51 protein-coding genes and 2 pseudogenes (1 of these 53 only partly in view) are annotated in these 56,625 nt (G+C 70.2%); 26 read left to right on the top strand and 27 right to left on the bottom strand.

Going from position 1 to position 56,625, the window contains the following annotated elements; all coding sequences use genetic code 11:
- Positions 1-499: the 3' portion of a glycosyl hydrolase gene (locus MBA17_RS31950; protein WP_238500466.1), read on the top strand. The gene continues 1,232 nt to the left of window position 1, outside the view; 499 of the gene's 1,731 nt are visible here — the last part of the coding sequence; the start codon falls outside the window, past its left edge; the stop codon is at positions 497-499.
- 186 nt (positions 500-685) lie between these two features.
- On the opposite strand, the gene MBA17_RS31945 is transcribed toward MBA17_RS31950, so the two are convergent.
- On the bottom strand, positions 686-1,297 hold the full coding sequence (locus tag MBA17_RS31945; RefSeq protein WP_238500465.1) for an SGNH/GDSL hydrolase family protein: 612 nt from the start codon (positions 1,295-1,297) through the stop codon (positions 686-688).
- Between the two features lie 269 nt (positions 1,298-1,566).
- On the opposite strand from MBA17_RS31945, the gene MBA17_RS31940 reads away from it, so the two are divergent.
- On the top strand, positions 1,567-2,430 hold the full coding sequence (locus MBA17_RS31940) for an SMP-30/gluconolactonase/LRE family protein (protein WP_238500464.1): 864 nt from the start codon (positions 1,567-1,569) through the stop codon (positions 2,428-2,430).
- 217 nt (positions 2,431-2,647) lie between these two features.
- Here MBA17_RS31940 and MBA17_RS31935 read toward each other — a convergent pair.
- The 15 genes and pseudogenes from MBA17_RS31935 to MBA17_RS31860 all read right to left on the bottom strand — a co-directional run.
- Positions 2,648-3,850, bottom strand: a pseudogene (locus tag MBA17_RS31935) (NAD(P)/FAD-dependent oxidoreductase); the annotation flags it as partial.
- A 10-nt stretch (positions 3,851-3,860) separates the two neighbouring features.
- Complete coding sequence (locus MBA17_RS31925; protein WP_238500463.1) at positions 3,861-4,661, bottom strand: ABC transporter permease; 801 nt, start codon at positions 4,659-4,661, stop codon at positions 3,861-3,863.
- 5 nt (positions 4,662-4,666) lie between these two features.
- Entirely contained in the window at positions 4,667-5,539 is an 873-nt protein-coding gene (locus MBA17_RS31920) for an ABC transporter permease (RefSeq protein ID WP_238500462.1), read from the bottom strand.
- A complete protein-coding gene (locus MBA17_RS31915) occupies positions 5,503-6,609 on the bottom strand; it encodes an ABC transporter ATP-binding protein (RefSeq protein ID WP_238500461.1) in 1,107 nt (368 codons plus the stop codon). Before MBA17_RS31915 ends, MBA17_RS31920 begins: the two co-directional genes overlap by 37 nt.
- A gap of 144 nt (positions 6,610-6,753) precedes the next feature.
- On the bottom strand, positions 6,754-7,818 hold the full coding sequence (locus tag MBA17_RS31910; RefSeq protein ID WP_238500460.1) for an ABC transporter substrate-binding protein: 1,065 nt from the start codon (positions 7,816-7,818) through the stop codon (positions 6,754-6,756).
- A 24-nt stretch (positions 7,819-7,842) separates the two neighbouring features.
- The gene (gene solA, locus MBA17_RS31905; RefSeq protein ID WP_238500459.1) at positions 7,843-8,964 is read right to left on the bottom strand and encodes an N-methyl-L-tryptophan oxidase; all 1,122 of its coding nucleotides are present in this window, start codon (positions 8,962-8,964) and stop codon (positions 7,843-7,845) included.
- Positions 8,965-9,015: 51 nt separating this feature from the next.
- On the bottom strand, positions 9,016-9,750 hold the full coding sequence (locus MBA17_RS31900) for a GntR family transcriptional regulator (protein ID WP_238500458.1): 735 nt from the start codon (positions 9,748-9,750) through the stop codon (positions 9,016-9,018).
- A gap of 301 nt (positions 9,751-10,051) precedes the next feature.
- Positions 10,052-10,414, bottom strand: coding sequence for a fluoride efflux transporter CrcB (crcB, locus tag MBA17_RS31895; protein ID WP_238500457.1), 363 nt, complete (start codon positions 10,412-10,414; stop codon positions 10,052-10,054).
- Between the two features lie 106 nt (positions 10,415-10,520).
- Positions 10,521-10,982 carry a fluoride efflux transporter FluC gene (locus tag MBA17_RS31890; RefSeq protein WP_238500456.1) on the bottom strand — a complete coding sequence of 154 codons (462 nt, stop codon included), beginning with the start codon at positions 10,980-10,982 and terminating at the stop codon, positions 10,521-10,523.
- A gap of 261 nt (positions 10,983-11,243) precedes the next feature.
- Positions 11,244-13,703: a glycoside hydrolase family 2 protein gene (locus MBA17_RS31885; RefSeq protein ID WP_238500455.1), complete on the bottom strand. Its 2,460-nt coding sequence runs from the start codon at positions 13,701-13,703 to the stop codon at positions 11,244-11,246.
- A gap of 35 nt (positions 13,704-13,738) precedes the next feature.
- Positions 13,739-15,085, bottom strand: coding sequence for a glycoside hydrolase family 28 protein (locus tag MBA17_RS31880; RefSeq protein ID WP_238500454.1), 1,347 nt, complete (start codon positions 15,083-15,085; stop codon positions 13,739-13,741).
- 20 nt (positions 15,086-15,105) lie between these two features.
- Positions 15,106-15,996 (bottom strand): carbohydrate ABC transporter permease, encoded by an 891-nt coding sequence (locus MBA17_RS31875; protein ID WP_238500453.1) that lies wholly within the window; start codon positions 15,994-15,996, stop codon positions 15,106-15,108.
- An 8-nt stretch (positions 15,997-16,004) separates the two neighbouring features.
- Positions 16,005-16,910: a carbohydrate ABC transporter permease gene (locus tag MBA17_RS31870; protein WP_238500452.1), complete on the bottom strand. Its 906-nt coding sequence runs from the start codon at positions 16,908-16,910 to the stop codon at positions 16,005-16,007.
- A 29-nt stretch (positions 16,911-16,939) separates the two neighbouring features.
- Complete coding sequence (locus MBA17_RS31865) at positions 16,940-18,208, bottom strand: ABC transporter substrate-binding protein (RefSeq protein WP_238500451.1); 1,269 nt, start codon at positions 18,206-18,208, stop codon at positions 16,940-16,942.
- Positions 18,209-18,278: 70 nt separating this feature from the next.
- Complete coding sequence (locus MBA17_RS31860; protein ID WP_238500450.1) at positions 18,279-20,225, bottom strand: glycoside hydrolase 5 family protein; 1,947 nt, start codon at positions 20,223-20,225, stop codon at positions 18,279-18,281.
- Between the two features lie 121 nt (positions 20,226-20,346).
- Between MBA17_RS31860 and MBA17_RS31855 the strand changes: the two genes are divergently transcribed.
- Positions 20,347-21,387, top strand: coding sequence for a LacI family DNA-binding transcriptional regulator (locus MBA17_RS31855; protein WP_238500449.1), 1,041 nt, complete (start codon positions 20,347-20,349; stop codon positions 21,385-21,387).
- Positions 21,388-21,559: 172 nt separating this feature from the next.
- On the opposite strand, the gene MBA17_RS31850 is transcribed toward MBA17_RS31855, so the two are convergent.
- Together MBA17_RS31850 and MBA17_RS31845 are read right to left on the bottom strand one after the other, a co-directional pair.
- Positions 21,560-23,443 (bottom strand): ricin-type beta-trefoil lectin domain protein, encoded by a 1,884-nt coding sequence (locus MBA17_RS31850; protein WP_238500448.1) that lies wholly within the window; start codon positions 23,441-23,443, stop codon positions 21,560-21,562.
- Positions 23,444-23,706: 263 nt separating this feature from the next.
- The gene (locus MBA17_RS31845; RefSeq protein WP_238500447.1) at positions 23,707-24,696 is read right to left on the bottom strand and encodes a LacI family DNA-binding transcriptional regulator; all 990 of its coding nucleotides are present in this window, start codon (positions 24,694-24,696) and stop codon (positions 23,707-23,709) included.
- Between the two features lie 295 nt (positions 24,697-24,991).
- Here MBA17_RS31845 and MBA17_RS31840 point away from each other — a divergent pair, with 295 nt between their 5' ends.
- The 7 genes from MBA17_RS31840 (at position 24,992) to MBA17_RS31810 (ending at position 31,826) form a co-directional block, all read left to right on the top strand.
- Positions 24,992-26,041, top strand: coding sequence for a sugar ABC transporter substrate-binding protein (locus MBA17_RS31840; RefSeq protein ID WP_238500446.1), 1,050 nt, complete (start codon positions 24,992-24,994; stop codon positions 26,039-26,041).
- Between the two features lie 51 nt (positions 26,042-26,092).
- On the top strand, positions 26,093-27,067 hold the full coding sequence (locus MBA17_RS31835; protein ID WP_238500445.1) for an ABC transporter permease: 975 nt from the start codon (positions 26,093-26,095) through the stop codon (positions 27,065-27,067).
- The gene (locus tag MBA17_RS31830) at positions 27,064-27,840 is read left to right on the top strand and encodes an ATP-binding cassette domain-containing protein (protein ID WP_238500444.1); all 777 of its coding nucleotides are present in this window, start codon (positions 27,064-27,066) and stop codon (positions 27,838-27,840) included. Before MBA17_RS31835 ends, MBA17_RS31830 begins: the two co-directional genes overlap by 4 nt.
- 67 nt (positions 27,841-27,907) lie before the next feature.
- On the top strand, positions 27,908-28,789 hold the full coding sequence (locus MBA17_RS31825) for a sugar phosphate isomerase/epimerase family protein (protein WP_238500443.1): 882 nt from the start codon (positions 27,908-27,910) through the stop codon (positions 28,787-28,789).
- On the top strand, positions 28,786-29,448 hold the full coding sequence (locus MBA17_RS31820; RefSeq protein WP_238500442.1) for a nucleoside/nucleotide kinase family protein: 663 nt from the start codon (positions 28,786-28,788) through the stop codon (positions 29,446-29,448). Before MBA17_RS31825 ends, MBA17_RS31820 begins: the two co-directional genes overlap by 4 nt.
- A 260-nt stretch (positions 29,449-29,708) precedes the next feature.
- The gene (locus tag MBA17_RS31815; RefSeq protein WP_238500441.1) at positions 29,709-30,629 is read left to right on the top strand and encodes a hypothetical protein; all 921 of its coding nucleotides are present in this window, start codon (positions 29,709-29,711) and stop codon (positions 30,627-30,629) included.
- Positions 30,630-30,893: 264 nt separating this feature from the next.
- Positions 30,894-31,826, top strand: a complete 933-nt coding sequence (locus MBA17_RS31810) for a MerR family transcriptional regulator (RefSeq protein WP_238500440.1) — start codon at positions 30,894-30,896, stop codon at positions 31,824-31,826.
- A 128-nt stretch (positions 31,827-31,954) separates the two neighbouring features.
- Here MBA17_RS31810 and MBA17_RS31805 read toward each other — a convergent pair whose 3' ends face one another.
- Complete coding sequence (locus MBA17_RS31805) at positions 31,955-32,515, bottom strand: hypothetical protein (RefSeq protein WP_238500439.1); 561 nt, start codon at positions 32,513-32,515, stop codon at positions 31,955-31,957.
- Between the two features lie 281 nt (positions 32,516-32,796).
- Here MBA17_RS31805 and MBA17_RS31800 point away from each other — a divergent pair, with 281 nt between their 5' ends.
- Positions 32,797-34,032 carry a peptidase C39 family protein gene (locus MBA17_RS31800; protein ID WP_238500840.1) on the top strand — a complete coding sequence of 412 codons (1,236 nt, stop codon included), beginning with the start codon at positions 32,797-32,799 and terminating at the stop codon, positions 34,030-34,032.
- 100 nt (positions 34,033-34,132) lie between these two features.
- Here the strand turns inward: MBA17_RS31800 and MBA17_RS31795 are convergent, their stop codons facing one another.
- Together MBA17_RS31795 and MBA17_RS31790 are read right to left on the bottom strand one after the other, a co-directional pair.
- Entirely contained in the window at positions 34,133-34,960 is an 828-nt protein-coding gene (locus MBA17_RS31795) for an ACT domain-containing protein (protein ID WP_238500438.1), read from the bottom strand.
- A gap of 250 nt (positions 34,961-35,210) precedes the next feature.
- The gene (locus MBA17_RS31790) at positions 35,211-36,095 is read right to left on the bottom strand and encodes an RNA polymerase sigma-70 factor (protein WP_238500437.1); all 885 of its coding nucleotides are present in this window, start codon (positions 36,093-36,095) and stop codon (positions 35,211-35,213) included.
- Positions 36,096-36,383: 288 nt separating this feature from the next.
- Between MBA17_RS31790 and MBA17_RS31785 the strand changes: the two genes are divergently transcribed.
- Positions 36,384-36,857, top strand: coding sequence for a carboxymuconolactone decarboxylase family protein (locus tag MBA17_RS31785; protein ID WP_238500436.1), 474 nt, complete (start codon positions 36,384-36,386; stop codon positions 36,855-36,857).
- Between the two features lie 155 nt (positions 36,858-37,012).
- Here MBA17_RS31785 and MBA17_RS31780 read toward each other — a convergent pair whose 3' ends face one another.
- Both MBA17_RS31780 and MBA17_RS31775 read right to left on the bottom strand, forming a co-directional pair.
- The gene (locus MBA17_RS31780) at positions 37,013-37,648 is read right to left on the bottom strand and encodes a VOC family protein (protein WP_238500435.1); all 636 of its coding nucleotides are present in this window, start codon (positions 37,646-37,648) and stop codon (positions 37,013-37,015) included.
- A 263-nt stretch (positions 37,649-37,911) separates the two neighbouring features.
- Entirely contained in the window at positions 37,912-38,826 is a 915-nt protein-coding gene (locus MBA17_RS31775; protein WP_238500434.1) for a WD40 repeat domain-containing protein, read from the bottom strand.
- Between the two features lie 66 nt (positions 38,827-38,892).
- Here MBA17_RS31775 and MBA17_RS31770 point away from each other — a divergent pair, with 66 nt between their 5' ends.
- The 9 genes from MBA17_RS31770 to MBA17_RS31730 all read left to right on the top strand — a co-directional run bounded on the left by MBA17_RS31770 (position 38,893) and on the right by MBA17_RS31730 (position 49,297).
- Positions 38,893-39,066: a hypothetical protein gene (locus MBA17_RS31770; protein WP_238500433.1), complete on the top strand. Its 174-nt coding sequence runs from the start codon at positions 38,893-38,895 to the stop codon at positions 39,064-39,066.
- A gap of 637 nt (positions 39,067-39,703) precedes the next feature.
- A complete protein-coding gene (locus tag MBA17_RS31765) occupies positions 39,704-40,696 on the top strand; it encodes an ABC transporter substrate-binding protein (protein WP_238500432.1) in 993 nt (330 codons plus the stop codon).
- A 70-nt stretch (positions 40,697-40,766) separates the two neighbouring features.
- Positions 40,767-42,284: a sugar ABC transporter ATP-binding protein gene (locus MBA17_RS31760; protein ID WP_238500431.1), complete on the top strand. Its 1,518-nt coding sequence runs from the start codon at positions 40,767-40,769 to the stop codon at positions 42,282-42,284.
- Positions 42,281-43,327, top strand: a complete 1,047-nt coding sequence (locus MBA17_RS31755) for an ABC transporter permease (protein WP_238500430.1) — start codon at positions 42,281-42,283, stop codon at positions 43,325-43,327. The genes MBA17_RS31760 and MBA17_RS31755 overlap by 4 nt, the downstream gene beginning before the upstream one ends.
- Positions 43,324-44,316 (top strand): galactofuranose ABC transporter, permease protein YjfF, encoded by a 993-nt coding sequence (gene yjfF / locus MBA17_RS31750; protein WP_238500429.1) that lies wholly within the window; start codon positions 43,324-43,326, stop codon positions 44,314-44,316. Before MBA17_RS31755 ends, yjfF begins: the two co-directional genes overlap by 4 nt.
- Positions 44,317-44,343: 27 nt before the next feature.
- Positions 44,344-45,993, top strand: coding sequence for a ribulokinase (gene araB, locus MBA17_RS31745; RefSeq protein ID WP_238500428.1), 1,650 nt, complete (start codon positions 44,344-44,346; stop codon positions 45,991-45,993).
- Complete coding sequence (locus MBA17_RS31740; RefSeq protein ID WP_238500427.1) at positions 45,990-46,649, top strand: L-ribulose-5-phosphate 4-epimerase; 660 nt, start codon at positions 45,990-45,992, stop codon at positions 46,647-46,649. Before araB ends, MBA17_RS31740 begins: the two co-directional genes overlap by 4 nt.
- Positions 46,646-48,127: an L-arabinose isomerase gene (araA, locus tag MBA17_RS31735; RefSeq protein WP_238500426.1), complete on the top strand. Its 1,482-nt coding sequence runs from the start codon at positions 46,646-46,648 to the stop codon at positions 48,125-48,127. Before MBA17_RS31740 ends, araA begins: the two co-directional genes overlap by 4 nt.
- 183 nt (positions 48,128-48,310) lie before the next feature.
- A complete protein-coding gene (locus MBA17_RS31730; protein WP_238500837.1) occupies positions 48,311-49,297 on the top strand; it encodes a LacI family DNA-binding transcriptional regulator in 987 nt (328 codons plus the stop codon).
- Positions 49,298-49,326: 29 nt separating this feature from the next.
- On the opposite strand, the gene MBA17_RS31725 is transcribed toward MBA17_RS31730, so the two are convergent.
- Together MBA17_RS31725 and MBA17_RS31720 are read right to left on the bottom strand one after the other, a co-directional pair.
- Positions 49,327-49,479 (bottom strand): hypothetical protein, encoded by a 153-nt coding sequence (locus MBA17_RS31725; protein ID WP_238500425.1) that lies wholly within the window; start codon positions 49,477-49,479, stop codon positions 49,327-49,329.
- Positions 49,480-49,761: 282 nt separating this feature from the next.
- Complete coding sequence (locus MBA17_RS31720; protein WP_238500424.1) at positions 49,762-50,049, bottom strand: hypothetical protein; 288 nt, start codon at positions 50,047-50,049, stop codon at positions 49,762-49,764.
- 171 nt (positions 50,050-50,220) lie between these two features.
- On the opposite strand from MBA17_RS31720, the gene MBA17_RS31715 reads away from it, so the two are divergent.
- Together MBA17_RS31715 and MBA17_RS31710 are read left to right on the top strand one after the other, a co-directional pair.
- Positions 50,221-51,702 carry a DNA-3-methyladenine glycosylase 2 gene (locus tag MBA17_RS31715; protein ID WP_238500423.1) on the top strand — a complete coding sequence of 494 codons (1,482 nt, stop codon included), beginning with the start codon at positions 50,221-50,223 and terminating at the stop codon, positions 51,700-51,702.
- Between the two features lie 301 nt (positions 51,703-52,003).
- Positions 52,004-53,218, top strand: coding sequence for an MFS transporter (locus MBA17_RS31710; RefSeq protein ID WP_238500422.1), 1,215 nt, complete (start codon positions 52,004-52,006; stop codon positions 53,216-53,218).
- Between the two features lie 318 nt (positions 53,219-53,536).
- On the opposite strand, the gene MBA17_RS31705 is transcribed toward MBA17_RS31710, so the two are convergent.
- Positions 53,537-53,968, bottom strand: a complete 432-nt coding sequence (locus MBA17_RS31705) for a cupin domain-containing protein (RefSeq protein ID WP_238500421.1) — start codon at positions 53,966-53,968, stop codon at positions 53,537-53,539.
- A 496-nt stretch (positions 53,969-54,464) separates the two neighbouring features.
- Between MBA17_RS31705 and MBA17_RS31700 the strand changes: the two genes are divergently transcribed.
- Positions 54,465-54,905: a hypothetical protein gene (locus MBA17_RS31700; RefSeq protein ID WP_238500420.1), complete on the top strand. Its 441-nt coding sequence runs from the start codon at positions 54,465-54,467 to the stop codon at positions 54,903-54,905.
- Between the two features lie 53 nt (positions 54,906-54,958).
- Here the strand turns inward: MBA17_RS31700 and MBA17_RS31695 are convergent, their stop codons facing one another.
- The gene (locus tag MBA17_RS31695; protein ID WP_238500858.1) at positions 54,959-55,150 is read right to left on the bottom strand and encodes a hypothetical protein; all 192 of its coding nucleotides are present in this window, start codon (positions 55,148-55,150) and stop codon (positions 54,959-54,961) included.
- On the opposite strand from MBA17_RS31695, the pseudogene MBA17_RS31690 reads away from it, so the two are divergent.
- Both MBA17_RS31690 and MBA17_RS31685 read left to right on the top strand, forming a co-directional pair.
- Positions 55,097-55,372: pseudogene (locus MBA17_RS31690) on the top strand (IS5/IS1182 family transposase); the annotation flags it as partial. The gene MBA17_RS31695 and the pseudogene MBA17_RS31690 sit on opposite strands and share 54 nt — an antisense overlap.
- A 265-nt stretch (positions 55,373-55,637) precedes the next feature.
- On the top strand, positions 55,638-56,549 hold the full coding sequence (locus MBA17_RS31685) for an alginate lyase family protein (RefSeq protein ID WP_238500419.1): 912 nt from the start codon (positions 55,638-55,640) through the stop codon (positions 56,547-56,549).
- Positions 56,550-56,625: the final 76 nt, after the last annotated feature.

The raw sequence follows: 56,625 nt of genomic DNA, 5'->3' as shown, positions 1-56,625 counted from the left end.
GGTCGCGCTGGGGGAGGTGGGCTCGATTCCCGACCCCGAGCTGACGCGGGCCTACCACGCCGACTGGAGCTTCTTCGTGACCTGGTCGGGCGGGTTCATCAGCGACGGCGTCAGCAACTCGCTGCCGTTCCTGAAGAAGGTCTACACCGACCCGCACGTGATCACGCTTGACGAACTGGGCGACTTCAAGGGGTACGGCTCCGGCTGCGTCGCGACCTTCCGCGCGACCACCACCTGGGGGCAGGGCTTCCTCGGCGAGGTCACCGTGAAGAACACCGATGCGGACGCGTCGACCGAATGGACCGTCGGGTGGACGTTGCCGGACGGCCAGTCCGTCGTCAGCCACTGGAACGCCGACCTCTCCGTCGCCGACGGCCGGGTGACCGCGGCGAACGCCGCCTGGAACGGCTCGCTCAGGGCCGGCGCCTCGACCACCTTCGGCTTCCTCGGGCGCGGCGCCGCGACCCCGCCCACCCGACTGACCTGCACAGCCGACTGAGTTGCACAGCCGACTGAGTTGCACAGCCGACTGAGTTGCACAGCCGACTGAGTTGCACAGCCGACTGACCTGCCCAACCCGGCTTACCTGCCCACCCGGCTGACCAACACGATCGGCTGACCAGCTGGTGGCCGGTGCGGCCCCGCCGCGGATCACTCGCGCGGCGGGGTCAAGACCGCCCGTCGGTCAGCTGAGCCTCTCTTGTACGGCGAGCCACTCCGACGCGACCAACGCGTTGCCCGCCGCGGTCGTGTGGATGCCGTCCGTGGTCCAGGTGGCCGCGCCCGATCGCGCGGCGGCGTCGCTCATCGCCTGGTCGAGGCCCACCAGAGCGGCGTCGAACTCCTTCGCCAATGCCCGGATGACCTCGATCTTCGGGTCCAGGTCCTCCCGCCAGGACGCGAGCACGCCGCCCATCGGCAGCAGGTACGGCTCGGCGAGGATCAGTCGGGCCCCGGTGCCGGCGCGTGCCCGGTCCAGGATCTCGCGTAGGTCGGCCGTGAATCGCCCCACGGTGACCGGGTCGTCGCTGTCATAGCGCCGCCAGGTGTCGTTGATCCCGATCTGCACGGTGAGCACGTCCGGCGCGAGGTCCAGGCAGTCGCGGTGCCACCGCTCCGCCAGGTCTCTCACGCGGTCGCCTCCGATGCCGCGATTGATCACCTTGACGGGCCCGTCGTTTTGCAGCGCGTGCGCGACCAGGCGTACCCAGCCGTTTCCGAGGTCGTCCGGGCGGGTGCGGTCGCGACCGCATGCGGTGAGGCTGTCGCCGATGAACAGCATGGTCGTTTCGCTCATGATCGCACCAGTATGGTGGCCGCCGAGAAGCCCTTCGACCGCGACGGGGACCATTCCGCTGAAGATGACGGGCGGCTCATGCCGTACTTGCCGCCGAGTGGTACCCGCGCCTGGCCCAGGAGTGCGGCCCGGCCGGCGGACGGCGTCGCCGTGCGGCCACCCGCGTTCCCCGTCGTCGGAGAGCGGGACGAGGGCACCCACCCGGCCGCCGAGCGATATTCGGCAATCATGAACAATGTATGGATTATCCCCCTGCCCAGGAGATTCGTATGACCATCGCCGTGTACCCCGTGACCGACCCTGTCGCAGAGCACGCCGAGGGGCCCGTGTGGTCCAGCCGCTGGGGCGGGCTCCGCTGGGTCGACATGCTGGCCGGCGACCTGCTGGCGCTCGACGCCGACGGGACGGTTCGCCGCCGGCACGTCGGGGCCGTCGCGGCCGTCACCCGCCCGCGCGTCAACGGCGGGTTCCTGGTCGCCGCCGAGCGCGAGATCCTGCTGGCCGACTCCGACGAACTGGACGCGCCGCTGCGCTCGCTGGGCGAGGCGTGGACCGATCCGTCGATCCGGATGAACGAGGGCGGCTGCGACCCCGCCGGCCGCTTCTACATCGGGACCATGGGCTACGACGCGGGCGCCGGCCGCGGCTCGCTCTACCGTGTCGAACCCGGTGGCGAGCTGCGCGAGGTGCTGCCCGAGGTCACGGTCTCCAACGGGTTCGACTTCAGTCCCGACGGCGGGCTCGCCTACTACGCGGACACCGCCACCGGCCGGGTCGACGTCTTCGACCACGACAGCGAGGGACGGCTGACCGGGCGCCGGCCGTTCGCGGTCGTGGATCCGGAGCGGGGCGCGCCCGACGGGCTGACGGTCGACGCCGAGGGCGGCGTGTGGGTGGCGCTGTGGGAAGGCTCCGCGGTGCACCGCTACACCCCGGACGGCCGGCTCGACGCGGTGGTCCCGCTGCCGGTGCGCAAGGTCACCGCCGTCGCCTTCGGCGGTGCGGGGCTCGACCGGTTGTACATCACGACGTCGGCCCTCGGCACCGACCGGGCCGAGCAGCCGGACGCGGGCGCCGTCTTCGCGGCGGACCCGGGAGTGACCGGCCGCCCGGTCCAGCCGAGTACCCTCTGAGGCCGCGCGACACACCGAGGGCGACCATGCCGTTCACATTTCCACCGCGCCGGATGTGACGCCGCGGTAGAACCAGCGCTGAGCCAGAAAGAACACAGAAGATCGCCGACGGCGGCGGTTCGAGGGCCACCGCCGTCCATGCTCGGAGCCACCGCTCAACGTCGGCGCGCGGCGCGTCTCGCCGCTCAACGTCGGCGCGGACGGCGCGCGGCGCGTCTCACTGCTGGCCCGGACGGCGGGCCGGGGTGGGGGCGGGGCCGGCCGTGCCGTCGGCGAACCGGCCGGGCCGGAAGGTGCTGAGGAGCGGCGACTTCTCGCCGTACACCTCCCTCGCCACCTCCTCCATCAGCAGCGGAGCCAGCGTGACGCCGCTGTGGGTGGCCACCACGTAGACCCGTGACCCGGGATCCGCGAAGCCGGCCACCGTGAGCCCGTCGCCGGGCATCGCGCGCTGGCCCACGACGGCGCGCTCGACCGCCGCGCCCTCGGTGGCGCGCAGCACGCCGGGCAGCCGGCCCATGATCTGACCGAGGATCCCGGCCGGCACGTCGGCCGCGGGGTCGGCGTGGTCGTCGAGGTCGAGCGACTGCAGCAGCACCCGCCCGCCGCCGTCCGGGCGCAGGTTGAGCCCGGCGGTGGTGAGCACCCGGGACAGCCGGGCGGGCAACGGCGTGGTGGTGACCAGGAACCCGTTGGTGACCTTGCCGGAGACCGCCGGGTCCAGCATCGGGACGTCCAGCCCGGCCATCGCCGCGACCCCCTGGGTCCAGCGTCCCGCGCAGGTGACGACCACGTCACCGGTGAACTCGCGCCCGTCGGCCAGGGTCACGGTCGCGCCCGACGCCGTGGCGTCGACGGCGGTCACCTCGGCGCCGCACTCGACCGTGGCGCCGCGGTCCCGCGCCTCGCCGAGCAGCCGCCCGAGCAGCCGGTGCGCCTGCACGTAGGCCTCGCCGGGGAAGAACACGTACTCCGTGCCGGTGGGCGGCGGCACCAGATCGGGCTCCAGGGCCATCGCCCGCCGGGCGGTCACCCGCTCCACGGCGTACCCCATGCCGATCAGCCGCCCCACCCGAGCCTCCAGCTGCTCCTTGTGCTCGTCGCTCACCGCGTACTCAAGGTTGCCGGTGGGGAAGAACCAGTCGCCGGGCAACTGGTGGTGTGCCCACACGGCGGCCTGGTTCAGGTCGAAGTACGCCTGGGGGGTCTTGTTGTTGGCGTTGATCCACGCGACCGACGTGGACGTCGTGCCGGCCCCTGGCGTACGCGCCTCCAAGACCGTGACCTGCGCGCCGCGCCGGGTGAGTCCGGCCGCGACCGCGGATCCGACCACCCCCGCACCGATGACGACGACTCGCACAACTGACTCCTTTCGCTCCGCTCGCGCGGCTGTGGATGAGGACGGCGACCGGCCCGCGTGCGCGGCGCCGTCAGCGGTTCTGCTCGGTGTCGGCGCCGAACAGCTTGGCCACGCCGACGAAACGTTCGATCACGACGACCGCGACCGCGGCGAACAGCACCATCAGGGTTCCGATGGCGGTGACCGTGGGGTCGTAGTCGTACTGCATGTAGTTGAAGATCCGGACGGGCAGCGTCTGCAGGTCGGTGGTGACCACGAACAGCGCCACGGTGAGGTCGTCGAAGGACGTGATGAAGGCGAAGAAGGCGCCACCGATCAGCGGCCCCCGTACGGCGGGCAGCGTCACGTGCCAGAACACCAGGAAGGGCGCGGCGCCGAGCCCGGCGGCGGCCTTCTCGGCCGAGCGGTCCAGGCCCGCGAGCCCGGCGAGCACCAGCCGCACGGTGTACGGGACCGTGAGCACGAGGTGGGCGAGCAGCAGCGTGAACGGGCTTGAGGCCAGCCCCATCTGCGCGAACCACTGCAGCAGCCCGATGCCGAGGACGATCGTGGGCACCGCGAACGCGCTGGCCAGCACCCCTTCCAGGGCGGCCCGGCCGGGGAACCGGTACCGGTGGATGGCCAGCCCGCAGGCCAGCCCCACCACCGCGGACACCGCCGCCGCGGCCAGCGCCACACCGACGCTCAGCACGAACGAGGACAGGAACTCCTCCTTGCGGAACACCTCCGCGTACCAGCGCAGCGTGAACCCCTGCGGCGGGAACGTCACGTACCGGGTGGTGGTGAGCGAGGAGGCCACGGTGACCAGCACCGGCGCGATCAGGAACAGCCCGACGAGGCACGCGAACCCGGTGCCGAGCAGACGGATCATCCGTGTCACTGGAACACCACATCCCCGTTGTTCCTGCGCAGCAGCCGCGCGTAGCCGAGCAGCAGCCCGGTCGTCACGACCACCAGGATGAACCCGATCGCCGCCGCGTACGGCCAGTCGAGCGTGGTCGTGGCCTGGGTGTAGACGAAGTACGGCATCAGCTTCACCTTCGGGCCGCCGAGGATCGCCGGGGTGACGAAGCTGGACGCGGTGAGGCTGAACACGATCATGGCTCCGGCCAGCATGCCGGGCGCGGAGAGGGGAAGCGTGATCCGCCAGAAGCAGGTCCAGCCGGGCGCGCCCAGCCCTCTCGCGGCCGGCACCAGGGTCGGGTCGATCCGGTCCAGGCTGCCCATCAGCGGCAGCACCATGTAGGCCAGCATCACGTGGATCATGCCGATGAGCACGGCGGTGTCGTTGTAGAGCAGTTGCGGCGGCGTGATGCCGACCCACTTCAGCACGGCGGCCACCGGCCCGTTGGGACCGAGCACCACCAGCCAGCCGTACGCGCGGATGACCATGCTGATCAGCAGCGGCGACAGCAGCAGCAGCGCGAGCCAGTTGCGCACCCGCGGCGAGCGTCCCCGCATGTAGAGCGCGAACGGGTAGCCGACGAGCAGGCAGCCGATGGTCGTCATCGCGGCGACCTTCAGCGTGTTCCACAGGACGCCCCGGTAGAAGGGGTCGCCGAGGAAACGCTCGTAGTTGCTCAGCGTGAACGCCCCGGTCTGCGTCCTGAAGCTGTTGGCGACCAGTGTGAACAGCGGCGCGGCGAACAGCAGGCCGAAGATGACGACGGCCGGCAGTGCGAGCAGCAGTCCGGTGCGCCAGCGGGGACGGCTCAGCGTGCCGTCAGAGACGCGTCCGATGGCCGCCATTCGCAGGTCACCTCCTCGCCCACAGCGGGCACGTCCGCGTCGAACGGCAGCGCCGCGGTCACGTCGCCCGCCGGGGTGGCGACCACGCACCGGATCCGGGAGCCCAGGAACCGGGTCTCCCGGACCGTTCCCACCAGGCCGGACGTGCGGTCCGTGCGGATCCTGACGACCTCGGGCCGTACGTAGACGCGCACCTCGGTGCCCTCGGCCGGGGCCTCGCCCGCCGGGGTGGCGGCGACGGTCGCGTCCGCCACCCGGCAGGCATACCCATCGCGGGTGAACCCCGCGGCCGTGCCGTCGAGCGCGTTGACCTCGCCGATGAACTGGGCCACGAAGTCGGTGCCCGGCCGCAGGTAGATCTCGCGTGGCCGGTCGAGCTGGTGGATGACGCCGTCGGCCATGACCGCGATCCGGTCGGAGACGGCCAGCGCCTCCTCCTGGTCGTGGGTGACCAGGATGGTGGTGGTGCCGATACGGCGTTGCAGCGCGCCGACCTCCTCGCGCAACCGCACGCGGAGCTGGGCGTCCAGGTTGGAGAAGGGCTCGTCGAGCAGCAGCAGGTCGGGCTGGATCACCAGCGCCCTGGCCAGCGCCGCCCGCTGCTGCTGCCCGCCGGAGAGCTGCCGCGGGTGCCGTCCCGCCATGCCGTCCAGCCCCACCATCTCCAGGACCTCGGCGACCTGGCGGTCCCGTTCGGCGGCGGCGACCTTGCGCATGCGCAACCCGAACGCGACGTTGTCCGCGATCGTCATGTGCGGGAACAGCGCGTACGACTGGAAGACCATGCCCATGGAACGGCGGTGCGGCGGGGTGCCGGTGACGTCCCGGCCGTCCACCTCGATCACGCCGCCGTCGGCGGTCAGGTGCCCGGCCACCATGTTCAGGGTGGTGGACTTGCCGCAGCCCGAGGGGCCGAGCAGGGTGAGGAACTCGCCGGGCTCGGTCTCCAGGTCGACCGCGGAGACCACCTCCTTGCCGCCCAGCACCTTACGCACGCCGTCCAGGCGCAGCCGGCCGCGCCGTACGGCGTCGTCGGCGGAGACCTCGGCGGTCGCGGTACTCGCTCTCATGATTTCTCGACCTCCTTGGTCCATCGGTCGCTCCAGGTGGCGCGTTCGTCGTTGACGGCGGTCCAGTCCAGCGGGGTCATCTCGGCCGCCTGCTCGGCGCCGACCACCCGTTCGGCCAGGCCGGGGGCGTGCGGGAGGGGTCGGTCACGAGGTCTCTATCTCCTTGTTCCAGCGGTCCGTCCACGCCGAGCGGTTCTTGTTGATCGTCGCCCAGTCGAGCTTGCGGAGGTCCTTGACGCGGTCCTGGCCGACGACCCGCTCGGCGAGCGCGGGGTCGAGCGTGACGCCCTCGACGACCGGTCCGTTGAAGTTGTATTCGGCCATCGACTTCTGCGCCGCCGGTTCGAGCAGGGTGTTGACGAACTTGTGGGCGAGGTCGGCGTGCGGCGCCTTGTTCACCACGTTGACCGTGGCGATCAGCGGCAGCGCGCCCTCCTCCGGGTAGACGAACTCGATCGGGAAGTCCTTGTCGGCGAGGGTCTGCACCCGCGAGTTGCCCCACACGGTGGCGACCGCCTGCCCCTGCAGGAAGTAGTTGGACACGTCGGCGGTGGTGTCGAAGGTGAAGGCGTTGGCCGCCATCTTCCGCACCCCGGCGAAGCCCGGATCGATCGCCTGCTCCGACCCGCCGCCGACCTCGGCCGCCATCAGCAGTGCCCCGAGCCCGTAGGTCTGGGTGATGGACGGCATGACGACCTTGCCCTTGAGCTTGGCGTTCTCCAGATCGGCCAGCCGCTTCGGGGCCGGCAGCCCGTTCTTCCGGTAGTAGTCGGTGTTGTAGGCGATGCCGGTGGCGTTCAGCGAGAAGCCCACGCCCACGTCGTCGGGGAGCCGTGCGATGTCGATGACGTTCGGCAGGTTCGGGACGGCCTTCGGGTCCAGGCGGCCGAGCAGCCCGGCGACCGCGGCCTGGTTCTGCACGCCGTCGTCGATCAGCGCCACGTCGATCTGCGGCGCGGCCTGCTGCGCCTTCAGCTTGGCCACCGTGTCGGTGGAGCTGCCGGCGATGTAGGAGACCTTGCAGCCGCACGACTTCTCGAAGCCGGGGATCACCGACTGCTTGAACGCCTCCTCGTACGAGCCGCCGTACCCGGCCACCACCAGCGTGTCCGCCGCGGCGGACGGGGTGGGCGCGCCGCAGCCGGCGAGGGTGAGGACCCCGGCGAGCCCGGCTGAGGACAGCCCGGTGACCAGCGATCTGCGTGACATGACAACCTCCGGTGTGCGCGGATCTCAGAAAGGCCGGTTCGGGGCGAGATGGTCGATCCCCCGCGTGGTCGAGCCGGTCTCGACCAGATCGGCGACGATGTCGCCGAAGACGGGCGCGAGTTTGAACCCGTGCCCGCTGAACGCGGTGGCGAGGATCGTACGGCCGGCGGGGCCGTACGATCCGAGTAACCCGTGCCCGTCAGGGGTGAACGCCTCGCAGAAGGTGGCGATGCGCACGGGGTCGGGGCGCAGCCCCGGCAGTGTCCCGGCGACGGCGGCGGCGACCTGCGCCAGGTAGTTTACGGGCACGCTGCGGTGCAACGACTCGGGCGAGGCGATGTCCTGCCAGGGCACGTGCAGGTTGACCTTGACGCCGACGCCGTCCATCGAGGGGAAACAGGAGTAGGCGGGCTCGCCGACCCGGATGGCGATCGGGCACCGATCCGGCTCGAAGAGGGTGTCGTCGCGGCGCGGGAACCAGGTCGAGGTGATCGCCTTGGTGGTGACCAGTCCGGCCATCGGATCAGGGAGCAGGGTGCCGGCCCACGGGCCGGGTGCGAGCACGGCGTGTGTGAAACGGTGTTCGCCGTCTCCGGTGACGACGGTCACGCCGGTGGCGTCCGGCCGTACCTCGCGAACGGGGGTGTAGCGGGCGATGCGCGCCCCGGCGCGCTCGGCGGCGGTCGCGGCCGCGATCACGGCGGGTTCGGGGCGGATGAATCCGGCCTCCCGGTCGACGACCATGACCTCGCCGTCGCGCAGCGGGTGTTCGGGGACCCGGCGTAGCGCGTCCTCGCCGGTCAGGACCTCGACGGGCAGGTCGTGAGTGTGCGCCGACGCCAGCACCGCCCGGATCTTGGGGTGCTCGCGCGGCCCGAGGGTGACGCCGCCGACGGGGGTGAGCAGGCGACGTCCCGAGCTCTCCTCAAGCTCGGCCCACAGGCCGCGCGCGGCGCGCAGCAGCGGGACATAGGCCGGACCTTCCTTGTAGGCGGTGCGGAAGATCCGCGACTCTCCGCCGGCGGCGCCGCGGTCGTGGCCCGGCGCGAAGGCGTCGAAGCCGACGGCTGGGATGCCGCGTTCGGCCAGTCGCCACAGGGCCATCGAACCGACGGTGCCGGTGCCGATGACGGCGACAGAGGACATGGGTTCGCTCATGGGCAGACAGGCCCTTCTCAGCGAAAGTGATCAGGTCGGTCAGGTGCGGTCGGAGGGTCCGCGCAGGTCGGTCTCCACGTAGAAGCGATCGGATCGGGGCGGAACGATCTCCTCCAGGAGCTCCGCGATCTCGCCCCGGCGGGTCCAGGTCTCGCGCAGCCACCGGAAGACGGGCGTGCCCGCCGGAAGGCCGAAGAGTTCCGCCTGCGCCTCGTCGAGCGCGTGCGGCTCCACGTACAGCCGGGCCCGTACCAGTTCGACACCACGGTCTCGCAGGTAGGCGTGGGTGGTGAGGGGTGCGAGTGGCTGATTCAGGAGGTCGGGTGCCAGCCGGAAGGGCAGCACATGGAGTTCGGTGTTGATGACAAGGTCGTCCGGGCCCAGCTTCTGGCGCTCCATCTGGATGACCGCCTCCTCGGCCGGGACGCCGGGCAGTCGCAGGCGTGCGGCCGACGCGGGAAGCACCTGGGCCGAGATGACCAGGTGATCCCCGTGCGTCTCCGGGCCCTGGGTGAGCAGTCCGGTGAAGCGCAGGAGATTGCCCTGGTCGACCGCCTGGGCGACGAAGCTGCCCCGTCTGCGGAACCTCACGATGAGGCCCGCGTCGGCGAGGTCGCGGAGGGCCCGTTGCGCCGTGATGCGGGAGACCCCGAACTCCTCGCAGAGTTCGACCTCGGTGGGAATCCGGGTTCCGGGCACCCACTGGCCACTTCGGATGCGTGCTTCCAGCGACCTGCGGATCTGCACATGAAGCGGAAGCTCGCGTCCTGACATGCACAGATCCTGCTCCGAGTGATTAGTTATGTCAATAGTCGATTAGACATAACCTTTCACTTCGGTGTCAGGGCCAAGCCTCGGCAACGCGCCGGAAACACGGTCGGAACCCCCGGCGGGCGAGTCGATCTTCCGGCCGATCGCCAGGACCGCGAAGTGCCCCAGCCCCAGGTCGATCCCGGTCTCGGTTGCGGCCGGGGGCAAGGGCTGTTCGGCGACGTCGATGACAAAGCCGGCGAAGTATCGGGCCGTCCCCTCGGTGCCGCGCGCTCCGGGCGGGGCAGCCTCTTCCGCCGCCCCGTCAGGCGGTGAGGGCCCTGGCCAGCAGCAGGCCGAGCAGAGCGGCGGCGAGCCCGGCGCCCACGCTCACGACGGCGTTGGCCACGGCGCGGCCGCGGAAGCCCTCCTGAACCAGGCGCAGCGTCTCATAACTGAAGGTGGAGTAGGTGGTCAGCGCCCCGCAGAAGCCGGTTCCCGCCAGCGCGGCCAGTGCCGAGCCGGCGGGCAGGCCGGCCAGCAGCCCCAGCAGCAGCGACCCGGCCACGTTCACCGACAGGGTGCCCCACGGGAACACCGAGTCGTGGCGCGACTGGACGAGCCGGTCGGTCAGGTAACGCAGCGGCGCGCCGATCGCGGCGCCGAGCACGACGAGCAGCACGGTCACCGGCCCTCTCCCGTCGTGCTCGGCCGCCCGGAGCGGCGGATCACCCCGGCGGGGGCGATGACCACCGATGCCGCCTGGCCGGTCTCACCGGCGAGAACGGCCGGCCTCATCGCCGCTTCCTTCGGACGTGGACGGCGCCGAGGGCCTTGACGGTGAGGGCCGCTCCCGCCCACACCGCCACCATCGCGCCGGCCAGCGTGGCGGCCAGGTACGTCAGCGCGTTCACGGTCGCGCCGATGGCCATCGTCTGGTGGATGTCGACGACGTAGGTGGAGAACGTGGTGTAGCCGCCCAGCACCCCCACCCCGAGGAACGGGCGGATCAGTCGCCGCCCGGTCCACACCTCGCCGGCCAGCACCATCAGCACGCCGATCAGCAGGCATCCCGACACGTTGACCAGCAGGGTCGACCAGGCGAACGCGCCGGGCGGGTGCGGCAACGCCACCGTGATCCCGTACCGGGCCAGCGTCCCGAGCACGCCTCCGGCGGAGACGGCGCCGAGCACCGGCCAGACCCCGGCCCGGCCGGTCGGCCCGCGCTTGACGCCGGCGTCAACAGGCTCTCGCACACGATCCTCCTACCAGCATGGACACCACACACCTGGCAGGGACCGTCGGCGGCGCGAAACGGCCGCGGTTCACCCCTTCGAACGGGGACGGCGGGCCCCACCGCCGGGCTCCCTCACCAGGAGGGCGCCTGGTCACTCTACTCCGCGGCAGTCGATGGCCCACGTGGACGGGGCCCGTCCTCACCTCGGCGGTCCGCCGAGGAGACGGCATGGACGGAGGGCCGGACGAGAGATCTCCCGTCCGGCCCTCCGTCCGACCGTCTACCCGGCCGCGGCGGTCACCGCCTGCCCGGCGGGCGTGTTCACGCAGCGGACGGCTTCGGCCCAGCGCGGATCGGCGGCGGCGGTCCGCGTCCGGATCCGGAAGGTGTGGACCTCGCCCGGCAGCAGGGTGACGACCTGGTCGTCCACCAGCGCGTCCGGATCAACCCGGTCCGCCTGCACGACGATGTCCCTGACCAGTGACCCGGCCGTCACGGTCAGCGCCACCTCGCCGGCCCCGGCCTGGGCGGTGACCGCCTCGAACCGCGCCGCCTCGAAGTCCGTGTCGCGGTCCTCGCGGAAGAACCGGAGGGTACGGCCGGCCGTACACCGGGCGAGCAGCAGCTCCCGGCGGGGGTCGCCGGCGGTGCCCGCGGACGCCGGCACGGGCGTCCGAACGGAGGTCCCCGGCTCGACGCGGAACTCGGTCCTGAAGGTGGCGAGCACGGCTCCGTCGAGGGAACGGCGTTCGACGACCAGCTCGTCCTGCCACGGCTCCGCGCCGTCGTTGACGAGGTGGACGGCGAAGCCCGCGTCGCCGTCCGGCTGGATGGTGACCAGCCGGTCGGCGTACACCCGGCGCAACTCGTACCACAGCGGCTTGAGTCTGCCGTCGCCGTCGATCGCGGCCCAGGAGATGACCGGCCAGCAGTCGTTGAGCTGCCACAGGATCGTGCCCATGCAGTGCGGGCGCAGGGAGCGGAAGTGCTCGACCCCGAATGCGATCGCCCTGGCCTGGTTGAGCTGCGTCGCGTAGTGCCAGTCGTCGAAGGTTCGCGGCTCGGGCAGGTGGGGCGCCATTCCCCGGCTCAGCTTCGCCATCCCCTCGCCCGCCTTCTGGTGGTGCAGCACGCCCGGCGACTCGGCGGTGAGCGGGGTGTCGGTGACCGCCCGGGTGAGCGTCGACCAGTTCGGCGGCCCCTGGTAGCCGAACTCCGACACGAAGCGGGGCCGGTCCTTGGCGTACGTGGTGTAGTCCTGGCTGTTCCACACCTTCCACAGGTGGCTGTTGCCGTGCAGCGGGTCGTTGGGGTGCAGATCGGGGGAGCCGGAGTAGGGGCTGCCCGGCCAGTAGGGCGTGGTCGGGTCGAGTTCGGCGACGATCCGGGGCAGCAGTTCCGTGTAGTAGCCGAGCCCCCAGTCGCGTCCGGCGAGCGGTTCTCGCCATCCCCAGTCGGAGAACCCCCAGATGTTCTCGTTGTTGCCGTTCCACAGCACCAGGCTGGGGTGCGGCATCAGGCGGGTGACGTTGTCGCGGGCCTCGGCCGCCACCTCGGCGTCGATGGGCGGCTGCTCGGGATAGGCGGCGCACGCGAACAGGAAGTCCTGCCAGACGAGGACGCCGAGTTCGTCGCAGACCTCGTAGAATTCGTCCTTCTCGTAGATCCCGCCGCCCCACACGCGGAGCAGGTTCACGTTCGCGCCGATCGCCTGCTCGATCCGCCGCCGGTACCGGTCACGGCCGACCCGGGAGACGAAGCAGTCGTCGGGGATCCAGTTGACCCCCCGCACGAACAGGGGCTCGCCGTTGACGGCCAGCGTGAAGGACGTGCCCTCCTCGTCCGGTTCGACGATGTGCTCGACGGTGCGGAACCCGGCCCTGCGCGACCAGGAGCCGAGCTGCTCGCCGTCCGCGCCGAGCAGGCGGACCGTCAGCTCGTAGAGCGGCTGCCCGCCCCGGCCCCGGGGATGCCAGACGTCGACGTCCGGCACGGTCACGTCCAGGTGGGCGCGGTGCGCCACGGGGACCCGGTGGGTCGCGCCCGCGAGGGTCAGCTCCAGGGTCAGGTCGGCGGCCTCCCCGGCGTGCACGACGGCGACCTCGACGTGGGCGCGGCCGTCGGCTCCCGACACGGTGAGGTGCGGTCGCACGCTCTCCAGCCGGGCGCCGGACCAGCTCTCCAGCCGCGCCGACTTCCAGATCCCGGCCGTGACGAGGTTCGGCCCCCAGTCCCAGCCGAAGTTGGCGGCCATCTTGCGCACGTACTGGAACGGCTCGGGGTAGACGTTCGGCCGTTCCCCGACGGCGGTGCGGACCCGCTCGGCGTACTCACGGACCGGTGAGAACACGATCTCGACCGTGTTCTCACCGGCCGTCACGACATCGGTGACGTCGAACCGGTGGACGCGGTGCATGTTCGCCGTCTCGCCGACCGCGCGGCCGTTGACGCGGATCTCCGCGATCGTGTCCAGCCCGTCGAAGACGAGTTCGTGCACCTGCGCCGTGTCGTCCGCCAGGTCGAAGGTACGGCGGTAGCGCCAGGTGGCACGGCCGATCCAGTGCTGGGTCTCCTCGTTGCGGTCGAGGTAGGGATCCTCGATGAGGCCGGTCGTGAGCAGGTCGGTGTGCACGCAGCCGGGCACGGTCGCGGGCAGCTCGCGTCCCGCCACGCCCGGTGGGACCGCTCCGGCGACCGCCCGCAGGGTCCAGTCGCCGTCGAGTGAGGTCGTGGTGGTCATACGTCCTTCTCCTGAAGTTCTGGCTGGGCCGGTGGTCAGTGCCGGTGGACGGCTTCGTACTTCTCCGGGTGCGCGGCCTCCCCGCGCAGACCCTCGATGACCAGGCCGTCGACGGAGATCGCCTCGACGGCGTGGCTGAAGTTGCCGGCTCGCGTGGCCCAGACGATCTCGCAGTCGCGGATGGTGACGTCCGAGGCGGTGTCGATGTGGATTCCCGAGGTGGGGTGGGCGTAGATTCCGGTGCCGCTCTCGAACGGACGCCGGTCGTACTCTCCGCCCGGCCAGCGCGACCACCGGTCGAGCTCGATCCGGACGCCGTCCAGGACGACTCCCGAGACGAGGCCCGGCCGCTGCCCGGCGATGTAGGCGCCGTTCTCCGACCGCGCGAGGATGTTGCGGAACCGGACGTTGCGCAGCTTGCCCACCTTGTCGTGCCAGGGGAAGGCGCTGACGTAGATCGGCTCGCCGCGGCCCCACCAGGACGAGTCGAAGATCCGGGTCTCGACCACGCAGTCGGAGAACAGGATGTTCTCGAAGTTCCCCTCCTGGCCGAGATTGACCGACAGGCCGCGGTGCGAGGAGCGGATAACGCAGTTGGAGACGACCACGTTGCGGATGTCGGCGACCGCGTCGACCCCGACGACGACCGCGCTGGACGTGGTCTGCAGGGTGCAGTTGGTGATGACGACGTCCTCGGTCGTGCCGTACTGCGGGAACTCCTCGCAGGTCTTGAGGGAGATCGCGTCGTCGGCGCAGGAGATCTCGCAGTCGCTGATCCGTACCCGCTTGGAACGATCCAGGTCGATGCCGTCGGCGTTGGGGTGCTTGAGGTCGGAGTCGATGGTGATCCCGGTGATCAGCACGTCCTCGCAGCCGGTCAGCCGCAGGCACCACAGCGCCGGGTCGGTGAATCGGGTGTCCCTGATCGTGACGCGCTTGCCGCCGATCAGGAAGACGGTGAACGGCCGGGAGTTCGGGCACTTGTAGATGTAGCCGAGGTCCTCCTCGATGAAGTGGCGCCCGGCGCCGTCGATCACCCCCGCTCCGGTGATGGCGATGTCGTGCGCTTCGTGCGAGGCGATCAGGATCAGGGCGTGCTCGGTCGTCTCCTTCACCTCGCCTGAGGACAGGGCGGAGACGATGAAGCGTTCGGTGTAGTCGGCGGGGTTCTCGCTGCCGGCCAGCGTGGCGCCGCGCTCGACGTGCAGCTCCACGTTGTCCTTGAGCACGATGGACCCGGTCTTGTAGATCCGCCCGGCGGGCACCAGGACGGTGCCGCCGCCGGCGGCGGTGCACGCGTCGATGGCCGCCTGGATGGCCTTGGCGTCGTTGGTGGTGCCGTCGCCGGCTGCGCCGAAGTCGGTGATGTCGTAGGTGGCCATGGGGCCCTTCCTGTGTGTGGTCAACTCTTGAGAGCGCCCTGGAGAAGCGCGTTCTCCATCTGGCGGGAAAGGACGACGTAGGCCACGTAGACGGGGACGAGCATCAGCAGCGTCCCCGCGGCCAGCACGCCGTACTGGGTGTTCGTCTGTGAGATCAGCGTGGGCAGAGCCACCTGCACGGTCCGGACGCTCGGGTCGGGACCGCCCAGGATGAGGGTGAACAGATACTCGTTCCAGAAGTTGAGCATGTTCAGGATCGTGATGGTGGCGATCCCCGGGCGGGCGATTGGCAGGTAGATGTAGCGCATCACCGACCAGCGTGACGCGCCGTCCAGGGAGGCCGACTCCTCCAGTTCCCGCGGCACGGTGCGCATGAACTGGGTCAGCAGGATGACCGACAAGGGCAGCGCGGTGGCCGGCATGAACAGGATGAGGAACGCGCGTGTCTGGAACATGCCCAGGGCGATGGCGAGCAGCACGGTGGGGATCAGCGCGGCGAAGCCGGGGATGAGGAAACCGAGCGCGAAGAACCGTTCGACGAGCGTGCCCAGTCCGCCGCGTGCCCGGGCCAGGCCGTAGGCGGCCGGGATCGCCAGGGCCAGCGTGAGCAGGGCGGAGACGCCGGTGACCAGGACCGAGTTCAGCAGTGCCGTACCGAGGTCCGCTCGTTCCCAGGCGGTGAGGAAGTTCTCCGGCGTGTAGGAGCCGGGCAGTGCGAACGGGCTGGAGAAGATCTCCAGGTTCTCCTTGAAGGCGGATACCGCCAGGTAGTAGAGGGGGACCGCCAGCAGCGCCGCGTAGACCCAGGCCAGGATGTGGGCCGGGAGCAGGGACAGGCCGCGGGCGCCGCGGTCGCGCTTGGGAAGGGCCCGGCGGCGGGCCTTCGCCGGGCGTGTCGGGGCGATGGTCATGCCGACTCCTAGAAGTTCTGCCGGAACACGCGACGGATGATCAGCAATCCGGCGACGCCGATCAGGAACAGCAGGACGCCCACCGCCTGGCTGTATCCCACCTGCGACTGGACGAACGCCTTCTCGTAGACGAGGAAGGACAGCGTCGTCGAGGAGTTGCCCGGCCCGCCCTTCGTCAGCAGCAGGATGAGCCCGGCCGAGGCGAAGACGTTCCAGAGGAACTGCAGCATCGTCAGGACGCCGAAGTAGTCCTTGGTGAGGGGATAGGCGATCCGCCACATCCGGGCCCAGTGCCCGCACCCGTCCAGCTCCGCCGCCTCGTAGATCTCCGGTGACACGGCGGCGAGCCGGGCGGAGAACAGGACGGCGGTGAACCCGATCCCGGACCAGAGGCTGACGAAGATCACCGCGGCCAGCGCCGTGTCGGGGCTGGCCAGCCACGGCTTGGTCAGCCCGTCCAGACCCAGGGAGGTGAGCGCGGAGTTCACCATGCCCTGCGGCTGGAAGATCGCGTAGAAGACCGTGCCCATCGCGGACAGCGAGATCAGCGCCGGGGTGAACAGCACCACGCGGAGCACCCGGTGGAACCGCGGTTTCAGCGTCAGGTAGTAGCCCAGCATGAACGAGGCGGGCAGCATCAGCGGCAACACCACGGCGACCTGGACGGCGGTGTTGCGCACGGCCGCGTGGAACACCCGGTCGCCCAGGACGCGGGTGAAGTTGTCCAGTCCCGCCCAGCGCGGCGTCGCCAGCAGTCCCGACCACGACAGCAGGCTGATGACGAAGATCGCGATCATGGGACCGATGGTGAAGACGAAATACCAGATCGTGGCCGGACCGGTGAAGACCGCCACGGCGGACCGGTCGGCCCGGGCCCGGTCCACGGCTCGCGGGGCGGCCGATGGCTCACTCATGCTGTTCTCCAAGGGGGTGGCCGGCCAGGTCAGCTCGCGGCTTCGTAGGCGGCGTCGATCTCACCACAGATGGCGGCGGCGTTCTTGCCGGGGCTGTAGGCGATCGAGGTCGCGCGGATCATGGGGTCGGAGACGGCGCCGGGTACCGCGGTGTCGGGCATGACCGCGTAGTCGACGCGTGCGTCCAGTTCTTCGACGGCCTGCCGCATCAGCGGGTCGGTGGCCTTGGTGGCGTCACCGGAGACGGCCGGTATGAGCGCCGCCGTCGAGACGAATTGGCGGATGATGTCGGGGCTGTAGAGGACCTTGGCGAACTGCTGCACCTTGTCCGCCTTGTCGGCGCCCTTCGAACTCATCAGCAGGCCGGTGCCGGTGAACCCCCGCATGGCGATCGGCTTGGCGTAGGGGCTGCCCTCCACCAGCGGGAAGCCGGACAGCACGGTGGTCTTCTTCACCTCGTCGGGCAGGTCGTTGAACGCCCACGAGCCTGCCGAGAGGATGGCCGCCTTGCCGGTGTAGTACTGGTTGTTCATGGCCTCCGCGCTGAATCCCTGGGCGTCGTCGATGAAGACGCCGGCGTCGCGGAGCCGTACGAACAGCTCGATGCCCTTCATCATGGCGGGGTTGGCGCAGTAGCCGCCCTTGGCGAACGCCGCGCGGGCCGACTTCGCGTCCATGTACGACTGGGCGATCTGCAGGAACACCTTCTGGCCGGACCAGTCGTTGCCGCCCACCGACATGGGGGCGATCCCGGCGGCCCGCAGCTTCTTCGCCGCGTCGATCAGCTCGTCGGTGGTCTTCGGCGGTTCGGCCACCCCCGCCTTCTTCAGCAGGGCGGTGTTGTACCAGACCGGCCAGGTGAAGCCGGTGAAGGGGAGTCCGATCAGGGCTCCGTCGGTGTCCCGCCACTCCTGCACCGCCTCGGGGCGGAGCTGCGACTCCATCCCCCAGCCCTTCAGGTGGTCGTCCATGGGCACCACGGCGCCGTTCTTCACCCAGTCGACGGACTTCTCGGCCAGGTTGGTCAGCACCACGTCGGCCTGGTTGCCGGCCGCGACCGTGGTCTCGTACACGTCGGCTAGCGACTCGCCGGTGTCGATCAGCCGGACCTTGGTTCCGGTGTCCTTGCTGAACCGGTCGATCGCCAGTTGCAGCGCCTTTCCTTCGGCGGTTCCCTTCGTCCACAGGGACTGGATCACCAGCTCGTTCGAAGTCTCCCCAGATCCGCCGCATCCAGCCGTGGTGACGGCCAGAAGCCCTGTCAGCGCGGCGGCAAGCAGCCTACGGTGTCTGCTCACTGTGTACCTCCTGATTAATTAACCGATTAAGTCTGTGGGCAAGCGGAAATGAGGCTCCCGGCCGGACAAATCAGGCGTCGTGCAGTTCCAGCACGGCAACCCCGTAGGCGGGCAGGACGACCTTCGTGACCTCGTCGCCGGCGGCCGTCCGCAGGGTACCCGCCATGACGGCCGGCACCGCGGCCAGTTCGGTGTCGCTCTGGCTGACGCACCACACGAAGACCCGCCCGTCGTCGTGCCGCATCAGCGAGGCGTTCATCTGGGGGGTGTCGAAGGAGACGGCGGGCGCCGCGCCGGCCACGTGCGCGAGCGCCTGGTACAGGCGCCAGGTCGGCTCCGGGTTCGCGCCGGGGGTGATCGCCGCCATGTACTCGATGGGGTAGGTCGCCAGCACCATCGTGCCCCGTCCCACCGTGTGCCGCAGCAGGGCCGGGCGGCCGTGCACGTCACGGGCCAGGACCTCCGCGCCCGCGGGCTCGACGGGCAGGAACGAGCGGGAGTTGACCGTGCCGGCGACCGGGAAGACGAGTTCGGTGCCGGCGGGCAGGTTCCCCAGGTCGGCCGTCATCGTCAGGCGCAGCTCCGCGTCGGTGATCGGTTCGACGAGCCCGTAGCGGGACTGCTTGCGCACGCCGAACATCTCGTCGAGATTGGGCCACCAGGGACCACGCTGCGCGGTGTGCTCCCCGACGAAGAACGACGCGTAGACGGTCGCCCCGTCGCGCGCCCGGTCCAGGAGGGTACGCCAGGTGGGCGCGGTGAGCTGCTTCGCCGAGGGCACCAGGTAGAGATCACAGTCGTCCGGGATGCCGTCCTTCTCCCGGGCGACCCCCAGGGTGAGATCGGCCTCCCGGGCCGCGACGTACGCCTGCCGCCCCACGTCGAAGACGACGGACGCGTCCTCGGGCTGGGTGAAGGGATAGCGGCTCTCCAGGAAGGACGAGACCACCAGCGCGATCGAGGCGTCCGGCCGGGTGCAGTGCGCCAGGTCCACCCGCTCGACGGTGGCCGCGAAGTCGCGCACCTCCAACGCCTGCGCCTTGGGCCGCCCCGCGGAGTCGATGAGCCCGAAGTGCATCTCGAACGGATGATGGCTGTACGGCTCGGCCTGGTAGAGGTCGTCGTAGTCGGTGTTGTTCCAGGCCAGCCAGCCCGTGGCTCCGGCGAGGAGGGTGTTGTGCATGATCTGGCGGTAGTAGTGCGCCGCGTTCGCCTCGCTGGTGTAGTCGCTGGTCAGCCCGAACTCCTCCATGATCACGGGCTTGCCGTCGATGTCCAGCAGTTCGCAGATGAAGGCCGCCCCCAGATGCTGCCGCACCGGGTCGGTCTCCATCCGGTAGACGTGCGGGCCGAGGAAGTCGACCAGCCCGGCCATCTCCCGCACCCGGAAACCGTTGTCGTTGCCGGTGATCTCCACTCCCCAGGCGCCGTCGCCGACCGAGACCGGCTGGGTGCCCCCGCCCGCGCGCACCGCGTCGATGAGGATCTGCGCCCACGCGGAGACCTGTTCGGGCTTCAGCGTGCCGATGCCACGCGAGCGCCAGTCGCCATAGATGGGGATCTCGTTGGTCAGCAGCCAGCCCGCGACGGCCGGGTGGTCCTTGAAACGGGCGGTCAGCTCCCGGACGTACCACGCCTGGCGGGACACGAACCACACGTCACCGAACAGGTCGCGGCCCTGCCGCCAGGCCGGATCCCAGTTCTGTCCCGACATGTGCCCCACGATGAAGGTCGGGATGCTGCTCATGCCGAGCGCGAGGTGCTGGTCGAGGAAGTCACCGAACCGGGCGACCAGCTCCTCGTCCAGCGTGTCGGGCGTCGGCATGAAGTCTGGCCAGTAGAAGAAACTGCGCGTCACGCTCATCCCGTGGTCGCGCATCGCGCGCAGTTCCGCGCCGACGACCTCCGGGTCGTAGGACCGCCACATCAGCGGTCCGCCCGTCCGGGACCAGTAGTTGACCCCGATCCAGATCTGGGGGTCGTCGGGCAGGCCGATCTTGGCCGATTGACGCTTCACGTGCTGGACTCTCCGCAACAGGTAGAACGATTTCCATCGATGGGCAACCGTTCTACCTGCCAAACCTTGCGAGAGTCAATAACTTGCACTCAATCGATCCACTCGCTGTTAGAGTGAGCGAATGCGGGAGAATGTGGGTCGGCCCACCATCGACGACGTCGCGGCCTTGGCCGGCGTCTCGCGGTCGGCGGTCTCCAAGGTGATGAACGAGCGCGGCGGCATCTCCGCGAAGACCGCGGCCGCGGTCCGCGAGGCCGCCGCCAAGCTGAAGTGGGTCCCCTCGGCGGCGGCCGTAGCGCTCAGAGGCGCCCGTACGCGTTCGGTCGGCATGGTCATCGCCCGTTCGACGGACCTGCTGGCCGCAGACCCCTACTTCGCCGTGATGATCTCCGGCGCCGAGCAGGTGCTCGCTCCGCTCGGCTACGGGCTCCAGCTCCACCTGCTCGGAGACGATCCCGAGGCCGAGATGGCGACCTACCGGAAGCTGGCGCGCGAACGCAGGGTCGACGGCTTCCTGCTGACCGAGAGCCGGATCGGCGACCCGAGGTTCGCCCTGCTGCGCGATCTCGGTCAGCAGGCCGTGCTCATCGGCATCCCCTGGCAGGACGACCCGCAGCCGCACGTACAGTCCGCGGCCCCGTTGCGCGGCGTGCTGGACACCGCGCGGCATCTCCTCGACCTGGGTCACCGCCGGATCGCCTACGTCTCGGGCCCCGACGACCGGGTGCACACCGTCCAGCGCCGGGAGGCGTTCGTCACCGCCCTGCGGGAATCGGGCGTCACGCCGACGATCGCCGGGGCACGCCGCTTCGACAGCCTCGAAGCCAGGACGATCACCGAAGACCTGCTCCGTATGCCCGACCGGCCCACGGCCATCGTCTTCGCCAACGACATGATGGCGCTGGCCGGCATGGGCGCGGCGCAGCGCGCGGGGATCGACGTGCCGGGCAGCCTCTCCGTGGTGGGCTACGACGACCTGCCGATAGGGGAGTGGCACTACCCGGCCCTCACCACCGTCGCCCAGGACCTGGCGGCCATCGGCGCGGCGGCGGCGGTCGCGCTGCTGCGGCTCCTCGGGGAGGAGCGACCCGGGCAGCAGCCCGACATCCCGCCGACCCGGCTCGTCATCCGGGAGTCGACCGGTACGGCGCCGCCGGCCTAGCGACCGGGCCCGTCGACGGATGGCCGCCGATCCCACACGGTGAGACCGTCCCGCCGAGCGCACGCCCGTGGACCACGCCGAGGCGGCCATGCTCGGAACGCGAACGGGCCGGGGAAGCGGTGCGGGCGGCGGCCCTTCCATCGGCCGTCGCCCGCCACGGGGTGCTGAAGGGTCAGGACACCGTCCATTTCTGGTTGGCGGCGCCGGTGCAGGTCCACAGCTGGAGCCGGGTGCCGTCGGCGCTGTTGTTGCCGGTCACGTCGAGGCATTTGTTCGCGGCCGGGTTCACCAGATCCCGGCCGGCGGTGTGGACCCACTGCTGGTTCGCGGTGCCGCCGCAGGTCCACAACTGCACCTGGCTTCCGTCCGCGGTGCCGTGGTCGACGACGTCCAGGCACTTGCCCAGGGCGCGGACCGTGCCGTCGCCTGGGCGGCTCCACTGCTGGGCGGCGTTTCCGGCGCAGCTCCACAGTTGCACGGCGGTCCCGTCTGCGCTGTTGCCGCCGGCCACGTCGACGCACTTGCCGGCCAGACCGGTGATCGCGCCGCCGGTCCCGCCGCCACTGCCCGGCGTGCCCGTCCAGGTGAAGGTGGCCGTGGTCCGCGCGGGCAGCGAGTAGACGAACGACTGGTTGCCCCAGTTGACCCGCATGGACTGGGCCGAGGTGCCACGGTTGTGCGCCAGTAACGCCTTGGAGCCGTCGGGATTGCGGTAGGCGACGTTCTGCACGGTGCCGTTGGCGGTCGAGTCGATCCGGGAGGCCCCGGGCTTGACGAACTTGGTCAGGTGCCCGGTGGTGTAGTACTCGATCGTGTAGTCGACCTGGCCGGCCCGGGCGCCGCCCTCCTGGACCGTGATGAGCCCGGTGCAGGTGCCGCAGCCGCCGTTGTGCGGACCCTGGTGCTGGTTGAGCGCCAGGCTCCACTTGACGATGCTGCCGCTCCAGTTGCGGGCGTAGTTGACGATGTCGGCGAGGTCCTCGTTGTGCTGGTTGCCGATCCAGTTCCCGCCGGAGTGCTCGGTGCTGAACTGGCGCACCGCCGGATACTGGTTGCGGACCTGCGTGCCGACCGCCGGATCACCGAAGTAGCCGTGCCAGGCGATCCCGCCGAACAACGGATCGTTGCGGACACCGGCGTCGTTGAGCACTCCCGCGCCGAAGTTGGCGTAGTCACCGTAGTTCCAGTCGTGGACGAGCACCTTGGTGGTGATGCCCGCCGCCCGGAAGGCCGGGTACACATGGTTCTTGGTGAACTCGGCCAGCCCGGACGGGTTCCAGCTCATGCCCGGGTAGTCCATGGCGGTCGGGTTGCCGGACTGGCAGCAGTTGGGCTCGTTCTGCACGGAGATGTAGTTCACCGGCACGCCGGCGGCCTGGTAGCTCTGGATGTACTTCACCAGATACTGGGCATAGGCGGGGTAGTACTCCCACTTGAGCCATCCCATCTGGTCCATCCGGTTGTTGTCCTTCATCCAGCCGGGCGCGCTCCACGGCACCCCCTTGACGCGCAGCGCCGGATTGAGCGATCTGGCCTGCGCGGTGAGCAGCCGGACATTGGTGTCGTAGCCGTTCGCGCCGAAGTCGTTCAGGTCGCAGCAGGTGTCGTCGAGGGAGACGTTGCCGGGCCGGGACAGGTCCGAGGCGCCGATCGGGTTGCGGACGAACGACAGCCCGATGCCGTCGGTGGGGGAGAAGAGCTTGCGCATCACCGCGTCGCGGGTGGCCGCGCTCACCGGCCCGCCGCGCAGCAGGTATGCGCTCGTGTCGGTGATCGAGGCGCCCGCTCCCTCGAACTGCTGGTAGGTGGTGCCCTCGTTGACGGTGATCGTGTGGCTGGCGCTGCCCCCGGCCGGGCCGAACGTGATCGGGGTCTGCTGCGCGAGGCCACGGCTGACGACCCGGCCTCCCGCGTCGGAGGTGGTGGTGAGCCAGACGTTGACCGTCTCGCCGGCGGCGAACGCGGGCGCGGCGCCCACGGGCCCGGCCACGCACAGCGCGGCGGCGGAGGCGATGGCGACGCCGAGGGAGATCGTTCGGCGATGGGGACGGGACACGGCAGGGGTCCTTTCGCGATGGTCCGATGAGAGGGACGGGAGGTGCATCGCTAGCCGGGGAGGTTCGCCGGCGCGGGCGGTCACCGCCGCTGCCGCCGTCGATGTAACTTATTGAAACAAATATGAAACATGCTCGTTTTGAGTAGGGAAACATGTGCTGACATTTCATGTCAAGACCTAGTTTGTCCAACTACCCGGTCTCGCCCGAAAGGACGCCCAGCTTCGGGCTGGCGGTGAAATGAAACAAAATGTAACGCCGATTCTCAGCGGACCGGCACCGGCCCGGTGGAGGCGCGGACGATGAGCTCGGTGCCCAGCGAGATGTGCAACGCCTCAAGCGTGTGCCGGTCGAGCAGTCGCATCAGCAGGGTGACCGCCATTCGCCCCATCTCCTCCAGCGGCTGGCGAACCGTGGTGAGCATCGGCCGTGTCGCGCGGCTGACGTCGATGTCGTCGAAACCCGCGATGGACAGGTCGCCCGGGACGGTGAGGCCGCGCTGATCCGCCGCGCACAGCGCGCCGACGGCCATCTTGTCGTTGAACCCGACGAGCGCGGTCGGCCGGTCGGGAAGGTCGAGCAGCTCACAGGCCGCGCGGTAGCCGTTCTCGGTGTTCGGCTCCGCGACGCTGCGCAGCAGCTCCGCCGCCGGCAGGACGCCGACGTCGGCCAGGGACGCCGCGTAGCCGGCCAGCCTCGCGTCGCTCGCGAGCCAGTCGCGAGGGCCGCCGATGATGCCCACCCGGCGGTGTCCGAGTTCCACCAGATGGGCCATGAGGTTGCGCGCCCCGGCGAAGTGGGCGGCGGACACGGCGACGATGTCCCGGGGCGGCGGGGTGCGCGGATCGATCACCACGAACGGGAAGTGGCGGTCGCGGAGCCGTACGAGCTCGCCGGCCGGTTCCGGTGGCAGGATCAGGATCGCGCCCGCGATGCCGGGCCTGTCCCCGAGGCCGGGCAGGACCGAGGTGCGCTGGGCGGTCTCTCCGGCGCCCAGGATCACCTGCCTGCCGTGCAACTCGATGGTCTCGGCGATCGACGAGACGATGAGCCCGAAGTAGTCGGTGAGAAGGTACGGGCAGCGCACGTAGATGTCGCCGGCCGGAGCGTCCGGTGCGCCGCGCCGGCGGGGGGCCTGGTCGCCGAGCCGGTCGACGGCTCGCAGCACCAGGTCCCGGGTGTGCGGGGCGACATTGGCCTGGCCGTTCAGCACACGGGACACGGTGGCGATCGAGAGGCCCGTCTCCGCCGCCACGTCTCGAACCGTCGCGCGTGTCCCCGCTGGCCTAGCCATCTGTGCCGCCCAGTCGTTCCATGCTCCTGACAGCATAAGCGACCGGCCGCTCGCCGGGGGCGGCCGCGAAGGCCGTCAGGGCCGGTCGGGCCAAGACCCGGAGACTCACGGGATCGCCAGTGGCCGGACGAGGTGTCCCGGGCCGCGACTTTGTCCGAAGGTCAAGAATCTTTGACGTGAAAAGCCGAAAGAGGGGTTGCCCCGACTTCCGAAGCGGTGGTTACGGTCATCCCATTGACGCCGAAAGGGGCATCCGATGCACGCCACCATCAGAGGTCGTCGCGCAACGGCGGTCAGCGCGGCGGCGATCGCCGGCGCGCTCGTGCTGGGATCCTGCGGATCCGGCGGGCCTGCCGACCCCGCCGGCGCGGCCGGGGAGCAGCCCCCCACGACCAAGATCGCCGCTGTGATCAAAGGGCTGGACAACCCGTTCTTCCAGTCGATGAAGCAGGGGATCGACGACCAGGCCCGCGCGGCCGGAGTACCGGTCACGGTCCAGGCGGCCAACTCCATCACCGACACCACCGGCCAGGCGGACAAGCTCAACGGCCTCGCCGGGCAGGACTTCTCCTGCTACGTGATCAACCCGATCTCCGGCACCAACCTCATCCAGGGGCTCGCCCAGCTCTCGGCGATGAACAAGACCATCGTCAACATCGACAGCCCGGTCGACCCCGGAGCGGCCAAGAGCGCCAACGTCAAGCTGGCCACCTACATCGGCACCGACAACACCGAGGCGGGCAGGATGGCCGGGCGGCGGATGACCGAACTGCTGCCTTCGGGCGGTGACGTGGCGGTCGTCGGCGGCATCGCCGGAGACGTCACCAGCGGCGCCAGAATCACGGGATTCCAGCAGGGCATCGGCCCCGGCCTCAAGGTCGTCCAGACCGTCGCCGCCAACTGGGAGCGGCAGACGGCGCTCACCGCCGCGACCGACGTCATGCGGGCCAACCCGAACCTGGCGGGGTTCTTCGTCGCCAACGACGACATGGGGCTGGGCGTGGCACGCGCCATCGCCAACTCCGGCAAGACGGGCAAGGTGAAGGTCATCAGCGTCGACGGCATCAAGGACGCGCTCCAGGCGGTCAAGGCCGGCACGCTGGACGGCACCGTCGCCCAGTACCCCTACACCATCGGCCAGATGGGCGTCGAGGCGTGCCAGGCCGCCGGGACCGGCAAGACGCTGCCCGCCAACGTCAAGGCCCCGGTCGAGCTGGTCACCAAGGACAACGCCGACAAGGCGCTGGCGGCCACGCCCAAGCCGTTCGGCAGCTACGCCGACCCGTTCAAGGCCCTCATCCAGTAGCGGCGAACCGCCACCGGGCACGCCGGCCGTACCGGGGGCGAGGAGTGATACATGGCTAACGCAACGCTCGCGGCGGACGATCGCGAGCCCTGGACCTCACGGCTGAGGGACGCCGGGTTCTGGGCGGAGTGGGCGGCCCTGGTCGGGCTGGTCGTCCTCGTGGTCGTCTTCCAGGTGCTGAACCCCACCTTCCTGAGCACCGGGAACATCGCCTCGATGCTCCTCGCCGCCGCGATCCTGATCGTCCTGGCGGTCGGCCAGACCTTCGTGATCGCCACCGCCGGCATCGACCTGTCGATCGCCTCGACGATGACCCTGGGCGCGGTCGTACTGGGCCAGGCGTACTCGGCTCCGTGGGGTCTGCCCCTGTCGTGCCTGCTGGCGGTCGTCGCCGCCGCGCTGGCGGGCATGGTCAACGGCGTGATCATCGCCTGGGGGAGGATCGCCGACTTCATCGTGACGCTCGGCATGCTGTCGGCGGCCTCCGGGCTCGCGCTGATCCTCGCCGACGGCAAGCCCGTCACCATCATCGACCCGGCCCTGCTGGCCCTGTCGACCGGCGGCCTCGGGATCTTCGGCTGGTCGTTCGTCATCGCGGTGGTGGTCGCCCTGGTCGCGCACGCGGTGCTCTTCCACACCCGGTTCGGCACCCACCTGCTGGCCACCGGCGGGGCGCCGGAGTCGGCGCGGGCCATGGGGATCAGCACCCAGCGCGTCAAGATCGCGGTGTACACGATCAGCGGCACCCTCGCCGGGCTCGCGGCGATCCTGCTCGTCGCCAGGATCGGAGCCGCCGAGCCCGCCTCCAACACCTCCTTCCTGCTCAACTCCGTGGCCGCCGTCGTGCTCGGCGGCGTCAGCCTCTTCGGCGGCAGGGGCACCATCATCGGCCCGGTCATCGGCGCCCTGCTGCTGGTCGCCCTGGTCAACGGGCTCACCCTGCTCGGCGTCTCGCAGTTCTACCAACCCCTGGCCGTCGGCGTCGTCGTGGTGCTGGCCGCGCTGCTCACGAGGTTCCAGCGATGACCGCCCGGCCGAATCCAGGCACACCCGCCGGTGAGCCGCTGCTCGACTGCCGGGGCGTCTCGCTGGCCTTCGGCAGCGTCCGCGCCCTCGTCGACGTCTCCCTCTCCGCGCGCGAGGGCGAGATCACCGCCATCGTCGGCGACAACGGCGCGGGCAAGTCCACGCTGGTCCGCTGCGTCTCCGGGATCCACCGGCCGGACAGCGGCCACATCGAGTTCGACGGAGCCGAGACCTCCTTCCACTCGCCCGAGGACGCCCGCGAGGCCGGAATCGAGACCGTCCACCAGAACCTCGCGCTCGTCGAGGACCTCACCGTGTGGCAGAACCTCTTCCTCAACCGCGAGGTCGTCCGCAGGCTCGGCCCGCTCGCCGTCCTCGACCGGCGCGCGATGCGGGCCCGCGCGAAGGAGATGGTCTCGAAGCTCGCGGTCAACGTGCCCGCGGTGCGATCGCGGGTCCGGCGGCTCTCCGGCGGCCAGCGCCAGGCCGTCGCCATCTGCCGTGCCGCCGGTTTCAGCTCCAGGCTCGTCATCATGGACGAGCCCACCGCCGCCCTCGGCGTCCAGGAGACCGCCCGCGTCGAGGAGCTCATCCGCGCCCTGCGCGACGAGGGGCATGCCGTGATGCTCATCAGTCACAACTTCGCGCAGGTCATACGGCTCAGCCAGCAGGTGTGGGTGATGCGCGCGGGTCGCTGCGTCGGCGGCCGGCGTACCGCCGGGACCACCGGAGAGGAGATCGTCGCCCTCGTGACCGGCGCACTGAACCGTTGAAAGCAGAGCCGTTGAAAGCAGAGCCGTTGGACGACGAGTCCCGGCGACAGGAGAAGGCAGCGAACTGATGACCACTGACAACCGGACCAACCCCATCGGCGTGCACGCCCTGGTGTGGGCCGGCGACACAAGCCCGGCCTCGATGGCCCTGGCCGTCGAGAAGACCAAGGCCACAGGGTACGACCTGCTGGAGATCTCCCTGCATGACCTGGCGAACCTCGACGTCGACGCCACGCGTGCGGCCCTGCGGTCGGCCGGGCTCGGCGTGGCCTGCTCGCGTGGCCTCGCCTTCGACGCCGACGTCTCCAGCGACGACGCCTCCGTGGTCGAGCGCGGCGAGCAGCTGCTGCACGACTCCCTCGCCGCCACCGAAGCCCTGGGCGGCACCCACTTCACCGGGGCCCTCTACAGCGCCCTGGGCAAGTACGACCATCCGCTCACCGAGATCGGACGGCGTAATGTGGTGTCGGTGCTGCGACGACTGGCGCAGGAGGCGGGAGGACGTGGCATGACGCTCGGCCTGGAGATCTGCAACCGCTACGAGACCAACGTCATCAACACGGCGCGCGACGCGCTCCGGCTGGCCGACGACATCGGCGAGGACAATGTGCTCATCCACCTCGACACCTACCACATGAACATCGAGGAAGACGATCTCGTACGGCCGACGCAGGAGGTCGCGGACCGGCTCGGCTACGTCCACATCGGCGAGAACCACCGCGGTTACCTGGGCTCCGGCCACCTCGACTTCACCTCGTTCTTCCACGCGCTGGGCGACATCGAATACACCGGGCCGATCACCTTCGAGTCCTTCTCCTCCGCGGTCGTGATGCGGGGTCTCTCCAACGACCTGGCGATCTGGCGCAACCTCTGGTCCGACGGCGAGGATCTGGCCCGCCACGCCCACGGCTTCATCACCGACCAGCTCTACACGAGCCACTCGCGATGACCACTCTGGAGGAGCTGACGAACCGCGCCCGGATCCTGACGGCAGGCGGGCGGCGCGCGGTCCTGGGCATCACGGGGAGTCCGGGGGCGGGGAAGAGCACCCTGGCCGAATACCTCGTGACCAGGCTACGGCGCGAGCCGCCCCCCGGCCGGCAGCCGGACTGGGTGGCGCACGTGCCGATGGACGGCTTCCACCTCGCCGACATAGAGCTCGAGCGGCTCGGACGACGTGACCGCAAGGGCGCCCCCGACACCTTCGACGCCGCCGGCTACGCGGCCCTGCTCCGCCGCCTGCACGAGGACGAAGACGACGTGATCTACGCGCCCGCCTTCGAACGCAGCCTGGAGCAGCCGATCGCCGGCAGCATCCCGGTGCCCAGGGCCGCCAGGCTCGTGGTGACCGAGGGAAACTACCTGCTGCTCGGCCACGGCGACTGGGCGCGCGTACGGTCCTCCTTCCAGGAGGTCTGGTACTGCGAGCTCGAAGAGGACGAGCGGGTGCGCCGCCTCGTCGCCCGCCACGTGTGGTTCGGCAAGGACCACGAGGCGGCCGTGGCCTGGGCGTTGGGCCCCGACCAGCGCAACGCCAACCTGGTCGTCGCGACCCGCTCGCACGCCGACCTCGTGATCCCCGACCCGATCCTGCGGATTCTCGGCTGACGGTGTCGCCTGAGGCACGCCGGCCGAGCACGGTGACGTGGGGTACGGCGGTTGTGGTGTCGCGTGGGGCCCGGTTGAAATCGATGGATGTCCGGCCGGAGGGCTTGTTTGTCTGATCTGTAGGCGTCTGGGATGCAATCTTGGTTGATCGATGTGTGTCGGGAACGCGACGTCGTGCGGCTGTTCAGCAGAATTGACGGCATCGCAGTCTGACCCGAAACGCCGCAGGTAAACAGGCGTTTCCGCATCCAAGGATCTATATGAAACGCATGCGATCCCGGCCCGGCTGGGTCGTCGCCGTGCTGGTGGCCGGAGCACTCGCCGCGACCGGTACGGCCCCGGCCGCAGCCGAGAACCTCCCGAGGGAGGACCCGGACACCGCCCACTACGACAGTTACACTGCGCGGTTCTACAAGAAGGACATGATGGTCCGCCCGGGACCCCCCGGCGAACTGCTGGACTACTGGGGGCGGTGGAGCAGGGACGGCGCGAACAGGGAGGCCGTCGTCGGGTCCGGGAGGATCGCCCGGCTGCACCCCGGCGCGCAGCCGTACCTGATCAAGTATCGGACGATGGTCGCGCGCTCGTTCCACCTCGTGGACATGAGGGCGAGACTGGCCGCCACGACCGGCCGGGCCACCACGACCGGCCTGGTGCTCCTACCTACGGTCACCCACGCGTCCGGCAGACGTCCCCTGGTGGTGTACGGCCTCAGCGGGCAGGACACCGGCCGGTCCGGCGACTCGGCCCGGATCGAGTCGATGCTGGACGACGGCTACGCGGTGGTGATCCCGGGCTACGCGGACACCTACCGGCAGGACCGGTACACCCGTACGGCGCCGCAGGACCGGAGGGCCAGCTCGACCGACGCGGTGACGGCCGTGCGGCACCTCTACAGGGCCATCACGGCTCAGGGCCCCGGGCCGGACACGTCCGACGACGGGCAGTACGGCGAGGGCGGCGAAGAGCCGATCGCCTCCGACGGTTCCTGGATTGCCTGGAACCTGGCGAACACGGTTCGGGGGCCGCAGTTCCCGGCCGAGCAGTTCCCGGCCGAGGAGGCTCCGGAGGACTGGGCTCGGGATGAGATGGCCGTCGAGATGGCCGGTGAGACGGTCTCGAAGACGCTCGGCTCGATCTCGACCACGCTGGCCGAATTGTCATCATTTCTGGGCAAGTGAGCCCGCCCAGCCAGGCGCTCGGATAGCGCACATCAGCAGGCCCTCGTCGCACCGGTCACGGTGTTCGCCGAGGGCCTGCTGATGTGGCCGGATACCCGGGCGTCCGGCACGCGTCCGGTACGACCCCTCCTGTCGCCTGCGGACGGTTCCATACCCGGCCTGCGGTTGCCTCCGGGCCCGGCCGGTGGTGCGAAGGAACGGCTGGACGACTCGATCGCCCGGCCTGGCAGGCTTGGGCGAGGAGCGGTACGGAGCGGGGCGGCGATGGACGAGGGTGCGCCGGAGACCGGAGACCAGGAACCGGGGTTCGGCATCGGTGCGGTGTCGCGCAGGATCGGCGTTCCCGCGCCCACGCTGCGCACCTGGAACGTGCGCTACGGCATCGGCCCGAGCCGTCGCAGCCCCGGCGGCCACCGACGCTACGACAGCACAGATGTGCGCCGCCTGGAGGAGATGAGCCGGCTCATCCGCGCGGGCGTCGCGCCGGCGGACGCCGCGCGGGAGGCGCGCAGACTGCCCGGGACGCGTCCCGGCGCCGCCCGCCCGGACACGACGTCTACGGCCGAGCGGCCCGGGATCCCCGAAGAGGTCGTCGGTTCCCCTGCGGTGCTGGCCCGTTCCGCGCTCATGCTGGACGGCCCCGCCGTCGCCGAGACGCTCGCTCGCGCGCTGGTGCGGCGCGGTGTGGTGTGGACCTGGGAGAAACTGGTGCTTCCCGTCTTCGCCACCATGAGCGCCAAGCAGGCGGAGACCGGACTGGGCATCGAGGCGGAGCACCTGTTCTCCGACCGGATCCTTTCGGCCCTGATCGGGCTCGCCGACCGGCCGCGCCGTCCGGTCCATCCCCGGGTGGTGCTGCTGGCGTGTGCCGAGGAGGAGCAGCACAGCCTGCCGGTCTACGCGCTCGCCGCGGCTCTCGCCCGCGAACACAACGTGGAGACGCGGGTGCTGGGCGCCCGCACGCCGTACGGCGCGCTGGGCGACGCGATGCGGCGGGTGGGTCCCATCGTCGTCTTCGTGTGGTCGCAGCAGGAGTCGACGGGCGATCCCGCTCCGCTCGCGGCGCTGCCCCATCTGCGCCCGGCCAGCAGGGTCATCGTCGGCGGTCCCGGCTGGTGGGACGCTCTTCCCTCCGGCGTCACCAGAGTGACCAGGTTCCAGGAGGCGATTTCGCAGGTCAGAGCTGCTTCACGCTGATCTGTCGCGGTTGACGGTGTCTTGACGTGATTGGTCCCCTGGCTGGTTGTCCCCTGGTGAGCCGTCGAATATGAATACTGGGCGGTCCGCCTGAGGCGTCCGCTTGAGCCGTCCGTCTGGGCCGTCGGCTACGTCCGGGATGAGACGCGTGCGGTCTTTTGGCCGGTGCGCGGCCGGACGGCCGCCGCGGGCGTCGTCGAGGGGCGATCGAGGCCGGCGACGGTGGCTGCGAGCCCGGTTTCAGCGGGGCTCGTCTCGGCGCGCGCAGTCGTGGTGACGACCGCGTCGTCGGGGGTGCGCTCCCTGACGTCGTCGGCGCGGATGCTCATCACCGCCGGTGTGCTGCCGAGGTCGCCGTATCGGGCGATGACGGCCGCCGTGACCGCCTCCCGCGCGTCGACGATGACCTCCCGGGCGGACTCGCGCGGACCGGCGACGGACAGGAACCCGAGCATCGCCGCGAACCGCAGCTGCTCGGGCGCCTGTGCCGGTGACCCGGGCTCCGGCGGCGGCGCGGGACGGTCCAGCCAGAAGGTCGCCCCGCGCAGATGACCCGGGTAATGGACACCGGAGGTGTCGTGTTCGAGATCGCGCACCGCGTCTGCGAGCAGTTGCCCGAGCTCACGTAAATCGCTGTCCGGTGGCAGATCGGTGGTGACCAGTATGGGCACGATCAGCGAGTTGACCATCGAAGGGCTCCCTTTCCTGCGTGCCGAGAGCGTAGCGGCCGGCACCGACAATCTCCGGGAACCCTGCCGAGCCGTGCCGCACCTTTCCCCCGTGGTGCGGTCCGGAAGCGGCGGACGCCTTTCAAATGTTCAGAACATTCGCATGGTAAGAGGATCTGAATGAGTTGAACGCATGCCCGGTGTCGAGCAGTCTCCGCCTATTACGTAAGTTCTCCGATGCGCGGGGGCTGGTCGCGATTTACATTCCGGGCACCCGAGCTGAGGTGGTGCCCGTGCGCACGATGATCGCGATGCTCGTCGCCGTGTCCTTGACGGCGACCCCCGTGGCGGCGCGGGCCGCCGTCGTGAAGCCCCCACCGCAGATCTCGCAGGTGGTCTACCAACGTGCCGCCTTCGCGGCGGGATCGGCGGAGGGAACGGCCGCCGGAGCCACCCTGTCCTTCGCCGCCCCCGCGGGCACCGTCGAATACACCGACGCGCTCGGCACCGGCACCTGGGAGTACGCCCGCTGGACCGGCAAGGTCGAGGCGGTCGGCTTCGACGCCACCGAACTCGTCGCCTCCTGGACCGCCGACACGCCGCCGGGCACCTGGGTCCAGGTAGAGCTGCGCGGCACGAGCCCCACCACCAAGTGGTACGTCCTGGGCCGCTGGGCGTACGGCGACGCGGACATCCGCCGCACGTCGGTGGGCGGTCAGGGCGACGCCGACGGGAACGTGTCGGTGGACACCTTCGTCGCGGCCGCCGGCCGGCCGGTCGGCTCCTACCAGCTCCGCGCGACCCTCTACCGCAGGGCCGGCGCGACCGGGGGACCCGTCCTGCGCACCCTCGGGGCGATGGCCTCGGCCGTACCCGAGCGCAAGACCGTCCCGGTCAGCCCCGGCGGCGGGGCGTGGGGCACCGAGCTGGCCGTTCCGCGCCTCTCCCAGAACGTGCACGAGGGGCACTACCCGGAGTGGGACGGCGGCGGCGAGGCGTGGTGCAGCCCCACCTCCACCAGCATGGTCATGGGATTCTGGAACGCGCTCCCCAGTGCCCAGGACACCGCCTGGGTCGATCCGGCGGACCCCGACCCCGAGGTCGACCACGCGGCGAGGCACACCTACGACTACGCCTACGAGGGCGCCGGCAACTGGCCGTTCAACACCGCCTACGCGGGCCGTCACGGCCTCGACGGGTTCGTCACCCGACTGCGCACCCTCACCGAGCTGGAACGGCTCATCAAGGCGGGGATACCGGTGATCACCTCGCAGTCGTTCAAGGCGAGCGAGCTGCCGGGCGCCGGATACGGCACCAACGGCCACCTCATGGTGATCATCGGATTCACCCCGGCCGGAGACGTGATCGCCAATGACCCCGCGTCTCCGGACAACGGCGCGGTCCGCCACGTCTATCCGCGGGCGAACTTCGAGAACGTCTGGCTGCGCAGCTCCAGCAGCGGCGGCATCGCCTACGTGATCAGGCCGCCCGGCCACCCGCTCCCGCCCACCACCCCGGGGCTGCCCGCCAACTGGTGACCGCACCTGTCGCCCGGCCCGCCAGATTGTCCGCGGCCGTCGCGGGCCCAGCCCTCGGCTGTGCTTGGATCGGTGCCGCGGGTCGGGGGCCGGGCCGCCCCTACGACGAGTAGCGTCGTTGCTTGACCGCGGCGGCGAGGGCCGCCGCCCTGGCCGCCTCAGCGGGCGTGAACGGCAGGGCCGGGCGCTTGATCAGCAGCGCGCGTTCCGGATGGACGGACACCACCAGCGTGGTGGAGTGGTCACCGGTGTCGTGGACGGTGGCGCCGGGATGACGCCACTGGACCTCGGTCGCGCGCAGCAACTCCGACATCGCCTCAGGCAGCCGATCGGGATCGAGGCCGACCCGGTGGGCCAGGTCGAGAGCCTGGACGCCGGGGTCGATCAGGTCCTTGACGTACGCGCGTACGACCACGACGTCGAGCCCGCCCGCCCTGCCGACGAGCTTCCGCAGGTCCTGCCCGGTCAGCTCGGCCGGCGACTCGACGATGAACTCGTCGAGGGCGTCGCACCCGGGCGGGGATATCGCGCTGCCGCCCGTGGCGGCGATGTGCAGGGCGAGGACGTTGCAGCGATGGTGGGCGAAGGCGCCGGCGAGGGCGGCCAGGCGGCCCGGCCTGTCGACCACCCGTGTGCGGATCCGCCACAGGGTCATCGGCCGGTCCTCCACCAGGGCGACGGTCTCCGGAAGACGGCCCGTCCTGCGCCGGGAGTGGAGCCGTTTGTGGATGAAGGCGCCGGTGACGAGTGCCACACCGAGGGCGATCAGCAGAAAGGGGCCGGGGTCGGTGTGTCCGAGCAGAGTGGCGAGAAGATGGGCGAGCCCCACCGCGGTGAACAGCGCCGCCAGTTCCGCGGCCTCTCGTCTCCACGTCGAAGGAGCCTGCCCGGACGTGTGCGCCGAACCTTCGTCATGTGTGTCGCTCATGCGCCCATGATGACCATCCGTTGTTTCGCGGCCACGCAGTGTGTGATTGCGGCCGCATTAAACCGTCCGCACGGCCCAGCTGGTGCGATTGCGTATCTCATGACGCGCCCTCACCAGTGGCGAAACCGTGTCGGCGGCTTTACCGACCCGGGGCAAGCCAAGATCCACGGTGGTCACGTGGGAGCGTGCCGCCGGCAGTGACGTGCGGGTGGAGATGCCGGTTGTGCTGTTCGTTGCCGAGGGCCCGGACTCATCGGCGCAGGGCGGTCTCCCGCTCCATGCGCGACAGCTTCTCGGGATTGCGTACGGCGTAGAGCCCGGTGATGAGGCCGTCGTCGACGCGCACCGCCACGACGGTGTCGAGCTCGCCGTCGAGCCGGAGGATCAGCGCCGGGTAGCCGTTGACCTGCACCGGCTGCAGCGACGCCGCGGCGGCGATCCTGCCCAGCACGTGGGCCACACTGCCGGCCCCCACGACGGGCACCAGCGCGGCCCGCACGACTCCGCCACCGTCACTCAGGAGGACGACATCCGGCGCGAGGATGTCGAGCAGGCGTTGTAGATCGCCCGTCTCGACCGCCCGCTGGAACGCCTTGAGCGCGTCTCGGGTCTCGGCCGGGGAGACGACCTCGCGTGGCCGGCGCGCGGCGACGTGCGCCCGCGCCCGGTGCGCGATCTGGCGGACCGCGGCCGGGCTCTTGTCGACGGCTTCCGCGATCTCGTCGTAGGCCAGATCGAACACCTCGCGCAGCACGAACACCGCCCGCTCGGTCGGCCCGAGCGTCTCCAGCACCAACAGCATCGCCATCGAGACGCTGTCGGCCAACTCGACGTCCTCGGCCACGTCCCGCGTGGTCAGCAGCGGCTCGGGCAACCAGGGGCCGACGTAGGACTCCTTGCGGCGGCCGAGCGTACGCAGCCGGATCAGCGCCTGCCGGGTGGCGACCCGGACCAGGTAGGCACGCTGATCCCGCACCGTGTCGAGGTCGACGCCCACCCATCGCAGCCAGGTCTCCTGAAGGACGTCCTCCGCGTCGGCGGCCGAGCCGAGCATCTCGTAGGCGACCGTGAACAGCAGGTTGCGGTGGGCGACGAACGCCTCGGTGGCGGAGTCCACACGGTCGTCCCCGCTCATGCCCCGCCGCGATCTTCGGGTGCGGTCTGCGACGTGCCGGCCATGGGTGGCTCCTCTTCACTCTCGATTGTCACCCACCAGACACCGGGGCCCGCCGTTTTGTGACACCGAGACGGTAGCCGATCCTTGTTGTCCGCTGCCAACTACATGACGCCGAGGCGGCGTCGTGAGCAGCGGTGGACCAGTGTGGCGCACGTCACGTAACCGCGCTGTCACAAGGATCGGGTCGCCGGCATCTCCTGTTCGTTCAGTGCGGCAGCACGCAGCGACCCGAGTGAGGACGTAGTCATGGAACCCCGTTTCAACATGGTCGGCAATGAGATCGGCGCCAAGTTCTTCAAGCGGTTCGGCAACGCCAGCCTGGTGATCGTCCAGTCGACGCTGCCGAGGGCTACCCAGGAACTGGTGCAGCTGCGCGTCAGCCAGATCAACGGCTGCGGTTTCTGCGTCGACGTCCATTCCAAGGATGCCGCGGCCGCCGGCGAAACCGCGGTCCGGCTCCACCTGGTCGCCGCCTGGCGCGAGTCCACCGTGTTCACCGAGGCCGAACGGGCCGCGCTGGCGCTCGCCGAGGAGGGCACCCGGATCGCCGACGCCCACCACGGCGTGTCCGACGAGACCTGGGCCCAGGTGCGCAAGCACTACGACGACGACCAGGTCGCCGCGCTGGTCTCCCTGGTCGCCCAGATCAACGCGGCCAACCGGCTCGGTGTGATCTTGCGCAACCAGGGGGGCTCCTACCAGCCCGGCATGTTCAGCTGATCGGCAGCTGAATCCCGGCCCGGCCCCGATCATTCGATCTGGGCCGGGCCACGCATGTCCGGGCGTAAGAGAAGTCCCCGATGAGCCCGCCGCTCCCGACTATCTGGCGAGCAATCGCTTGTCCGGGCTATGGGTCTCCGTACCCAGCCATTCGCTCAGACGGCGGGGCCGGTGAGGGTCACGTCTCCGTGGCGTCCTCGGAGCACGGCGGTCAGGCCCGCGCGGGGCCCCACCGCAACGTCGAGGTCCACGCCGAGCGCGGCCAGGTCACCGCGTACGGAACCGGGGTCGGGGTGGGCGGCGCTCAGCGACACCAGCTCCGCCTGTGGCAGTCCCGAGTCCGCCGGGTGTCGCGTCGCGCCCCAGTCGATCAGGAACGGCACCAGGCCGCCGTCACGGCCGCCGGGCCGGGCGAAGGTCAGCCGCCAGCTCAGCAGGACCCCCTCGGGCGTGCGCCGGGACATGGCCTGCGGGTCGCCGGGGTCGTATCCCCGCGCCCGCGCCGCGGCCGTCGCCGCGTCGATGTCCGGGCAGGCGACGGCCCAGGTCACCAGCCCGGCGCCGGTCAGGGAGTCGATCCCGAACGGCCGGGGAGACTCGGGCGCCTCCTGCTCCGGATCGGGTCCGATGATCTCCAGGTAGCCCTGCCCGCCCAGCCCGAGGAGATGGTTGCGGGTCCCGAGCCCGACGTGCCGGCCACCGACCGCCGTGCGCACCCCGAGCCGCCCCTCCAGGTCTGCCACGGTGCCACCGAGATCCGGCGTCGCGTACACGAGATGATCGAGTGTCATTCGCGGATGTCTATCACACGGGCTCAGCCGGGCGTACTCCAGTCACCTCGATGCCGGACGAGCTCTTCACCTGAAGGCTCTCGCCGCGTGCATGGCGTTCGTCGACGCCTGGCCGCCGCTTCGAAGGGGCCGGGGCCTGGGCGGACAACGCACTCGGGTCGTCGTCCACCAGCCCCAGGATGCGTACCGTCGATCGCCGACCCGGTCTCTCAGGGCGCCGGGGTGCTCGACGCCCGGCACCGGCCTCGAACAGACGGGTGCGCTCAGCGGCATACCTTCGCGTACGGCACGCGGGTCACGTGCCGGCTCCATTCAACCTCGCTGAGCGAGTCTCCGATGATCGAGCAGAGCGGATCGAACGACTTGGCCGGCGGGACCGACTCCCACCAGCGCAGGCTGGAGCTCTGGTCCGTCGCCGCCTGATCTCCCGCGGTATCGCCCATGGTCAGCAGGCCCGTACCCGCCGGGGAGAAGGCGAGGGCGGTGACCTTCTCCGTGTGGCCGGTGAGCGGAGGGCCGATCGCCCTGCCGGTGGCGGTGTCCCACAGCCGGACGGTCTGGTCCACGCCGCCCGTGGCGACCGTCTCGCCGTCGGCGCTGAACGCGACGGCCGTCAGGCCGTTCGTGTGGCCCGTCAGCGGCCCCCTCATGGGGGCCTGGGTGGCGACATCCCACAGCCTGAGCGTCTGGTCGGCGCCGACGGTTGCCAAGGTCTTCCCGTCGGGGTGGAACGCCATGGCCCTGATGGGCGCGTCGTGGCCGGTCAACGGTCTGCCCACGGTTCGCCCGCCGGCGGCGTCCAGCAGGCGGACGACGCCGTCCGGGCCGCCGACCGCGACGGTCCTCGCGTCGGGGCTGAGTGCCACCGCCATCGTGCCGCCCGCGAGTTCGGTCCGCCAGGCCTGCCGTACGCCGCCGGTGATCCGCCACAAGGCCGTCGCGGAGGAACCCTTGTCGCCGACCACCAGCGTGCGCCCGTCGGAGCTGAACACGGCCTTCGGAGTGTCGAACCCTGAGGGCGCGAGCTCCTCCGTGATCGGCGCGCCCGCCCTGTCCCAGCGCCGTAGCCGCATGTCTCCCAGCAGCATGACGGGCCCCGTACCCCCGTGCCCGAAGGAGAACGCCTCGTAGCCCACGGAGTCCTCCGACGTGTAGCCGGTCGGCTGCAGCGACGGCATCCGCCACAGCTGGAAACGCGCGCTGCTGTCGCTGGGGTACGTCGCGAGCGTGGCGCCGTCAGCACGGTGAGCCCCGCGATCGCCGCGGTACCGGGATCCGCCAGCGCGATCGGGGTGAGCGCCGCCGCGGAGAGCGTGGCCAGGAGCCCGACCGGCGTGAGCTTCGCAGCGCCCCTGCCCACCTGCCGTGCCATGGCCGCGGCCAGCCCGGCCTTGGAGGTGTCGAGCCGGTCGTCGTGAGCGTCGGACACCGGCGAGGTCACCCGCATTCGGACGAGGGTCGGCACCAGTGATCCTTTACTACCGCATGCGAGCCGTACACCGCAATGGCCTCGCGCGCCCGGCGGCCACGGACCGGCGGGCTTCGTGGCCGCGGCACGGTGCGGCTGAGCTGGGCGTACGCCAAGGAGATCGGATCGTGATTCGGCGCGGCCTTGACCGGCGTCCATGGGAGCGTTGACACTCACTCCCAAGAACGTCAGCTTGTGATCGCTAACACCAGCAGTGCGTCGACTCGGAGGTCGCGTCGGACCGGCCGGACCGGGCGGCGGATCGCTGGTTCGCCTCGCCATAGGTCCATCCGGCTCGCGCCGTCGGGGGAACTGCGAGCCCCATCGCCTCCGGAGACAATCGTGGACGCCATTCCTCCGTCCCCGCCCCGGATCACTCACGGGAAGGCTCCACCCTGCGCGCGGAGTCGAGGAACCCGCGCGACCCACACCCGGTGCATTAGCGGCCGAAATATGTAGTTCCCGGTAGCCCGTAATGAAAATAGTGCTTGACGATACCGGTTGTTAGCGCTCACAGTCGTGTCCAAGCCGCTACCCCGCCGGAATCGACGACAAGAACATCGGTGCGTCCCCGAAAGGACAATCGCATGCGAAAGAGGATCTCGACGCTGCTGCTGGCCGGCGCCACGGCGATCGCGCTGGCGGGCTGCGGCAGCGGCGGCGGCAGTGACACGGCCGGCGTCGCCGGTGTCGCCGAAGACGGCAAGATCACGATGGGCTTCTCCCAGGTAGGCGCGGAGAGCGGCTGGCGCACCGCCAACACCAAGTCGGTCCAGGGGGCCGCGAAGGACGCCGGGATCGAGCTGAAGTTCTCCGACGCCCAGCAGAAGCAGGAGAACCAGATCAAGGCGATCCGCTCCTACATCCAGCAGAAGGTCGACGTCATCGCCTTCTCGCCGGTCGTCGAATCCGGCTGGGACACGGTGCTGAAGGAGGCCAAGAACGCGAAGATCCCCGTGGTCCTCACCGACCGTGCGGTGGACTCCGCGGACACCACCCTCTACAAGACCTTCCTCGGCTCGGACTTCGTCGAGGAGGGCCGCAAGGCCGGCAAGTGGCTGGTCGAGCAGCGTAAGGACGACGCGGGCCCGGTGAACATCGTCGAACTCCAGGGGACCACCGGTTCGGCGCCCGCCAACGACCGCAAGGCCGGCTTCGCCGAGGTCATCGCCGCCGACCCGAAGTTCAAGATCATCGCATCGCAGACCGGGGACTTCACCCGGGCCAAGGGCAAAGAGGTCATGGAGGCCTTCCTCAAGTCCAATCCGGACATCGACCTGCTGTTCGCGCACAACGACGACATGGGACTCGGCGCCATCGAGGCGATCGAGGGCGCGGGCAAGACGCCGGGCAAGGACATCGAGATCATCACGGTCGACGCCGTCAAGGACGGCATGCAGGCACTGGCCGACGGCAAGATCAACTACATCGTGGAGTGCAGCCCGCTGCTCGGCCCCCAGCTGATGGACCTGGCCAAGAAGGTCGTCAAGGGCGAGCAGGTGCCGGCCCGCGTGGTGACCGAGGAGACCACCTTCACCCCGGAGCAGGCCAAGGAAGTCCTGTCCACCCGTCAGTACTGAGCTCAGCCGCACCGGCCCGCCGGCGACCCCGGGGGCCGGTGCCCGAGAGTCAAGAGGAGAGGGGCGCCGCGTGTCCGCACCCGCGCCGATCCTGCGGATGAGCGGGATCGGCAAACAGTTTCCCGGCGTGCAGGCGCTGGACGGCGTCGACTTCCGGTTGCTGCCCGGCGAGATCCACGCGCTGATCGGAGAGAACGGCGCCGGCAAGTCGACCCTGATCAAGGTGCTGACCGGTGTCCACGACATCGACGCCGGTGAGATCGAGCTGGCGGGCCGTAAGGTCGTCTTCGCCAGCCCGCTGGCCGCCCAGCAGGCCGGGATCAGCACGGTCTACCAGGAGATCAACCTCTGCGCCAATCTGCCGGTGGCGGAGAACATCTTCATCGGCCGCGAGCCGCGCCGCCTGGGCCGCATCCACTGGAAGGAGATGCGGCGCAGGGCCGCCGAGCTGCTGACCCGCCTGGAGATCGACATCGACGTGTCGGCGCCCCTGTCGTCGTACTCCCTGGCGGTCCAGCAGATGGTCGCCATCGCCAGGGCGGTGGACATCGACGCCAGGGTGCTGATCCTGGACGAGCCCACCTCCAGCCTCGACGCAGGCGAGGTCGCCCAGCTCTTCCGGGTGATGCGCCGGCTGCGGGACGAGGGCATCGCGATCCTCTTCGTCTCGCACTTCCTCGACCAGCTGTACGAGATCTCCGACCGCATGACGATCCTGCGCAACGGCAGGCTCGTCGGCGAGTACCTCACCGCCGAGCTGCCCCAGGTCGAACTGGTGGCCAAGATGATCGGCCGCGAGCTGGCCGACCTGGAGCGGCTGGAGGGCAGGCCGTACGCGGGAGAGGGGAAGTCGGCGCCGTTGCTGGAGGCCAGGGGGCTGGGCCGGGCGGGGATGATCGAGCCGTTCACGCTCGGCATCGGGGAGGGCGAGGTGGTCGGCCTGGCCGGGCTGCTCGGCTCGGGCCGTACCGAGATCGCCAGGCTGCTCTTCGGCGCCGACCACGCCGGCCAGGGATCGGTGTGGATCGACGGCGAGCAGGTGGGCCTGCGCTCCCCGCGGGCGGCCGTGCGGCACCGGATCGCGTTCTGCCCGGAGAACCGGCGGGCCGAGGGTCTCATCCCCGGGCTCACCGTACGGGAGAACCTGATCCTCGCGCTGCAGGCGGCGCGCGGCTGGACCCGGCCCATCCCGCGGTCAAAGCAGGAGGAACTCGTCGAGAAGTACATCACGGCGTTGAACATCCGCCCGGCCGACCCCGATCAGGTGATCAAGAACCTCAGCGGCGGCAACCAGCAGAAGGTGATGCTGGCCCGCTGGCTGATCCTGCAGCCGCGGCTGCTCATCCTCGACGAGCCCACCAGGGGCATCGACGTGGGCGCCAAGGCCGAGATCCAGCGCCTGGTCACCGAGTTGTCGGACGGCGGCATGGCGGTGCTGTTCATCTCCGCCGAGCTGGAGGAGGTCCTGCGGCTCAGCCACCGGGTGGGCGTGTTGCGCGACCGCAGGCTCATCGCCGAGTTGGACAACGACGACGATCTGACGACCGGCGACCTGATGGAGACGATCGCGAGCGGTGCCGCCTCATGAGCGCGCTGCTGCGACACCGCCTGTTCTGGCCCGGCGTCGTACTGGCCGGGCTGCTGCTGCTCAACGTGCTGATGACCCGCAACTTCCTGGCCATCGAGATCAAGGACGGCCACCTGTACGGCAGCCTGGTCGACATCGCCCGGTTCGGTGCGCCGTTGATCCTGGTCGCGCTCGGCATGACGCTGGTCATCGCCACCGGCGGCATCGACCTGTCGGTCGGCTCGGTCGTGGCCATCGCCGGCGCGCTGGCCTGCCTGCGGATCGGCGACCTGAACGACCAGAACTCGGTCGGCGGGGTGTTGGCCGCCGTCGGGATCTCGTTGGGGCTCGCCGTCCTCCTCGGCGGCTGGAACGGGTTCCTCGTCGCCGGCGCGGGCATCCAGCCGATCATCGCGACGCTGATCCTGATGGTCGCCGGGCGCGGGCTGGCCCAGCTCATCAGCGACGGGCAGATCATCACGATCAACAGCGGGCCGTACAAGCTCATCGGCGGCGGCTACTGGCTCACGCTGCCGTTCGGCATCATCGTGGTGCTGGTGGTGCTGGCGCTGACCGCGTTCCTCACCCGGCGTCTGGCTCTGGGCCTGCTCATCGAGGCGGTGGGCGGGAACGCCGAGGCCAGCCGCCTGTCGGGGATCCGGGCCCGCGGCCTGCTGGTGACGGTCTACGCGTTCTGCGGGCTGTGCGCGGGCATCGCCGGGCTGATGATCAGCTCCAACGTGTCCAGCGCGGACGGCAACAACGCGGGTCTGTGGATCGAGCTGGACGCCATCCTCGCCGTCGTCATCGGCGGCACCTCGCTGGCCGGCGGCCGGTTCTCGCTCGGCGGCACGGTGCTGGGCGCGCTCATCATCCAGACGCTGACCACCACGATCTACTCCATCGGGGTGCCGCCGGAGACGACGCTGCTGTTCAAGGCGCTCGTGGTGACCGTCGTCTGCCTGCTGCAGTCGCCGGCCTTCCGGGCGAAGGTGTTCCACCGCCGCAGACGGCCGTCCGCGTCGTCCACGGCGTCCGAAGGGAAGGTGAAGGTGCCGGCATGACCACGCCTGTCGGAGCCGCGTCGCTCACCCGGCGTCTCCCGGTGCCGCGGAAGTACATCCCGGTCCTGGTGACCGCGTGCCTGTTCGCCGCGATGTTCGTCGCGGGCGGGATCCGCTACGAGGGTTTCGCCACCGGGCAGATCATCCTCAACGTCTTCATCGACAACGCCTTCCTGCTCGTCGTCGCGGTCGGGATGACCTTCGTCATCCTCACCGGCGGCATCGACCTGTCGGTCGGCTCGGTGGTCGCGCTCTCCACCATGATCTCCGCGAGCCTGCTCCCGGCCTGGCCGGCGCCCGCCGTCATGGTGCTGGTGCCGGCGATCGGAGCCCTGCTGGGGCTCGCGATGGGGGCGATCATCCATTACTTCGAGATCCAGCCGTTCATCGTGACGCTCGCCGGGATGTTCCTGGCGCGCGGTCTCTGCTACACGATCGGCACCGACTCCGTCTCCATCACCGACCCGGCCTTCACCGCGTTCGCGCAGACGAGGGTCGACCTGGTGGCGGACATGTGGGTGTCGCCCAGCGTGCTCATCGCGGTCCTCGTCGTGCTGGTCGCGGCCTACGTGCTGCACTACACCCCATTCGGCAGGAGGGTGTACGCGGTGGGCGGCAGCGAGCAGTCCGCGCTCCTCATGGGCCTGCCCGTGGCCAGGACGAAGATCGCGGTCTACACGATCAGCGGTTTCTGCTCGGCGCTCGGCGGCCTGCTGCTCTCCTTCTACATGCTCTCCGGGTACGGCCTGCACGCCGTCGGCATGGAACTGGACGCGATCGCGGCCGTCGTCATCGGCGGGACGCTGCTGACCGGCGGGTCCGGCTACCTGTTCGGCACCGTGCTCGGCGTCCTGGTGCTCGGCCTGATCCAGACGGTGATCAGCTTCGAGGGCACGCTCAGCTCGTGGTGGACCAAGATCTTCATCGGACTGCTCCTCTTCACCTTCATCGTGCTGCAGCGCCTCATCGCGGGGCGCGGGAAACAGTGACCCCTCATCTCGATTTCGGAGTGACCTGTGAGCGTTAACAGCGAGCTGTACGTCGTCGGGATCGACTTCGGCACCCTGTCGGGCCGGGCGGTGGTGGTGCGCGTCAGCGACGGCGCGGAGGTGGGCGCGGCCGTGCACGAGTACGCCCACCGGGTGATCGAGGACAGGTTGCCCGGCTCCGGTCCCCGGCTCGGGCCGGACTGGGCGTTGCAGTCGCCGCAGGACTGGCGCGAGGTCCTGCGCATCGCGGTGCCGAAGGCGCTGGCCGTCGCGGGTGTGCCGGCGGCGCAGGTGATCGGCCTGGGCACCGACTTCACCGCCTGCACCGTGTTGCCGGCCACCGCCGACGGCACCCCGCTGTGTGAGCTCTTTCCCGAGCGCCCGCACGCCTGGCCGAAACTGTGGAAGCACCACGCCGCCCAGCCGCAGGCCGACCGGATCAACGACCTGGCGGCCCGGCGCGGCGAGCGCTGGCTGCCGCGCTACGGCGGCAAGATCTCCGCCGAATGGCAGTTCGCCAAGGGACTCCAGGTGCTGGAGGAGGACCCCGAGGTCTACGCCTGGGCCGACCGGTGGATCGAGGCCGCCGACTGGATCATCTGGCAGCTCACCGGCGTCGAGACCCGCAACGTCTGTACCGCCGGTTACAAAGGCATATTTCAGGACAACGAGTACCCGTCCGAGCAGTTCCTGGCCGCGCTGAACCCCGCCTTCGCCCGTTTCGCCGGCAAACTCGGCCGTGAACACGCCCCGCTCGGCGGGCTGGCCGGCCGGCTGACCGCGCGGGCCGCCGAGTGGACGAGACTGCCCGAGGGTCTCGCCGTGGCCGTCGGCAACGTGGACGCGCACGTCACCGCCGCCGCCGCCGACGCCGTACGGCCAGGCCAGATGGTCGCCATCATGGGCACCTCCACCTGTCACGTGATGCCGTCCGACCGGCGCGCCGAGGTGCCGGGCATGTGCGGAGTGGTCCGCGACGGGATCGTGCCGGGCCTGTGGGGCTATGAGGCGGGCCAGTCAGGCGTCGGCGACATCTTCGCCTGGTTCCTGGACACCTCCGTGCCCGCCTCCTACCTGCGGCGGGCGGCCGAGCTGGGGCTGACCGTGCACGAGCACCTGACCGCGCTGGCGGAGAAGCAGCCGGTCGGCGGGCACGGACTGGTCGCGCTCGACTGGCACAACGGCAACCGCTCGGTGCTCGTCGACCACGACCTGTCCGCCGTGATCGCCGGTCAGACGCTCGCCACCAAGCCGGAGGACGTCTACCGGGCGCTGATCGAGGCCACCGCGTTCGGCGCCCGGCTCATCGTGGAGACGTTCGAGAACGCCGGCGTGCCGGTGGAGGAGTTCGTCGTCGCGGGCGGCCTGCTCAAGAACGCCTTCCTCATGCAGGTCTACGCCGACGTGCTACGCCGTCCGCTCTCGGTGATCGGCTCGGACCAGGGCCCCGCCCTGGGATCGGCGATCCACGCGGCCGTCGCCGCGGGCGCCTACCCCGACATCACGCGCGCCGCCGCCGCGATGGGCAAGCGAACCCGGGCCGCCTACGTGCCCGACTCCGGCCGGGCCGACTCCTACGACCGGCTGTACGCGGAGTACCGGCGGTTGCACGACCACTTCGCGGACGGTGACCTGCTGCACCGGCTTCGCGCGATCAGAAACGAGGCCACCGCATGATCGAGAAAATCCGGGACACGGTCTGCCATCTGCACGCCGAGCTGGTGCGGTACGGCCTGGTCGCCTGGACGGCCGGGAACGTCTCCGGACGCGTTCCCGGCGAGGACCTGTTCGTCATCAAGCCGAGCGGCGTCTCCTACGACGAACTCCGCCCCGAGTCGATGGTCGTGTGCGACCTCGACGGCGAACTCGTCGAGGGGGCGTTCGCACCGTCCAGCGACACGGCGGCGCACGCCTACGTCTACCGGCACATGCCGGAGGTGGACGGCGTGGTGCACACCCACTCCACCTACGCCTCGGCCTGGGCCGCGCGCGGCGAGCCGATCCCCTGCGTGCTGACCGCGATGGCCGACGAGTTCGGCGGCGACATCCCGGTGGGGCCGTTCGCGCTGATCGGAGGGGACGACATCGGCAGGGGAGTGGTCGAGACGTTGTCGGGCCACCGCTCGCGCGCCGTACTGATGCAGAACCACGGGGTGTTCGCCATCGGCGACTCACCCAAGGCGGCCGTCAAGGCGGCCGTCATGTGCGAGGACGTCGCCCGCACGGTGCACGTGGCGCGGCAGCTCGGCCGGCCCCTGCCGATCGAGCCGGCGCACATCGACAGCCTGTACGACCGCTACCAGAACGTCTACGGCCAGAGGAGTCATCTGTGAAGCTTTGGTTTCTCACCGGCAGCCAGGGCCTGTACGGCGAGGACACCCTGCGACAGGTGGCCGAGCAGTCCGGCCGGATCGCCGCCGCCCTCACCGAGGCGCTGCCCTTCGAGATCGTGTGGCAGCCCGTGCTCACCGACGCCACGGCCATCCGCAGAATGTGCCTGGACGCGAACTCCGACGACGCGTGCATCGGCCTGATCGCCTGGATGCACACCTTCTCGCCGGCCAAGATGTGGATCGCCGGGCTCGACACGCTCCGCAAGCCCCTGCTGCACCTGCACACCCAGGCCAACGTGGAGCTGCCGTGGAGCTCCATCGACATGGACTTCATGAACCTGAACCAGGCGGCGCACGGCGACCGGGAGTTCGGCCACATCCAGTCGCGGCTCGGCGTGCCGCGCAAGACCGTGGCCGGGCACGTGAGCGACCCGGCGGTGACGGCGCGGATCGGCGCCTGGGCGCGGGCCGCCGCCGGGCGGGCCGAGGTGGACTCGCTGACCCTGGCCAGGTTCGGCGACAACATGCGCGACGTGGCGGTCACCGAGGGGGACAAGGTCGAGGCCCAGTTCCGGTTCGGCGTCTCGGTGAACACCTACGGCGTCAACGACCTGGTGGAGGTGGTCGACGCGGTCGCCGACGCCGACGTGACGGAGCTGGTGAAGGAGTACGAGGAGTGCTACCTGGTGGCGCCGGAACTGCGGGCCGGCGGTGAGCGGCACGAGTCGCTGAAGTACGCGGGGCGGATCGAGCTGGGCATGCGGCAGTTCCTGGAGGCCGGCGGCTTCCGGGCGTTCACCACCAACTTCGAGGACCTCGGCGGGCTGCGGCAGCTTCCCGGCCTGGCCGTACAGCGGCTGATGGCGGACGGCTACGGGTTCGGCGGCGAGGGCGACTGGAAGACCTCGGTGCTGCTCCGCACCCTCAAGGTGATGTCGGCCGGACTGCCCGGCGGCACGTCGTTCATGGAGGACTACACCTACCACCTCACCCCCGGGGAGGAGGTCATCCTGGGCGCGCACATGCTGGAGGTCTGCCCGTCCGTCGCCGCCGGCATCCCTTCCTGTGAGATCCACCCGCTGAGCATCGGCGGCCGGGAGGACCCGGTGCGGCTGGTGTTCGACGCCGAACCCGGGCCGGCGATCGTGGTGGGGCTGGCCGACATGGGCGACCGGTTCCGGCTGGTGGCCAACGAGATCGACGTGGTCCCGCCGCTCGCGCCGCTGCCGAGTCTGCCGGTGGCCCGCGCGGTCTGGCGGCCCAGGCCCGATCTCCGCACCTCGGCCGAGTCGTGGCTGACGGCCGGCGCGCCGCACCACACCGTGCTGTCGGCGGCGGTCGGCCGCGAGGAGCTGACCGACTTCGCCGACATGCTCGGCGTCGAGTTGCTCGTCATCGACGCCGACACCACCACCCGCCAGTTCACCAGGGAACTGCGCTGGAACCAGGCCTACCATCGCCTCGCCCGGGGTCTGTAATGCCCGGATGCCATGCTGGGCGCTCCCTTGTTATCGCTAACCTTGGAGAGGGCGGGTAAAGACGGCCTGGGCGCCATCCCGATGACCGTCATCGCGTGCAAAGGGCCGAGTAGACCTCGCCGGGTTCGATTCGTTGTGAACGGGGTTCGCGTAGTGGAGAACAAGAGTGTGCGCGGGCCGGCGATGACGGATGTGGCGCGGTTGGCGGGCGTGTCCCACCAGACGGTGTCGCGGGTCCTGAATGATCATCCCAACGTGCGCGAGCAGACGCGGATCCGGGTGCGCGCGGCGATCGCGGAGCTGGGCTATCGGCCGAACCAGGCGGCACGCGCGCTGGCCACCGGGCGGTCGCGGGTGCTGGGCGTGGTGACGCAGAACTCCACGTTGTTCGGTCCGGCTTCGCTGCTCTCCGCGTTCGGCCAGGCGGCGGCCGAGGCGGGGTTCGGGGTGAGCGTCGGCAGCGTGCGGAGGTTGGACCGGCGGTCGATCTCGGAGGCGGTCGAGCGGTTCCTGGACCAGCGGGTGGCCGGAATCGTGGTGATCGCACCGGTGGTGTCGGCCGGAGAGGCGCTGGAGCATCTGCGGGTCGACGTCCCGCTCGTCGCGGTCGACGGGGATCCGTCGCGGTCGGGGGCGCTGGTGACGGTCGACCAGCAGGCGGGCGCCGCCATGGCGACCCGGTTCCTGCTGGACGCGGGGCATGAGACGGTGTGGCACGTGTCGGGGCCGGCCGAGTGGTTCGACAGCGCGGGCCGGATCGAGGGATGGGAGCGGGCGCTGGCGGCGGCGGGAGCCGAGGTCCCGCCGGTCGTGCCCGCCGACTGGACGGCGGCCTCGGGGGCGCGTGCGGGGCAGATGCTGGCCCGGATGCCGGAGGTGACCGCGATCTTCGCCGCCAACGACCACCTGGCGCTGGGCATCCTCTACGCGATGAACGAGCGGGGCAGGCGGGTGCCGCAGGAGGTGAGCGTCGTCGGGTTCGACGATGTGCCCGAGTCGATGTTCTTCACCCCGCCGTTGACGACGGTCCGGCCGGATTTCGGCGCGGTGGCGAAGTCGTGCCTGCACATGCTGCTGGACCAGATCGAATCCGGCCTGCCGAGCACCCGCCGGCACACCATCGCGCCCACGCTCGTAGTCCGCGAGAGCGTCGCCCCGCCGCCCGGCTGATCCCGGCGAACCGGGCCGGGCGCGGGTGGTCAGCCCGCCGCGATGGTGATCTCGTACGCCTCGAAGCCGGCCAGCGCCAGCAGCGCGATCACCACCACGGCGATGAGCACCATCCGGCTCAGCACATGGCCGCCGCCGGTCTCCTTCGGGCCCTCGGCGAGGGTCTCCGGGGTGGCGGCCACGAGGTCCGCCTCGGCGGCGGGGACCTCGGGCGCGTATAACTCCGGATGGTGCGAGAGTTGACGCGCTCTTCGGCATGAATGCCGAAGACTCAGCCTGTACCGCACATGCGGCACTTCTGCGGCTTCCTGCTTCACCGACCTGAGCCACCGAGATGGTCTTACCGGGTCTCCACAGGCTTTCGAGCCTTTCCGGCCCCGTTCCCGCCCGTCCGGCGGTACCTGACGCGATGAACGTACCAGGCGCCGTTTCGCCTTGGCGGCGAAACGGCTGTTCCTACCCCGCTACGCGAGAGAGTCCGCGTCACCCCCGGCGTGAACGCCGGAGCGCTGCGGACGAGTCAGGTAGCCGATCGGGAAGACCGCGATGCTGAAGGCGTCGCAGTCGGGGCAGTGCGACTCGGCCCACGGCGGCTGGACGGGCACCCCGTTCCGCAGCCACAGGTCCGTCTCGTTGCCGTGTCCGTCACCGCGATGACGGACCACGTACTCCGCCTCCCAGATGTGCCGGCAACTCAGGCACTGAAAGGGCCAGATCTCACGCGCATCGAACCCGTCCTGCACAGCGACCATCTCCGTACGCTGCGATGCGATGTCAATACCAGTTTGCGCGGGCCTGAGCGGATCCGCAAGGCCGATGAATGGCACTCAATGTGATGGCATCATCACCATATGGCGTGATGGCCGCCGTTGACGTCCGATCGTCGCCAGCGATGGCGTACGGCAAAGGCCAAAGTGGTCCACATGCTCGATGACGTGTACGCGGTGCTGGAGACGAGGGACGCCCGGTTCGACGGCTGGGTCTACGTCGGCGTCGTCACGACCGGCGTCTACTGCCGGCCGAGTTGTCCGGCGGTGATGCCGAAGCGGGAGAACATGTGCTTCCATCCCTCCTCGGCGGCGGCCCAGGAGGCGGGCTATCGCGCGTGCAAGCGGTGCCGGCCGGACGCGAGTCCCGGCTCGCCGGAGTGGAACGTGCGGGCGGATGTGGTGGGCAGGGCGATGCGGCTGATCGCCGACGGGCTGGTCGACAGGGAGGGCGTCACGGGCCTGGCCGCCCGGCTCGGCTACAGCGAGCGGCAGTTGCACCGCCAGCTCGTCGCAGGCGCCGGCGCCGGCGCGCAGGCTCTCGCCCGCGCCCAGCGGGCCAAGAACGCCAGGACCCTGCTGGAGACGACGGATCTGCCGGCCGGCGAGGTCGCCTTCGCCGCCGGGTTCGCGAGCATCCGCCAGTTCAACGACACCCTTCGGCGGGTCTACGCGATGACGCCGACCGGACTGCGCGCGGCCCGCCCCGCCCGCGGTGACGCCATCGTGCCCGGTCTGGTCAGTGTCAGGCTCGCCTACCGGGCGCCGCTGGACGCGGCGGGGCTGTTCCGTTTCCTCGCCCGGCGGGCCGTACCGGGGATCGAGGAGGGCGGCGACCATTTCTACCGCAGGTCGCTGAACCTTCCGCACGGCCGCGGTGTCGTCACGCTCCGGCACGGCCCCACGATGGCGTTCGTCGGCTGCGAACTGCACCTGGAGGACCTCAAGGACGTGCCCGCGGCCGTCCAGCGTTGCCGGCGTCTCCTCGACCTGGACGCCGACCCTCATGAGATCGCCGACCACCTGGGCCGCGATCCGTTGCTCACGCCGCTGGTCGCGGCGGGCCCGGGACGCCGCCTGCCCGGTCATGTGGACGCCGCCGAACACGCCGTCCTCGCCGTGCTCGGCCAGCGGACCGGCCTCGGCGTGGCACGAACCCTCGCCACACGCCTGGTCGAGCGGTACGGCGAGCCGCTGAGCGCGCCCGTCGGCGCCGTCACCCACGCCTTTCCCCGGATGGACACGCTGGCGGAGGCGACCCCGGAGGACCCGGTCGTTGTGCCCGCCGCCCGGCTTCGTGCGGTCCTGGGGCTGGCGCGCGCGCTCGCGGCCGACGAGATCCGCCTCGGCCCTGAGACCGACCGTGACGACGCGGAGCGGCGCCTTCTCGCCATGCCGGGGATCACCCCCGAGACCGTCGCGGGCATCCGGATGCGGGCTCTGGGAGACCCCGACGTCTTCCTGCCCGCCGATGCCGGGGTGAGGCGGGCCATGCGCCTCCTCGGCGAGGCGGAGGAGCAGGTCGTGGCGCCGGATCTGGTCCGCCGATGGCGGCCTTGGCGGTCCTACGTGGTCCAGCACCTGTGGGCGGTTCGGGCCGAGGCGCCGACCCGGCCGTCGGCTCCCGCAGCGCTCTGACCGGGCTTTCCGGCTCAGCAGTGCGCTGACCCGGGCTTTCTGGCTCCGCAGTGCTTTGACCCGGTCCTCGGGCTCTGGAGCACACCGAGCGGGCCACCTCGGATCCGCGCCCGTCTGGCCTGCCCGTCTGGCCTGCCCGTCTGGATCCGGTCCGTCGAGGGGTGCTGCGCCGCTGACGCACCACGGCCCTGGCTCGCCGGCCGGGTTCACCCTCGGCTTCCACCCACCCACCCGCCCTGGCTCGCCGGCCGGGTGCGGTGTCGACCCCTGCTTGCACCTCACCCTCCTCGAAGAGAGCCACGTGTCGAACTATCTGACCCTTCTGGCGGAGAAGCGCGACTTTCGCCGTCTATGGCTGGGCGCTTCGGTGTCCCTGATCGGCGACGGCATGACCTTCGTCGCCTTGTCCTGGTTGGTGCTCGCCCGGCCTGGCGGAACCGTGCAACTCGGACTGCTCGCCGCCTGTTTCACCGCCCCGGTACTGATCGGCGGCCTGGCCGTGGGCCCGCTGCTGGATCGTTTCGACAAACGGGCCGTGCTGGCCGCCGACAGCGTCCTACGCGGTGTCACCGTCGGATCGATTCCGTTGGTCATGCTGGTGGGGGATCCGCCGGAGTGGCTGCCGTTCGTGGTGGCGGTCGTTTACGGCCTGCTCAAGATGGTGCCCCTGGCCGGGGTTCCCGCAGCCATCCCCGATCTCGTCGAACCGCGCCGGCTCGACGCGGCCAACGCGCTGGAGTCCGTGAGCTACTCCCTGTCCGGGATCATCGGCTACCTCCTCGCCGGCCCGCTGATCGCGACGATGGGACCCGCCAACGTGCTGGCCCTCGACGCCGCCTCCTACCTGTGCTTCGCCGTACTCGTCCGCGGGATCCGGCACCCGTTGCGCCCACACGGCGGGACACCGCAGGCCGGCGAGGCGCCGCGCGGGGTCGTGTCCAGGGCTCCCCGCGTCAGCGCGCTGCTTCGCGACCGTGTGCTGCTCGGCACCACGCTGGCCTTCATGGCGTTCAACATCGCCGAAGGCGCCATGGTCCTCGTCGTCGGGCCGTGGCTCGCCAAGGACCAGTTGCCCGGTGGCGTCACCACCCTGTCACTGCTTCTCGTTGCCCTGTCGGCGGGGGAACTGCTCGGCGGGGCCCTGGCCGGGATCTGGCAGCCCAGGTTCGACCGGGTCACGGCGATCGCCCTGATGGAACTCGCCGCCGCGATCGGCTTCCTCGCCGTTCTGGCCGTCCCGCACGGCCTGCTGGTCGCCGCCGGGTTCCTGGTGATCGGTTTGTTCAGCGCGCCGATGACGATCTGGGCGCAGTCCCTGCGCATGGAGCGGATACCCGCGCCGCTGCGCGGGCGGGCCTTCGGTACCCTCCGCACCCTGATGCAGGCCACTCCGCCCGTCGGCGCAGCCGTGATCACACCCCTGCTCGCCGCCGGGAACCTCAGCGCCGCCGTCCTGCTGATGGCCGCCTTCGCCGGCCTGCCGGCTCTCGCTCTGCTGTCCCTGCGCTCCACCTGACGGTCCGGAAGCACACCGACGCCACCGACCGCCGGCTCGAAGGGCGGTCAGGCCGACAGATGATCACGGTGTCGGCCCTCGTCCTGGCCGAGGAGACGGGCAGCGGGCCGGATGACCCGCTGCCCGTCTCCGCCCGGATCGGATGGGCGCACGGACAGGTCGTCCGTGAGAGGCGGGCGTGGCTGGAGAAGGGGGCACGACGACATGGGCGAGGCCACGCTCGCCCTCATCGAGGAAATGCCCGGCGGACGTCTCCGGGCGGTTGCACCCCGAGTTTTCCGGCGAATGGGTAATCAGTGCCGGGTGTGGCGCATTTCGTTATTGGAAGGAGCAACCGGGATTGGCGGCGTCCTGGACCAGTGGGCTGTTCGGCGGATTCACGTAGAGCACTTCGAGCACCAGGGGTCCGCGGCCGAGATTGCGACCGAGGTGTACGTTGTCCGCCCCGCTCGCCTCGGCGAACATGTTGCCCGCCCGGTAGGTCTCGGTCGTGGTGCAGTCGGCGGCGGTGTGCGTGAGAGCGCCCCGCTTCACCCAGGTGTACAGCTTCCCGTCGTGATAGTGCCAGCCGGTGGTCCCGCCCGGCTCCACGGTTATCTCGCGCAGGATGTAGTCCTTCCCGCCCGAGGTGGTGTGAGAGAGGATCTTTCCGGTGAGGCCCGCCGCCCGGGTGGCGTCCGCGGTCTCCGGCATCAGGCCCAGGCCGACGACGGCGGCCGTGGCGAACATGATCCGTTGTGCACTGTGCATGGGTGATTATTCCTTTTGCGAGTGGAACGGGGGGATTCGCAAAATGCATGCATATAACCGGGGGAATTGCACTTATCCCGCAGCGATATGCGGTGGGATACTTGACGCACGGGGGCCATGCGCCGGTGATGGAGAATACTCTTCGGCGGCATGAAGAATGGCTTGTTCTCTCAATGACCGGTCGCCGTGGCTGTCGCGGCAGCCTCGACGCACGACAACGCCATCGGCAACACGCTGCTGGACCGGGTCGTCACCGCCATCTCGCCCGGCAGCAGATCCTCACTATCTTGGCGGACACCGGACAGCCCATGCGCGCTCGGGACCTCTGCATGGCCCTGGACCTGCCTCTCGTGCGAAAGAACGTCGAGGGACATCAACGCGCGAACCGCCCCTCTGAGGCGGTGCACTACTGACAAATTTCCCTGCACGAATGACAAAGTCCGAAGCCCACGATGACCCTAAGGTCCATGGGCGAGGCCAGAGAAAGAGGAGTCAGATGTTCCGCACTACCGGCGTGTTGGTCGCCGCGGCGCTTGGCGCGTCGATCGTCATCATCCCGTCGTCCGCGTCCGCAGCAAGCGATTGGAAGTGCTACGGCACCCAGGTCAAGCGCTGCGCCACCGTCTGGTGGGACCAGACCGCCGACACCTTCCGAGCGCGGGCGAAAATCACCGACGTCGCCGGTGGCGGCAGCTATCAGGTCAAGGTCACCAACGTGAAGCTTCTGCGCATCGACAAGAGTGACTATGTGACGGTGCGCTCCGCGAAGGACTACGACGGCTGGCATGACACCGAGGACTCGGCCGCCACCGTCACCGTCGACCCGTGCTCTCCAGAACAGAGTTACGCAGTGGTGGCGACCTTCAGTTGGAAGGGTGCGTCCTCCGGCGAGAAGACCTGGCGTCCCAACCACGCGTGGGGCCATCTCTGCGACTGACCCGCCGAACGTGTCCGTCCCACACTGACCGGTACGGGGCGGATGTGTTTCCCTCAAGAGTCTCCGCCGACGTAGGCGAGGGCGATCGGGCACAGCGCCCACAGCCCGATGATCGCGATCAGCACGTGCCGCTGCGGCAGGTCGCGCAACTGGTTGACGAAGAACACCACGACCAGCAGTCTTGCGGCGACCGGCTCGCCTGCGACAACGCCATCTCCACCGCAACCGCCTACCGCTATCTCCACGAAGGGCTCACCGTCTTGGCCGACCACGCGCCGGACCTGTCCACCGCACTGGAACGCGCGGTCGCCGCCGGATACACCCACCTCAACCTGGACGGCACGGTCATCCGCACCGACCGCGTCGCCACCCCTGGCCCCAACGGCGCGGACTTGTGGCAGTCCGGCAAACACAAGCACCACGGAGGAAACGTGCAGGTCATCGCCGCCCCGGACGGCTGGCCGCTGTGACGTCCGCGCCTGGAAGGAAACCCGTGCGTCTCGCTCGCCCTCTCGCCGCCACCATGCTCGTGGCTGCCGCCCTATCCGCCCCGCAGCCCGCGCAGGCGGCCGCGTTCAAGCATCCCGGCGTCCTGGTCAGCCGCGCTCAGCTTGACTTCGTCAAAGCAACCTGGACAAGGAGCCGTGGCGAGCCGCCTGGAGGAAACTGCAACGCCACTCCTACGCCTCGCTGTCCTACACGGCCAAGCCCCGCGCCGTCGTGGAGTGCGGCATGTATGGGAACCCCGACCACGGCTGCTCGGACGAGCGTGAGGACGCCAATGCGGCCTACACACACGCCCTGCAGTGGTACCTCACCAAGGACTCCCGCTACGCCAAGAAGGCGATCCAGATCATGGACGCCTGGTCGGCCGTGATCACCAAACACACCGGGAGCAACGCGCCGCTGCAGACCGGCTTTGCGGGCGCCAACTTCTCCCGCGCCGCCGAACTCATCAAGCACACCTACACCGGCTGGACCCGGGCCGGCCGGTTCGCCGGCAAGCTCCGCACCGTGTACCTCCCGACCGTGATCGCCGGAAAGCCCAACAACCAAGGCAACTGGGAACTGATCATGACCGATGCCGCCATCGGCATCGCCGTACACCTGGACGACCGCGCCTCCTTCAACCGGGCGGTCACGACCTGGCGCGGCAGGCTGCCCGCCTACATCTACCTCAAGACGGACGGCCCGCTGCCCAAAGCGCCACCGAACAGCAAGCACGACACCAAAGCCGAGCTCATCGACTACTGGCACGGGCAGACCAAGTTCGTGAACGGCCTGACCCAGGAAACCTGCCGTGACTTCGGGCACACCGGATGGGGGCTCGCGGCCATCTCCCACGTCGCGGAGACGGCCCGCCACCAAGGCGTGGACCTGTACGCCACGGCCAAGCACCGGCTGCGATTCGCGATGGACTTCCACGCTCGCCTGCAACTGGGCGCGACGGTGCCATCGTGGCTGTGCGGCGGAAAGGTCACCCCCGGCCTCGGGCCGAACCTCGAAGTCGGCTACAACGCGCTGCACCAGCGTCTCGGATACGACATTCCCTATGCCGAGACGTGGGTGAAGCAGAAGCGCCCGGTCGGTGTCTCGCGCTTCCTGGCCTGGGAGACCCTCACCCACGCGAAGAACCCGGGTTAAGCCGCGATGAGTGGATCGGCCACGCCGGACTTCAACTCCGACGGCGTGGCCGACATCTTCTCGGCCGCCACCGGAA

This window comes from Dolomitihabitans soli, assembly GCF_022213955.1.
Taxonomy (GTDB): Bacteria; Actinomycetota; Actinomycetes; order Streptosporangiales; family Streptosporangiaceae; genus Streptosporangium_A; species Streptosporangium_A soli.
The sequence above is the reverse complement of the archived record's forward strand: the minus strand, read 5'-3'. Positions and strand labels throughout refer to the sequence as shown.

What these genes read in the sequence shown, in the direction of transcription:
- MBA17_RS31945 (WP_238500465.1), bottom strand. Translation starts at nt 1,297, where the DNA reads ATGAGCGAAACGACCATGCTGTTCATCGGCGACAGCCTCACCGCATGC.
- MBA17_RS31940 (WP_238500464.1), top strand. Translation starts at nt 1,567, where the DNA reads ATGACCATCGCCGTGTACCCCGTGACCGACCCTGTCGCAGAGCACGCC.
- MBA17_RS31925 (WP_238500463.1), bottom strand. Translation starts at nt 4,661, where the DNA reads ATGATCCGTCTGCTCGGCACCGGGTTCGCGTGCCTCGTCGGGCTGTTC.
- MBA17_RS31920 (WP_238500462.1), bottom strand. Translation starts at nt 5,539, where the DNA reads ATGGCGGCCATCGGACGCGTCTCTGACGGCACGCTGAGCCGTCCCCGC.
- MBA17_RS31915 (WP_238500461.1), bottom strand. Translation starts at nt 6,609, where the DNA reads ATGAGAGCGAGTACCGCGACCGCCGAGGTCTCCGCCGACGACGCCGTA.
- MBA17_RS31910 (WP_238500460.1), bottom strand. Translation starts at nt 7,818, where the DNA reads ATGTCACGCAGATCGCTGGTCACCGGGCTGTCCTCAGCCGGGCTCGCC.
- solA (WP_238500459.1), bottom strand. Translation starts at nt 8,964, where the DNA reads ATGTCCTCTGTCGCCGTCATCGGCACCGGCACCGTCGGTTCGATGGCC.
- MBA17_RS31900 (WP_238500458.1), bottom strand. Translation starts at nt 9,750, where the DNA reads ATGTCAGGACGCGAGCTTCCGCTTCATGTGCAGATCCGCAGGTCGCTG.
- MBA17_RS31885 (WP_238500455.1), bottom strand. Translation starts at nt 13,703, where the DNA reads ATGACCACCACGACCTCACTCGACGGCGACTGGACCCTGCGGGCGGTC.
- MBA17_RS31880 (WP_238500454.1), bottom strand. Translation starts at nt 15,085, where the DNA reads ATGGCCACCTACGACATCACCGACTTCGGCGCAGCCGGCGACGGCACC.
- MBA17_RS31875 (WP_238500453.1), bottom strand. Translation starts at nt 15,996, where the DNA reads ATGACCATCGCCCCGACACGCCCGGCGAAGGCCCGCCGCCGGGCCCTT.
- MBA17_RS31870 (WP_238500452.1), bottom strand. Translation starts at nt 16,910, where the DNA reads ATGAGTGAGCCATCGGCCGCCCCGCGAGCCGTGGACCGGGCCCGGGCC.
- MBA17_RS31855 (WP_238500449.1), top strand. Translation starts at nt 20,347, where the DNA reads ATGCGGGAGAATGTGGGTCGGCCCACCATCGACGACGTCGCGGCCTTG.
- MBA17_RS31840 (WP_238500446.1), top strand. Translation starts at nt 24,992, where the DNA reads ATGCACGCCACCATCAGAGGTCGTCGCGCAACGGCGGTCAGCGCGGCG.
- MBA17_RS31835 (WP_238500445.1), top strand. Translation starts at nt 26,093, where the DNA reads ATGGCTAACGCAACGCTCGCGGCGGACGATCGCGAGCCCTGGACCTCA.
- MBA17_RS31830 (WP_238500444.1), top strand. Translation starts at nt 27,064, where the DNA reads ATGACCGCCCGGCCGAATCCAGGCACACCCGCCGGTGAGCCGCTGCTC.
- MBA17_RS31825 (WP_238500443.1), top strand. Translation starts at nt 27,908, where the DNA reads ATGACCACTGACAACCGGACCAACCCCATCGGCGTGCACGCCCTGGTG.
- MBA17_RS31820 (WP_238500442.1), top strand. Translation starts at nt 28,786, where the DNA reads ATGACCACTCTGGAGGAGCTGACGAACCGCGCCCGGATCCTGACGGCA.
- MBA17_RS31815 (WP_238500441.1), top strand. Translation starts at nt 29,709, where the DNA reads ATGAAACGCATGCGATCCCGGCCCGGCTGGGTCGTCGCCGTGCTGGTG.
- MBA17_RS31810 (WP_238500440.1), top strand. Translation starts at nt 30,894, where the DNA reads ATGGACGAGGGTGCGCCGGAGACCGGAGACCAGGAACCGGGGTTCGGC.
- MBA17_RS31805 (WP_238500439.1), bottom strand. Translation starts at nt 32,515, where the DNA reads ATGGTCAACTCGCTGATCGTGCCCATACTGGTCACCACCGATCTGCCA.
- MBA17_RS31800 (WP_238500840.1), top strand. Translation starts at nt 32,797, where the DNA reads ATGATCGCGATGCTCGTCGCCGTGTCCTTGACGGCGACCCCCGTGGCG.
- MBA17_RS31795 (WP_238500438.1), bottom strand. Translation starts at nt 34,960, where the DNA reads ATGAGCGACACACATGACGAAGGTTCGGCGCACACGTCCGGGCAGGCT.
- MBA17_RS31790 (WP_238500437.1), bottom strand. Translation starts at nt 36,095, where the DNA reads ATGAGCGGGGACGACCGTGTGGACTCCGCCACCGAGGCGTTCGTCGCC.
- MBA17_RS31785 (WP_238500436.1), top strand. Translation starts at nt 36,384, where the DNA reads ATGGAACCCCGTTTCAACATGGTCGGCAATGAGATCGGCGCCAAGTTC.
- MBA17_RS31780 (WP_238500435.1), bottom strand. Translation starts at nt 37,648, where the DNA reads ATGACACTCGATCATCTCGTGTACGCGACGCCGGATCTCGGTGGCACC.
- MBA17_RS31775 (WP_238500434.1), bottom strand. Translation starts at nt 38,826, where the DNA reads ATGCCGTCGCTGCAGCCGACCGGCTACACGTCGGAGGACTCCGTGGGC.
- MBA17_RS31765 (WP_238500432.1), top strand. Translation starts at nt 39,704, where the DNA reads ATGCGAAAGAGGATCTCGACGCTGCTGCTGGCCGGCGCCACGGCGATC.
- MBA17_RS31755 (WP_238500430.1), top strand. Translation starts at nt 42,281, where the DNA reads ATGAGCGCGCTGCTGCGACACCGCCTGTTCTGGCCCGGCGTCGTACTG.
- yjfF (WP_238500429.1), top strand. Translation starts at nt 43,324, where the DNA reads ATGACCACGCCTGTCGGAGCCGCGTCGCTCACCCGGCGTCTCCCGGTG.
- MBA17_RS31740 (WP_238500427.1), top strand. Translation starts at nt 45,990, where the DNA reads ATGATCGAGAAAATCCGGGACACGGTCTGCCATCTGCACGCCGAGCTG.
- MBA17_RS31730 (WP_238500837.1), top strand. Translation starts at nt 48,311, where the DNA reads ATGACGGATGTGGCGCGGTTGGCGGGCGTGTCCCACCAGACGGTGTCG.
- MBA17_RS31720 (WP_238500424.1), bottom strand. Translation starts at nt 50,049, where the DNA reads ATGGTCGCTGTGCAGGACGGGTTCGATGCGCGTGAGATCTGGCCCTTT.
- MBA17_RS31715 (WP_238500423.1), top strand. Translation starts at nt 50,221, where the DNA reads ATGCTCGATGACGTGTACGCGGTGCTGGAGACGAGGGACGCCCGGTTC.
- MBA17_RS31705 (WP_238500421.1), bottom strand. Translation starts at nt 53,968, where the DNA reads ATGCACAGTGCACAACGGATCATGTTCGCCACGGCCGCCGTCGTCGGC.
- MBA17_RS31700 (WP_238500420.1), top strand. Translation starts at nt 54,465, where the DNA reads ATGTTCCGCACTACCGGCGTGTTGGTCGCCGCGGCGCTTGGCGCGTCG.
- MBA17_RS31685 (WP_238500419.1), top strand. Translation starts at nt 55,638, where the DNA reads ATGTATGGGAACCCCGACCACGGCTGCTCGGACGAGCGTGAGGACGCC.